This window comes from Nostoc sp. CALU 546 (assembly GCF_048836525.1).
In genome coordinates, this window is record NZ_JAWJTF010000002.1 from 57,672 (window position 1) to 115,342 (window position 57,671).

Genomic DNA, 57,671 nt, shown 5'->3' on the forward strand with positions numbered 1-57,671 from the left:
CGCGGCAGATGGGTAAATCGAGTTTGCGGGTAAGAACCATGCAAAGGTTGCAGGAAGAGGGGATTGATTGTGCTGAAATTGATATTACCGCCATCGGCACTCAGGATGTCACCCCCGATCAATGGTATGCAGGTGTAATTGACAGCCTGGTTAGGAGTCTAAAACTAAACGATAATTTTGATTTAGAAAACTGGTGGAAGGCGCAAAAATTACTACCTCCATTGCGGCGATTGGGGAAGTTCCTTGAAGAGGAGATGCTAACCTCTATTCATAAAAAAATTGTCATTTTTGTAGATGAAATTGATAGCGTTCTCAGCCTCAGTTTTTCAACTGAGGATTTTTTCACTTTGATTCGAGCCTGTTATAACCAACGTGCTGATAAACCAGAATATAAACGCCTCACATTTTGTCTATTAGGGGTAGCAACTCCCTCTGATTTGATTCAAGATAGACAGCGTACACCTTTTAATATTGGTCAAGCAATTGAACTCAAAGGTTTTGATCTAGATGAAGCCAAGCCTTTAGCTAAGGGATTAGTAGGTAAAGTCAGTAATCCCCAAGAAAAGCTAAAAGAGGTTTTGGAATGGACTGGTGGACAACCTTTTCTTACTCAAAAGCTTTGTCAATTTATTTTAGATGATGAGCAAAGATTGTCTGTAGAGGAATTAGTGCGATCACGTATTATACAAAATTGGCAATTTCAGGATGATCCGGAACATTTGAGGACAATAAGCAATCGGTTTGTCATCAATAAATATGCGGAGCCATTGCTAGGACTATATCAGCAAATTTTAAAAAATGGAGAAATTGGAGAAGATAATAATAGTATCGAACAAATGGAATTACGACTGTCAGGATTGGTCGTTAAGCAAAATGGAAAGTTAAGAGTTTATAACCGTATTTATGAGTTTGTTTTTGATCATAAATGGATTAATGAGACTTTAACGAATTTATGTCCCTATACGAAGGAACTAGCAGCATGGCTAAATTCTAATCGTCAGGATAAATCACAGTTGTTACGTGGACGTAAATTACAAGAGGCTCAAAAATGGCAAAAAGGTAAAGAATTGCTTGTTGGTGATTATCAATTTTTAAATACTAGTCAAGAAATGGCAATACGAAGTCAGCAGCATTCTTTTATTTTGCTGGCTCCACTACTGGTAATGATTCCAGTAGTAGTATTGCAATCTTTGAACACCATTAATACATATATTAAAAGTCAAGCAAATCAAATATTGTTTGAGCAGCCATTTGAGCAATCATTTAGTCAAGGTGAGCGTACTTTGTTTGGTGGAAGTGAAAATCCAAGTCGCGCTCAGGCTTTTAACGCTTTTCAAAACAAGAGTTATACCCAAGCTGTTGAGTATTTTCAAAGAGCTAGGCAAGCCTTTCCTTATGACCCGGAGTTGCGAATTTATTACAACAATGCCAAAGCATATCAAAAAGGCAATCCACTCACTCTGGCAGTGGTTTTACCAGATACTAATAAAGAAACGGATATTTCTAAAGAACTATTGCGAGGAGTTGCACAGGCACAAGATAATTTTAACAGTTCAGGTGGAGTTAATAAGCGATTGTTAAATATAGTAATTGCAAATGATGGCAGCGATCAAACTCAAGCTCAAAAAGTTGCTAGAGAGCTAATTAAAAATCAAAATATTTTAGGAGTTATTGGACACTATACTAGTCCAAATAGTCAAGCGGCACTACCTCAGTATGAAAGCGCTGGTATAGCAATGATATCTTCAGGAAGTACAAGTACCTCACTAAATAGCAGAGTATTTTTTAGAACAGTACTTTCTACTGAAGTAAATGCTGGTGAGTTAGCAGATTATGCTAGGAATCAGGGCTATAAAAGAGTAGTAATTTTCTACAATCCTGATGATATTTATAGTAATAACATAAAGGAAGAGTTTGGAAATTTATTTAAATATAAGAATGGGGAAATTATAGATACTCATAATTTGGCTGATCCTTCACTGGATACATCTACCGAAATTTCAAAAATTAATAAAAAAAATGCAGATGCAATTGTTCTGTTTCCGAATACAGAGTTAACTTCTGTGGCACTTGCAATTGCCCGCGCTCAGGGAAGCAAAAAATTGCCTCTGCTAGGAGGAAATGCTTTGTATAATCAAGACACTTTGAAATCAGGTGGAGAAGCTTTTGAAGGTTTAGTTATATCTGTAGATTGGTTTGCAGAAGAGCAAAACTCAAAATATTTTGCAGATAAAGCTAGGAAAGCATGGGGAGGACAGATTAGCTGGCGCACAGCTACAGCTTATGATGCAACTCAGGTTTTTATTGGAGCTATATCTATGTCTAACAATCCCTCTCGCCAGAGTGTTTTGCAAAATCTCAAATCTATTAATCTTTCATCGAGCGAAACTTCAGGATATCCATTGCATTTTGATGATAGAGGCGATCGTCAACAACAACCTGTTCTTGTAAAAGTAGTTAAAGGTAGCGACGGTCTGTTTAAATTTGAACAAGTTAAGTAGCAAAGAAATTTATCGTATCTGCGAAATAAATGCGATCGCTCATTCTCTAGACGTGAGACTATCTAAAACTTGCTGAAATTCTGCTGTGGAAGGAATTGCGATCGCACTTTTGAAAAGCATTTTTAGCACAGATGGTTCTTCTATCCCATTGATAACTTCGATAATAGAGCTTGGCACTTCTCCAAACCGCGTTTCTAGAACTGTAATAATGCTTTCTCTAGCAGTTTCAACAATTCCTTCTTCTTTTGCTAGCCTTTCAATACTAGTTACGTACCGCATTCTATCTGCCTCCTCGTAACTTCTTACTTCTGTTTTAAGAGGATGTTTTAAAAGTGGGGGGCAATTGTAAGAAAGCTCACAAGGCTTAAGCTGAAATTATAAGCATCAGCACCTTGTGAGCAAATGACTAAAGCATATCGTAGTAACCTGAGTTGGGAACAGTGGGAATTGATTGAAAAAGAGTTTCCCTTACCGAAAGCAGGGGGTCGGCCTCGTAGGATAGCTATATACACCGTTGTCAATGCTATTCTCTACGTACTTTGTGAAGGATGTACTTGGAGAGGATTACCAGGGGATTTTCCTGCATGGTCTACTGTTTATGGTTATTTTTGGAGATGGAGCCAAGATGGAACTTGGTTAAAAATTCACGACAAATTATACCAATGGACTCGCGTGGCAGCAGGACGTGAACCTAGCCCGTCAGAAGCAGCAGTCGATAGTCAATCGGTGGAAACAGCAACCATGATATCCCAAGAGGTAGGTTATGATGCAGGCAAAAAAATACACGGTCGGAAACGACATCTGAGTGTAGATTTACTAGGACTAGTTTTACGAGTGTTAGTTACCTCTGCAAGCCTTCCAGAGCGCCAAGGAGCTAAACAAGTCCTCAAACGAGTTCATGATACGGGAAATCAGGTAAAGCGGTTGCACACTATTTGGATGGATGGAGGATACCGAGGCGAAGAATTTATGCGTTGGGTGATGGATATGTTTCGCTGGATTGTGGAAATTGTGCTTCGACCCTTGGAAAAGAAAGGTTTTGTCCATTTACCAAAGCGCTGGGTTGTTGAGCGAACTTTTGGTTGGCTTAACTGGTGTCGGCGTTTAAGTAAAGATTATGAACGACTACCAGAAACCTCTGAGACTTTTATTTACATTGCGATGATCCGGATTATGGTCAGGCGACTGGCATAATTTTTGACTCGCTTCGACTTTTAAAACATCCTCTAAAACTAAGTGCCAACTCTTTTGGCAAAACCATTATCCAGTCAATAAACCGAAATAGTTCCCGAATATCTTCCCGGCTATATCCCCGTTCATACAGCCGTCTGACTAGGCTTAGTTTCCACTGTAGCCGATTTTGTGGGTTTCGTTGCGTTGCCTTGGTCTTGAGATGCGCCATCACAATTACACCAAAGGGGTTGGTTGTTTGCTCTAGGGTTTCCCACCTTTGCTCATAGTCCAACAGTTTCGCCACAGGAAACTCTAAGCTGACGCGACATCCGCCCAGTTGATAGCTGTAGCCGGAAGGTCGCCAATTTGTTTGTTCATCTGCTAACACTGCTAAACTAATGACTCGCTTTTTATGACGGTCAAATAAGCGGTAATTATATGTGTACATCCGTTCGGCAAATTGGCTGTCATATTGCCCTTGGACTTCCACATGAACCAATACCCAAGCTTCCTCTCCATCTAGTAGCCAAACTTTTGCGACTTTATCGACCAAACGCCGTCCAATTTCTGCATCCGGTTCTAGCTGTTGCAGTTCTGTGTCCAGAAATTCATAAGGTCGCGTCCAGTCAATTTCGGCATAAGCTTGGGTGAAAAAGAATTCCAGAAAGCGGGGAAAATATAGCTCAATGACTTCTTTCCAAGGACTATCGTAATCAGTAAGTTGCTCGGTCATGAATTAAAACAAAAAGTACCTCTGTGCCATTGGTAAAACTGTCGCAGGTTCACAAATCAGCAACTCACCATCTGCCCTAACTTGGTATGTTTCTGGATCGACTTCAATGTGGGGTAGTGCATCATTCAGCTTCATATCCCGCTTACTCAATTGGCGTGTTCCAGAAACGGCAACTGCTGACTTTTGTAAACCTAGCTGGCTGGGAATTTCTTTTTCTAAAGCTGCTTGGGAAACAAAAGTTAATGATGTGGCATGACGCGCCCCTGCAAAACTACCAAACATCGATCGCATATACACTGGTTGAGGTGTAGGAATACTGGCGTTAGCATCGCCCATTTGCGCCCATGCAATCATTCCGCCTTTAATAACTATTTCTGGCTTCACGCCAAAAAACGCAGGACGCCACAAACATAAATCTGCTAATTTTCCCTCTTCCACTGAACCCACATATTGAGCAATTCCGTGAGCGATCGCAGGGTTAATTGTATACTTAGCAACATATCTTTTCGCACGAAAATTATCTGCTTTTTGCTCAGTTCCTTCTGGGTTAAGGGTTCCTCGCTGCACCTTCATTTTGTGAGATGTCTGCCAGGTGCGAATTATCACTTCGCCTACCCTTCCCATTGCCTGGGAATCGGAAGAAATCATGCTAAATGCGCCTAAGTCGTGCAAAATATCCTCGGCGGCAATGGTTTCTCGGCGGATGCGAGATTCGGCAAAAGCAACATCTTCAGCGATCGCTGGATCAAGATGATGGCATACCATCAACATATCCAGGTGTTCATCTAAGGTGTTGAGGGTATAAGGACGTGTGGGATTGGTAGAAGATGGTAAAACATTGGCTTGACCGCAAACTTTGATGATATCTGGTGCGTGTCCGCCACCTGCGCCTTCGGTGTGGTAGGTGTGGATGGTACGATTCTTGAAAGCAGCGATCGTATCTTCGACAAATCCGGCTTCGTTCAGGGTATCAGTATGAATCGCTACTTGCACATCATATTCATCGGCAACACTGAGGCAAGTATCAATTGCTGCGGGTGTGGTTCCCCAATCTTCATGAAGTTTTAACCCCATTGCACCAGCATTTACTTGTTCTACAAGTCCTTGGGGTTTGCTGGCGTTACCTTTGCCCATAAACCCTAAGTTGACGGGAAAAGCATCAGCAGCTTGCAGCATCCGGTAAATATTCCAAGGGCCTGGGGTGCAGGTAGTGGCATTTGTACCTGTAGCTGGGCCAGTACCGCCGCCGAGCATGGTGGTAATCCCGGAAGCGATCGCAACTTCAATCTGTTGGGGGCAAATAAAATGAATATGGGCATCAATACCGCCAGTAGTGAGAATCATTCCTTCACCGGCTAAGGCTTCAGTTCCGGGGCCAATAATAATATCTACATTGTCTTGAATATAAGGATTCCCAGCTTTACCAATTTTGAAAATCTTGCCATCTTTAATGCCGATATCTGCTTTGACAATACCCCACCAATCGAGAATTAAGGCATTGGTAATTACTAAATCTACAGCACCATCGGCGTTAGAAATGGGGGATTGTCCCATTCCATCTCTGATGACTTTACCGCCGCCGAATTTCACTTCGTCGCCGTAGGTGGTGAAATCTTGTTCAACTTCAATAAATAATTCTGTATCTGCAAGTCGGATGCGATCGCCTACTGTTGGCCCGTAGGTTTCGGCATAAGCGCGGCGATCCATTCTGTAACTCATAACTGTTCCTCACAAACTGCGAATTTGGAATTTTTCAAACCTCATCTGGAAACCATTCCCTTCAGGTGAGGCACACATCACACCTACACTTACTGTTTCCGCTGGAGTCAAATAAGCGAGCCGCAGCATTGTATATTCAGTTCCATTCAAAGAGTATTCCACCTCTATTGCTGTGCCGCGTCGAGTTACACGCACCCAAATTGCAGACGGATTTTGCGGCATTGGAATAACAGACCAATCTGAGTAATTGCGTGTTACTACTGCGCTAACTTGTTGCACACCATTGACAAATTCGATGCCACATTTTAACCAATTCAACTCATCTAAACGTACCATCAGGCCCGCTTGATCGTATAAATCCTGATATTGTCCGCTGATTTTCACTTCAGCAATAAAGTCACCTTGAATCTTTTGATAAAAAAAGTGACCATTATCTCTAATAAAACCGTAGTGAGTTTCCCGCCAGAAATCTGTTTTTGCGCCGGAAGTGATAGCGATCGCTTCATCTTTAACTTCCCAAACAGGCGGTTCATTGTACCATTCCATTTTCATAGCTAAAGAGAACCGTTAATTTTGGCATTGAAACCGTAGACTTGGCGAGTACCAACTAAGGGGACTAGAGTTATTTCTTTTTCGTCGCCTGGTTCAAAGCGGACTGCGGTTCCTGCGGGGATATCGAGGCGCATTCCTCGCGCTTGTTCTCTGTCAAAGTTTAAGGCGGTGTTGACTTCATAAAAGTGATAATGTGAACCAACTTGTATCGGGCGATCGCCTGTATTTGACACTTGCAATTTTATTGTTGGACGACCAACATTTAGTTCAATTTCACCTGCTGGTGTGATAATTTCCCCAGGAATCATAATATATTTAAATTCCCAAACTTAACGAATTGGATTATGTACTGTTACTAACTTTGTGCCATCAGGAAAAGTTGCTTCTACCTGTACATCATGCACCATTTCAGGTATTCCTTCCATGACATCATCCCGCGTTAAGAGAGTTGTACCATAACTCATCAATTCAGCTACGCTTTGCCCATCTCTTGCACCTTCTAAAATAGCAGCAGAAATATAAGCGATCGCTTCGGGATAATTCAGTTTTAAACCCCTTCCTTTTCGTCTTTCTGCTAATAAAGCAGCAGTAAAAATTAATAGCTTATCTTTTTCCTGCGGCGTAAGTTGCATTCGTACTTCCTCCTCCCTGATTAGCTCAAACCTGCCATACTCTTGGTATACAATTACCACGATTCAAAAAAGAAATTCGCAGCAATTGCCAAACATCAATAAACCAGTTTCTCACCTCAGATGTGGAAGCACCGCGATATCGACACAATAATCCATGTTGTAATCGGCTAACACCCGCTTCTCCTACCCCATTCCATAAATTTCGCGTTTTTTCAACAATTTCTGCTGAAACGGCACTACCAACCCAAACTAAACTACCTACGATTGGTTTTCCAGCCAAAGCGTGGGGACTGTGGAAAATGTCTTCGCTACCCGGTAAGTATTGGCGATCAATCCATAAAGGAACACCTTGCTGCCAAATTTCCGTGTGCGATCGCCATTCTCCTTGTAAGAATTTCTCTCCTCTAGCACTGCGACCAAATCGGGTAATTTCCCAGCCTAAGAAGCTAGCCCCGGTTGCTAATTCTACCCGTAAATCTTGCCGATAAATTGCGTTGTTAAATAAAATTGTCTCTTGCGGCAACCATTCTAAACAAGCATCAGCGTCAACCTGCATCTGTATGGTTTGTCTAGCTTGTAAGCCATTACTGCGGTATATTTTGCTTGCAGCCGCCGTGGTGATTAAGGTTTGGGCTTGGGGTTGGAGGTGAATATTAGAGGATAAGCGATCGCCTCCCACCATTCCCCCAGCCGTGTGTAAAATTACGCTATGACAAACTTTTTCCCCTTCTGGATAAAATGGGCGTTGTACCTTCAGGGGTGCTTGGTGGTGATTGTAAATTAATTGGGTTTTACCCTGGCGATCGGCATAAACTAAATTAAGTTTGCCATGCCAACCTTCTGCTATTTGAGGATTGCAGGTCATTTATAAATTTTTATTTTTAAATTACTTCACCAAGGTGTACGCTAGTCCGATAGACCATATAGACAAAACCATTTTTATCACGAAAGCGCTGATATAATTCTTGAAAATTATCAATAAGCTGTTCGTATGCCAAGCCTTCACGCGGCAAATAAGAAACACTCATTGCTCGTCCAATAAGTCCAGTTAAATCTAACTGTTGTCTATAAGTAAAATTATATTCGTGGATGTTAATAAAATAGGGAGTTACTAACAGTGGCTCTACCGACTGCATTCGAGATTCTGCTGGGTGATTATTAGATGCTTCGCGGACTATTCGGCTATATTCTGTAGTTAACGTATCTTCTCGATCGCGATTATTCCACACCACAGCCAAGCGTGCTGATGGTTTTAAAATGCGGTGAAATTCCAACAAAGTTGGTTCGGGATTGAACCAGTGGAAAGCTTGAAAACAAGTAACTAAATCAACTGAATTATCAGGTAATTGGGTAAATTCGGCTGTTCCATCACGAAACTCTATCAAAGGATGTGGTTTAGCAGCTTCTCGCATCGCCGCGTTTGGTTCTATGGCTATGACATTAACTCCCCGTTCAGCTAACAATCTTGAAGAAATTCCTGTACCTGCACCAATATCTGCTGCTACGAGTTGTGAATTTTCACCTAATCCTTCCAAGATAATATCAATTGCATCTGCGGGATAGCTTGGTCGATATTTTACATAATCCTCTGCTCTGTCAGAAAATCGGTTGAGTGGGTTTAAGGTATGTAATGGGGTTGTTTCAGAATTAATTTGGCTCATAGGTTTTTATGTAAAAGTTGAAGTGCGTAGGCGTAGCCCGTCGTAGACATCGCTGTAGTTCAGAAAAGCGATATCATAACAATTAAACCGCTCCAAACAGTAACATTTACATACAATAATGGAAAGATTGCTAGACATCCACATTGAAAAATTACCAGAAGGCGTTTATTTAGCAACATCTGATGAACTTCAAGGTTTAGTAGCTCAAGGGCGGACTGTTGCTGAAACTTTAGAAATTGCCCGTGATGTAGCACGTAAGTTATTAGAAGCACAATCTCAGGATAAGGTAGCAGATTACGTATAATCAAAGAAGTCTTGTTGTGTTGTTTCAATTTATCAACATATTGGGCAACATTATTAATATAGTTTGCTGGGTTGGTTAAACTTTCCATCTTCCCCAAAAACTCTGTCGATATTCAAACCAAAATAATTGACAAATCTTTTTATAACTGATTCTTGCACTGACTCTAAAGTTTCACACCTATTAATATTCTTGTTGTATTTTAGTACTTGTGAAGTTACAGTAAATCCTAATTCATAACCATTCCATGTTTTTTTTCCTGAATAAAGATTGGTGTTAGTTGTATTAGTAATCAGTGTAGTTAATAACATATCATTTAATTCTAAGTGTTTTGTCCAGATATTTATTAAGCCATTGATTTGAGTAGTAAAACTTAGAGCTATATCTTCATACGTTAATACCCTGGTTGATAAAGTATTAGCGCTAGAAGCAACGCCTTCTAAGCAAATCATAAATTCACAATGACTATTTCTAAAAACTTGAATTTTATGACCAAACTTATATTGTTCGATATGTCGTAATTCTTCATTAATAACTCCATATTCATTTGGTCTTGTATTAAATTGATTTATATTATCTGATATGCTCGTATAACCATAGAATTGAGGTAACTTCAAAGTATGGATTGATTTTAGTAAATCGGGATTAAGCGGATTAAGACTATCATTAGAAATATGAAGAGGTGTTAAACTAACTATAGACCATACATGATTTCCAACAAATTTAATCCATTCTTCTTCTCTTACTTTAAGAAAAGTTGAATTGTCAATTTTATTTATATAAATTCTTCCATTTTCTAGTTGACTAGAAACCCAATTTTCATGTTCTGCCTTAATTTGCTTTAACTTTTCCACTTTCCATTCTTCTGGATTGGAATCAATTAGAGTATGGTGTGTTGGGCATAGCAATATTAAATTGGAGCATTCATCCCTTTGTTCAGATGTAAGATTGCTTTGACCACGAGGCCCCTTAGGTGATTTAGCAACGATATGAGCCATCTCACCTAAAGTACTTTTTGACCCAATAGGTGTTAGTTCAATTTTACAAAAAGCACACCGATTTCCAGAACGACCCCAAAGTGTTTTTACATCTATACTCATCTTTTCTTCCTCCTTTTTTTACATCTCCGTAGTTCAAACAAAAAAACAGCCGCCTCCACAAGGGAAGCAGCTGTTTTACAACTTATGTAACTACAAAGTATTAGTAATCGAAGTCGCCGCCGCCAGCACCAGCGCCAGCAGGAGCGCCATCTTTAGGCTCAGGTTTGTCAACTATGATACATTCGGTTGTCAACACCATGCCAGCGATGGAAGCAGCGTTTTGCAGAGCAGAACGAGTCACTTTTGCAGGGTCAACAATACCAGCAGCTAACAAATCGACGAATTCGTTTGTCGCAGCGTTGTAGCCAACGTTGAATTCTTTCTCTTTCACGCGTTCAGCGATCACAGCACCATTCTGACCGGCGTTTTCAGCAATCCGCTTCAGAGGTGCAGGTAAGGCGCGAACGACAATCAAAGCACCAATCAACTCTTCATCCTTAAGATTGCTCTTTGCCCAAACTTCCAATTCAGGAGCAAGGTGAGCCAGAGTTGTACCACCGCCGGGAACGATACCTTCTTCCACAGCAGCTTTGGTGGCGTTGATAGCGTCTTCTAGGCGCAGCTTCTTGTCTTTCATTTCGGTTTCCGTCGCTGCACCAACTTTCACTACAGCAACACCACCGGAGAGTTTAGCAAGACGCTCTTGTAATTTCTCTTTGTCGTAAGAAGATTCGGTTTCATCGATTTGACGACGAATCTGTTCGACACGAGCCTTAACGGCAGCTTCGTTACCTTCGGCAACAATTGTGGTGCTGTCCTTGGTGATGGTGATTCGGCGAGCTTTACCCAGGCTATCTAGCTTGGTGTTATCTAGCTTCAAACCAGCATCTTCGGTAATTAGTTGACCACCGGTCAAAACAGCGATGTCTTCTAGTAGTGCTTTGCGGCGATCGCCAAAACCAGGAGCTTTAACAGCAGCCACGTTGAGTACACCGCGTAAACGGTTTACTACCAAGGTTGCCAAAGCTTCTTTTTCAATATCTTCAGCGATAATCACCAAAGGACGACCAGCACGAGCTACTTGCTCTAACACTGGTACAAGGTCTTGTACCAAAGCGATTTTCTTATCGGTCAGCAGTATGAAAGGCTCATCAAAAACTGCTTCCATCCGCTCAGGGTCAGTAGCGAAATAAGGAGAGATGTAGCCTTTGTCAAAGCGCATCCCTTCAGTGATTTCCAACTCGGTGAACATAGATTTCCCTTCTTCTAGGGAAATTACGCCTTCTTTACCCACCTTGTCCATTGCTTGGGCAATCATCTGACCGACTTCTTCGTCATTACCAGCCGAGATCGCACCAACTTGGGCAATGGCTTTGGAATCTTCCACTGGACGGGCGTGTTCTTTGATTTTGTCTACCAAAAAGGCAGTAGCTTTGTCAATACCACGCTTCAGGGAAATTGCGTTAGCACCAGCTGCAACGTTCCGCAAGCCTTCTTTGACGATCGCATGAGCTAAAACGGTAGCAGTGGTAGTACCATCGCCCGCAGCATCATTGGTCTTAGAAGCAGCTTGACGAATCAGAGCTACACCAGTGTTTTCAATGTGGTCTTCTAATTCGATTTCTTTAGCGATCGTTACACCGTCATTGACGATTTGCGGTGCGCCAAACTTCTTTTCTAGAACTACGTTGCGACCTTTGGGACCAAGGGTAACAGCTACAGCCTCAGCCAGGATGTCAATGCCTCGTTCCAAGGCGCGACGGGCGTTTTCGTTGTAGATAATGCGCTTTGCCATAATTGCTTAGTTGTCCTTTGTCTCTCGTCTTTTGTATTTTGTCTTTCGTCTTTCGTCATTTGTCATTGGCTAATGACTAATGACCACTAGATAACAACTGCTAAAATATCTTTTTCAGAAAGCAGTACATATTCTTCAGTGCCAAGTTTGATGTCAGTGCCAGCGTACTTGGAGTACAGCACCTTGTCACCGACTTTAATTTCTAATTCTTGACGGCTACCGTCATCGTTACGCTTGCCAGGGCCAAGGGCAACTACTTCCCCTACTTGGGGCTTTTCCTTGGCGGTATCGGGTAAATACAGACCACCTGCGGTCTTTTCCTCAGAAGCGTTCACTTTTACGAAAACGCGATCGCTCAAAGGTTTAACTGTAGAAACGCTTAAAGATAAAGCTGCCATATTATTTCTTTCCCTTAAAGTTTAGCACTCTCGACTCCTGAGTGCTAATTTACCGAAAAGTAGCGTCCAATGGCAAGAATTCATTGAGTACGGGTTCCCGAACTAGAGGCTCATAGATGTACTTAAGTATAAATGCTTAATTATTTCTACTTTTCAGGGTTTGTTCTGTAAGTTACGAAGAGAGTAGGGAGTAGGGAGTTAGGAGTAGAGAGTTAAGAGTTATGAGAATTCTTCCCCATTCCCCGTTCCCCGTTCCCCACTCCCCATTCAACTTTATTTGCAAAGCTTGCAAATTGTTATAGAACTGTAATCAGGGAGCCGCTCGATGAGTAACAATACAGTGAAAGTGATCCAGTCCAGCCACCAAATCCCCAAAACTACTAAGTCTCTGGAACATAAGACCCTGAGTAATTGTGTAGAAAGTTTAGGACTTGCAAAAATTCAGCGACATATTTTTTATTTGCGCTGACCAGACAATTGCTGCTCAAAACGAGCTAGTCTGGAATTCTGGGATTACTTAAACAAGCGACTTAAAGAATTAAAACTCGATGAGCCGCAAGCAAGTTATTCTATTTGCGTCTATAAAACTAAAGCCAAGTGCTTGCGTGTTTCTTGTTCTAGACCCATAATAGTGGTTTACCCTAATGGTGTCTGGTATCGCCAAGCAAACCCGGAAGTTACCCTTCGGATCATCCGAGAACACTAAATAGGCAATAAGGTGGTAGAAAAATATGCGTTTTCAACCCATCCTTTGCCAGAAACTTCCCTAGTTTCTTGAGAACACCTCATAGAGGCTTAACATCCAAAAGATATGGTATAGCAGTAAGCTTTAAGAAAGTGCGGGTTGGTTTTGAGGTAGGGTCATCTTTAAGCCAATACTTACTTGTGAGTCCGAAAGATTATTATTTAATCAGTGTTTTTTACCCCGCCCCTTTCAAAGCGATATATAATAGCGCATTATAGATACTACTGCTATACGTATCCTTGCTGGACTTTTGCTATCGAGCTACTAGTCTATTGAAAGTGCTCGGCATTTTTGAGACTTCGAGGCAGCAAAGGCAAGTTAAGTAGGAAAAAGGACAACATCTCGAATAACCCACATAGAGGATAAATATTCAAGACTTTGATGGACCGAAGCGCGACAAGTGCCACTGCTATGAAAGAGCCCAGCATGAAAGATCACAAACGACTTCTATTGATTGATGATGACCCTAACCTCATCTTGCTGGTGAAGGATTACTTGGAATTCCGGGGATATGAAGTCATCACCGCTGAAAATGGACGTGAAGCTCTGGAAATTTTAGAGCAAGATGTTCCAGACATGATCATCTGCGATGTGATGATGCCGGAAATGGACGGATATACTTTTGTGGAACAAGTCCGGCAAAACGAACGCACCAGCTGGATTCCGGTTCTTTTCCTTTCAGCTAAGGGACAAAGTGCAGACCGAGTTAAGGGTCTGAATAAAGGTGCTGATGTTTATATGGTCAAGCCCTTTGAGCCAGAAGAACTCGTAGCACAAGTTGAATCCTCGCTGAAACAAACTATCCGTTGGAAAGAACACCAAGCAAAAGGAGGCGAAAACGGTTCCCGTATCCAGGTTCCCTTCGATGTGCAATTAACCCCAACCGAACTGAAAGTAGTTCAGTTTGTTGCTAGGGGTTTAGCTAACCGTGAAATTGCTGAAGAACTAAATGTTAGTCAGCGCACGGTTGAAAGCCATGTGTCCAATATGTTGGGCAAAACCAATCTCCACAACCGCACTGAACTAGCGCGGTGGGCGATTGAAAATCAAATGGCATAGCCAATTTTAGATTTTAGATTTTGGATTTTGGATTGATAATCTAAAATCCAAAATCCGAAATCGAAAATTGATTACCAACCATCTTCTTCAGGGCTAGATTGGTGCAAAACTTCTAAATCCAGTTCATCCAGGTAAGTTAAGGCACTTTCAATCTGGGAAACAGTGCCCCGTAGTTCCAGATCGAAGCAGCTATATTGTGGCACGTTTGCGCTTACCTGAGCATCAGCAATAATGACTGTGACGCCATAGTGAGAAACCAGTCGTGAAATCACTGGTTCCTCATGTAAGTCTTTAGGAATACGAATCTGGATGCGAGTTTGGGTACGTCTATTATCTAAAATATCAGTATTAGATTTTACCTGTCTATTTTGAATTGACATTGTAGCTTCCTATTCGACTTCTTGGACGAGGGTTCAGCTTTGCACGATTTCTTTTAACACTAGCGCCACTCATCCCATGTACGCAAGGGGTAATAAATGATTCACGATTGATATCATCAAGATTCGATGATATCAATGATGAATTCCTATAAAGAAGTGCGATCGCATCTAATGCAATACGCTTCGGTTAAGGTTTTTTGATGAAAATTATAGAGCACAAGATGCGATAAATTATTGTAGAGACGGCGATTTATCGCGTCTTTTGTCTTAATTAAATAGTATTAGCATCTAATGGATTATGTATTTATTAAAACAGAATTCAGCATTCTTATTTAGAAACTTATAAGTTAAATTTTGTTAGAAGATAAATCAATGCCCTAAAAAATAATTCTCCGGTGAAGTCTTAATTTAAGTGTTGTTTTTATGATTAACAGCTAATGCTATTGGAATTTCAATCGCAAATTCTGTTCCATAAGCAAACTCAGACTTTAGCTGGATATTTCCCTGATGTTTCTCAATAATTTGATGGCTAATTGCCAAACCTAATCCTGTTCCTTTGTTGATAGGTTTAGTTGTAAAAAAAGGATCAAATATCTTGCTTTGGATCTCCGAATCTATTCCATCACCGTTATCCCTGAATGTAATTATCACTGTATCTAATTCAGTTACTTCAGTTTTAATCAGGATTTGCTTTTGGATCTGATTATCTAAGTCTAGTAAAGCATCAATGCCATTACTAAGGATATTCATGAATACTTGGTTTAGTTGTGCTGGATAACATTGAACTGGTGGGAGATTTCCATAGTTTTTAATAATTTCAATTTTTGATTGTAGCCGATGATTTAAGAGTAATAACGTACTTTCAATCCCTTCATGAATATTCACAGCTTTTTTCTCTGACTGATCGAGTCGAGAAAAATTTCTTAGGGATAGCACAATGTCACGAATCCGATCAGTCCCTATCCTCATGGATGAAAGAATTTTTGGTAAATCATCGATGATAAAATCAAGATTAAAATCACCAAATTTTTCTTCAAATAAAGAATATAACTCTGGATGTTCTTGTTGATATAGTTCAATGAAATTTACAAGACAGTTTACATGGTTATTAAGATGATCAAAATTGCCGTGAATAAAATTAACAGGATTATTAATTTCGTGGGCTAAACCTGCGACCATCCGACCCAAGCTAGACATTTTCTCAGTCTGGATCAATTGTACTTGGGTTGTTTGCAATTCCTGTAAGGTATTTTTTAACTGTTGTGCTTGAAGTTGGGCAGTAGCAGTTGCAGTCGTGAGGGCTTTGAGGTTGTTGTATGCTTTGGAATGATAACGAATGCGGGCAATTAACTCAACGGCATCGGGTAACTTGATTAGGTAGTCATTTGCACCCTCGGTAAAGGCGTCGGCTTTCAACTTTGCTTCTTCTTTACTGGATAGCATGACGATTGGAATATCACGAGTTACTGGATGAGAGCGGAACCAACGCAGTAACATTAATCCATCGATATCTGGCATGATCATATCCAAAAAGATCACCGTTGGTTCTATGGCGATCGCATCTTGAATAGCTTTAGCTGGATTGCTTGTGTAGTGAAGGGAAATATCTGTTTCGGTTGCAACGATCCGACGGAAGGCTTCGCTGATGATTACCTGATCGTCAATTAGCAGAAGCCTTACTGTCGAGATTTTGCCATCCAGAATAAATGGCGCAGCTTGTGGAGTTTGTGGTTGAATCCAGTTTGGCGATAATTTTACTGTTTTTGGAGATATTTCTAAGAGTGCTGTTTCTTGCAGGTTCATTTAGCACCTCTAAATAGGTCTTTGTTTTCAATAATACAAACTAGTCAGTTAAATCTACTAATCTGTAATTGTCGCAATCATATCTCAGTATTTAAGTGTATTAGTGTTTTGCAATACTTCGTAAAGGTATTTTAAGTATCTGCCTTCAGGTAGATACTTTGAAGAAAAAATGTATAATAAACTACTATTTGATTAAGTGTTTTACCGTAAAGTTCATGCAAGCGGATGCGATCGCCTCAACTGGCAAAACTTCCACCGCAGCTTTTAATTCCACTGCTACTTTCGGCATACCATAAACAACGCAAGTTTTGGAGTCTTGGGCAATAGTGTGCCAATCTACTTCGCGCAATCGTTTTAAGCCTTGAGCGCCATCTCGACCCATCCCCGTCAGCAATACCCCAACCCCCTTTCCAGTCCAATTTTTAGCCACACTTCTGAAGAAAACATCGACTGATGGACGGTAGGAAAAATTTAGTGGTTCTTTGTCATAGCCAAGGGTGAGGTCGGGACGCATGACCAAATGATGATTTGTGCCAGCAATGAGAACTTGACCAGGTTGTGGTGTAGAACCTGCGATCGCTAGTTGCACAGATATAGGAATTTGTTCATTTAACCAGGCTGTAAAACCTTGGACAAATTGGGCATCTACATGCTGAACAACAATTACAGCCGCCGGAAAATCCTGGGGAAATTGAGAGAGAATAGTTGTCAATGCTTGAGGCCCACCAGTGGAAGCCCCCATCACAATTAGGGGTGGAAGTGATTTTGAGTTATGGACAGGTGGCGATCGCCGATGTGAAGATTTGCCAATTAATTGAGCGATCGCGGCAATTTTATTTAGTAGTCCATCATCACCTAAGATTGGCGTGTTGATGGCATCCAAGGCTCCATAGCCCATTGCTTCAAAAACCTTAGCTGCATAGCGATTAACGCTAGCTGTCACCATCACAATAGCGCAGGGAGATTGGCTCATGATATGCCGTGTAGCTTCTACTCCATCCATGCTAGGCATCAGCACATCCATCAATATTAAGTCGGGAGTATCAGCCGCACATTTGCTTACAGCTTCCGCACCATCATAGGCAACCCACGCCAGCTTGTAATCTGGTACTTTTACCAAAATACGCCGTAGTGCCTCTACAGCCATAAACATATCGTTAGCGATCGCAATTCTCACAGGCTATACCATTTTGGATTTTGGATTTTGGATTTTGGATTGTCAAAGGTTTATTGCTAATTTTGTTTGTGGTCGGTTTCTTGATTTCTCAATTTAAAGTTTACACAATAAATCGAGAGACGCGATAAATCGCCGTCTCTACAAAAGATTTATATTGTATGGACAGCGATAAATCGCGTGTTTTTGATCTATTATTTTCATCAAAAAAACCTTTAAAGCTTACCATTTAAATTTTTCCTAAAACCTGATTCGGAATTAAAAATGCTTAATTGAGAACAATTGAATAGTATTGTCTGAAAATAAAGATTTTTAATCCAAAATCCAAAATCTAAAATTGGTTTATGCTTCTCCAATTAAGTCAATCACCGCCTTTAATAGAGTGTCATCATGAAAGCTGCTCTTAGTGAGATAGTAGTCTGCACCTGCTTCTAACCCTTGCAATCGGTCTTCTTCTCGGTCTTTATAAGAAACGATAATCACAGGTATTTGCTTCAATTTGGCATGAGTTTTGATCTGGCTGGTGAGTTCAAAGCCGTTCATTCGGGGCATATCAATATCTGTCACCACCAAGTCATAATCGCCGCTACGGATTGCATTCCAACCATCAATGCCATTAACCGCCACTTCAGCTTTGTAACCATTGTTTTCTAAGAGTTTGCGCTCCATTTCGCGCACAGTGATCGAATCATCCACCACTAACACTCGCTTGTAAGTTTTGGTAACTACCTGATGAGTAGACTGATTTACCTGAGAAAGTTGTCCACTAGAAAACACCTTCGCAATGGAACGGACTAAATCTTCAACATCGACAATCAACACTGGGGAACCATCATCCATGAGGGCGGCGGCGCTAATATTCGGGACTTTACCAAGACGGGGATCTAGGGGGCGGACAACCAAATTGCACTCACCGAGAAACCGATCTACAACTAATCCATAACGATTGAGGCGATCGCTAATTACAATCACTGATAACGATTCTATATTCACCGCAGGCGAGGCTAACTCTAAAACTTGACTTGCCAAAATCAACTCCACAGGTTGATTATTCATCACGAAAAATGGGCGATTTTCCGAGACAGCAATCTTAGACTTCGATAATATCAACACCTGTTCAATGCGTGTCAGCCCAAAGGCATAAGGTTCGCCAGCAATTTCCACCAACAAGGTGCGAATCACAGATAGCGTCAGCGGTAACTGCAAGTAAAAGGTCATACCGCTTCCGAACACAGAAACCGCCCGCAGCGTCCCGCCAACTTCCCGCACTGCGCTATGGGCTATATCCAAACCCACACCCCGTCCCGAAATTTCGGTGACAGTCTGGGTTGTGGAGAAACCAGGCAAAAATAAGAATTCCATCAACTCAACTTCGGTAAGTTGGGCTGCCATTTCCGGGTTTGTCAGTTGTTTGCTGATGACTGCTTGGCGCAAAAACTCGATATCGATTCCCCGTCCATCATCTGCAACGGTGATAAACAGCATTCCGGCGCGATGGGTAACTTCAATACGAATAATTCCTTCTTCTGGCTTTCCGGCTGCTAGACGTTCCTGGGGCGTTTCAATGCCATGATCGATCGCATTCCGCAGAATATGAGTCAATGGAGCTTCTAGGCGTTCTAGAATATCTCGATCTACCAAAGTAGATTTACCGATGATTTCCAGTTTCACCCGTTTACTCAATTGTCTTGCTAAGTCGCGCACCATCCGGGGAAATCCCTGTCCCCCATCAGCAAAGGAACACATTCGAGTAGCAATAACTTCTTGATATAGGCGCTGGGAAAGGTTCGCAGAACGCTGAGAAAATTTTTCTAGTTGGTTTTGGCGATCGCTCATCATCTGGTAACATTCGTTAGCTTTCTGATGAGTTGCACTCAAGGTTTCCTTAATTTGCCGATCTAGATGATAGTTGCCTAATAACTCCTGTAACTTCTCCAACAGGTTGGATAATTCCCCCTGATTGCTTCTTAGTTTCAGCAAAGAGTTAGCAAATGGTTCTAATAAATTTGCCTCAACTAAAGACTCTCCAGCTAAACCCATCAAGCGATTGAGATTTTCAGTACTCATTCGCACCGCCCGATTTTGGGTGATGCCCAGTTCTTCTAGTGGGGATGGGGAAATAAGGGTTGTCTGTTGGTTGTCTTCTAACTGCGCTGTTGTTATTAGGGGATGAATTTCTGTAGAGGTTGCCTCTGGAGTTAGGATATTAGCGATCGCACTCACTAACGATTGAATGCCGATATTTTCTAAAATCTGCAAATTTGGGTTAGCTGTAAACGTTTCAGCTATACGCAGGAGCATATCTACCCCTTGCAACAATACATCAATGCGATCGGCGGTTAAAGTAACTTTTCCTTCTTGAGCCGCCACAAAGCAGTCTTCCATGACGTGGGCAAGATTGACAACTGGATCGATTTGGACAATTCGCGCAGCGCCTTTAATGCAATGGGCTGCCCGCATTAAGGCTGCCAGTTCTGGTTGAGGATCGGGTTTCGTCTCCAGTGCCAATAGACAATCATTCATTACCACAACTTGGGCTTTTACTTCCATGTTGAATAAATCCAGCAAGGAAAGATTGCTAACATCAAATTCTTCTAACATTACTACACCTTCCTAGAACACCGATTCATTAATCCTGGAAGAACCTCTCCCCCAACCCCTAATACGTTTTACCCCTCCCTAACCCTCCCCTTGTAAAGGGGAGGGAACTAGATTTCCTGTTTCCCCCCAATGCATCGGGGGGATTAAGGGGGGTAATTCGACTTGTGGGGTTGTGGGGGGTTAGGTTTTTGATTACAGCACCTTCCTAGCTAAGGTGGTGAATAACAATTCCTCATCCAAATAGCTGACACTGTGCGTTAGCGAAGCGCTGCCGCCAGAGGCAGATCGCTCCATTGGTGACACGCTAGGTTGCCAGTGAAATAACCCTTTAGTATAAGTTTGAGTCAGACTTTTGGGCGGATCTTGTAACTCATCCTGGTGAAATCGGTGTACTCCATAAAGTTCATCTACACCAAACACCCAAGTTTTATCTGCTTTTTCCAGCACCACCATACGCGAATACACCACTGGACTGAGCGTTTGTACTGCTGTATCGGCAGCTTCGAGATTCAACAAATCGCTTAAAGAAATACACAATAGTAATTCGCCTCGGATACTTACCAATCCCCGCAAGATTTGGTTGCTGCGATGCGGTAGGGTATGAACCACACTCGGAGGGGAAATTTCCTTGAAGATTTGGGCAGAAAGTGCCAGCCATTCTCGTTGCAGACGAAAAATCACAACCGTGATTTGAGTTGTGCGTAAAGCATGGGATATCTGGGAATTTTCATCGACTCTAGATTTAGCCAGTAACTCAGTCCACTGATGGCGATAATCTTCAGGTATGGAGCGCTCTAGCAAATAGCGTCCAGCAGCAGAATAAACAGGACAATTGCGGCAATGGGTATAGGTGGCTAATTGGGGACAGGAGCGATCGCCCTCAATGCCGATAAAATTCCAACAACGTTCAATATTTAATGGCGTAGCGATACTATCCATAAAATCTAAAATGGTATGAATATCCTCACACTCAAACAGAACTGGAATATTCTGCTTTTACTTGGAAGCGAGAAATTTCTTGACGCAATCCTTGGGAAACTTGATTGAGTTGAGCGATCGCATAATTAATTTCTCGCAGAGAATCGGCTGTTTGCAATGAAGCACTACTCAACTGCACCATCGCATCACTAATTTGTTGCGCTCCTTGAGACTGGATTTCCGTCCCTTGATTTACTGCTTCAAAACGCGGTGCTAAATATTGTACTTGATCGATAATTTGCCCCATCTGAGTACTAATATTGGCAACATCTTCTACACTTTGCCCCACTTCGGCGGTAAACTTGTCCATTTCCATCACGCCTGTAGACACAGAAGATTGCATCTGTTTTACCATTTGTTCAATATCTAACGTAGCAACAGCAGTTTGGTCTGCTAATCGGCGAATTTCTCTAGCCACTACAGCAAAACCCAAGCCGTATTCTCCGGCTTTTTCCGCTTCAATTGCAGCATTTAAAGACAACAAATTAGTTTGGTCTGCCACTTTCGTAATTGTGACGACAATATTGTTAATGTTGTTAGCCTTTTCACTAATTACTCCTAATCTGGCAGCTATAGAATTGGTAGCTTTTGCTAATTGGTTCATAGTAGCTTCCATCCGCAGTAAATCTTTTTGGGTATCACTAGCTGCTGTGGTTGTAGCCTGTGACATTACTGCCACTTCTTCCATCGTTTTCACCAATTCTTTGGAAGTAGCAGAAATTTCTTTGACGGCTGCTGTAACTTCGTTAGTAGAAGCTAATTGTTCAGTAATTGTGGCTTCCAATTGCTTGCCTGATGCTGCTATTTTAGTCGTTGAGGAAGTAACCTGTATCCCAGACTGCTGTACTTGACGGATAAGTTTATTCAGGCTTTGGCTCATATTTTTGAAGGCTTTTAGAAGTTGTCCAACTTCATCTTTAGTGTTAGTTGTATCCTCAACAACTGTTTGTGTCAAATCACCAGATGAAATCTTGTGTGCCACTTCCACAACTGTGGCAATTTTACGACTTAAAACTTGGGCAATTAAAAAAGTAGAGGCCAGTGCAATTACTAATGATAATATTGATGCAATTACAGTTAACGAACTCAAAAAGAATATAGTAGATTTAGTTGAAATTACATTTTTTTCTATAGCTTGATTTTCATGCTTTTCAAATTCATCAGATATTTGTTGAAAATTTTCAAGGAGTGCAATAGTTTCTTGGAAGAAAGCTTGTTGATTAAAATTGCCTGTTGTTGCTATACCTTTTTTATAATTAACAAAATCTTCTTTATATTTATTGTAAGAAGTATAAATAAGGTGCATATTTTTTAATCTTTCTTTTTGCTGGAGATTCTCCATAGTATTATTTACTAGTTCAAATGAATTTTGAAAGTCACTCTGATCTTTTTCATACAGTTCTAATGCATCCTTATGTATTTGAGAGTCAAGTGCATATCTACGAATTCTGCGATCCATATTGATGAGATCGATATACATCCGACCTTTAGCAACTAGGGCAGTCTGGGAAATACCTACTTGTCTAAACGTTTGTGATATTTGATTGGAAGTTGCATACACCATGATACTAAAACCAATCATTAGGACTGTTGGGATAGAAAAACCAAGTAAAGTCAAGTCTTTGATTTTCCAATTGGTAAGCATCATATCTTTCCTCAATTTTTGATTAGATTTATTGCTGATGAGTTAAACCGGAATATTCTGCTTCCACCTGAAAGCGGGCAATCTCTTGACGCAATCCTTGGGAAACTTGGTTAAGTTGGGCTATAGCATGATTAATTTCCCGCAGAGAGTCGGTAGTTTGCACAGAGGTACTGCTCAACTGCGCCATCGTCTCACTAATTTGTTGCGCTCCCACAGATTGGGTTTCCATACCCTGGTTGACAAACTCAAATCGCGGATTCAGTTCTTGCACTTGCTGGATAATTTGCCCAACCTGTATGCTGATGCTGGCAACATTTTCTATACTCCGCCCTACTTCTGCGGCAAACTTGTCCATCTCCATCACACCTGTAGAGACTGACGATTGCATCTGCTTCACCATCTGCTCAATATCGAGGGTAGCAACGGCAGTTTGATCTGCTAATCGGCGAATTTCTCTAGCAACTACAGCAAAGCCCAAACCATACTCTCCAGCTTTTTCGGCTTCGATCGCCGCATTTAACGACAGCAGATTTGTTTGATCTGCAACTTTGGTAATTGTGACGACGATAGTATTAATGCTATTTGCCTTTTCGCTAATTACTCCCAATCGAGCAGCGATCGCATTCGTGGCTTCTGCTAACTGCCGCATAGTGGTTTCCATCCGCACTATGTCTTTTTGGCTATCATTGGCTGCTGTCGTCGTGCTTTGGGAAATGATTGCAACTTGTTCCATTGCACTGACTAATTCTCTAGAGGTAGCAGAAATTTCTTTAGTAGCGGCAGCTACCTCATTAGTAGAAGCTACTTGCTCAATCAGCGTCCCTTCTAATTGTTTACCTGAAGCTGCTATTTGAGTCGCTGAGGAAGTAACCTGTATGCCTGAATGCTGTACCTGACGAATCAGAGTGTTGAGATTCTGAGTCATGGTTTGAAAAGCAGTTAATAGTCTATTCATTTCATCTTTGCTGTTGGATTCAGCCGCGATTTTGGTTGTTAAATTACCCAGAGAAATTTGCTCTGCAACCCTAATAACACCCAAAATCTGAGATGCAATTTGTCGAGCGATTACAAACCCCAAAATAATCGCAGTTATCGGGCCAATGGCAATTCCTACAGAAATCCAGAACATACTGCGAGCCACATTCTGTTCGACCTCTTTTTGTGTATCTGACACGTAAACTTCATGAAGTTTCAAAAGTTGGTCTGCTTGATCGCTAGTTTTTTGAAATAACGGCTCCCCCCTATTTGTTACCTCATCATCAATTTGATTACGTAATTCAAACGCCCTTTGAATGTTGGCAATATCCGCGGATTTTTCTTGTCCTTGACGAATTAAATCAAGTTGTTTTTTCCAAGGATTTTTAATACCAGTCTGATTTAGCTTTTCCTCAATATCTAACAATCTTTTATGGACTGATTTCCAGGCTTCCAGTTGCTCTTTAAGTAAGTCATACTCTTGTGTTTCTTGTTCGGTGAATGGCGTTGCTTCGTACTGTTTAAGACCGTCGTTAATCTGTTTCCAAGCGTTCTGAATTTGAGTGATGACACTCTCTCTTTCACTAACAGTGATTTCAGGATTAAATAATAACCGTTCTGCCGATTGTATTTGTGTCTGACCTTCCTTAATCTTCCATGCCCCGGATAAGCTGGGGATGTTATTCAAGGTTAATGAGTTAATTGACTGATTTAACTCATTGGTAACGAACCATCCCAGCAAGGCCATTGTGAATACAAGCAGTCCTATGAATAAAAATGAAGCGATCAACCGTGTTTGCAAGGTCATGTTCTTGAACATTGGGTATCTTACTATTCCTCTGCTGCTGTAAAACGCCGTTCATCTCTTAAAATTCCCAAATCGCAAACAAGATGAACAGTCTGTATTTTTATTTTTAAACAAATTATTAAGTAGCTAGCTTAGTTCAGAGACTAGCTTTTCTTTCTGATGTGAAAGTGTTGAGTCCTGAGTAAGAAGTTTGAGTATCTGAAGTGGATGAACGGAGTTCAAAGGTGAATGAACGGAGTTCAAAGGTGGATGAACGGAGTTCAAAGGTGGATGAATCCAGTTCAAAGGTGGATGAACGGAGTTCAGAGGTGGATGAATCCGAATACTGCATAGGTTTTGAATATAGCAGTTCTCAATTGAGTCTAATACAGACCTAACCCCCAGCCTTCCCTACAAGGGAAGGGGAGTAAGACTCAAAACCTCTCTCCTTTTAGACTACGGTGTACACACAAGTCCTAAAAACCTAGCTTGATAAGCATTTCCTCGTTCCCAGTCTCCGACTGGGAATGCATTCATTGAGTCTCTGACTCAATATCTGACTAGAGGCAGAGCCTAGGGTGTTGACTCTGTACCCTTTAGCCCGTAAGACTTCATGCAAAAAATGTGTCGCCTGTTTTTGACCTAAACTGCCTGAAACAGGCAGTTTAGGTCAAACAAAAAATAACACGAATAATTTTCCCAAAAATTCCCGAAAAATGCACAAAGTCAACAGCCTAGGCAGAGCCTCTAATCAGGCATTCCTATGCTCTGCATAGGAACGAGATAAACGAGAGAATAACGCGAAATTGATCTTTTTTTGACTTGTGTGTACACCGTAGCCTTTTAGGAGAGAGGTCAAAGTCTATTGCACACAAACAAGAACCGCTATATTCATAGGTTGGCTTTCATTCCTCAACCCAACCTACACATTTCTAGTCCTAAAAACGTAATTACGAATTACGTTAGCGCAGCGTTAGCGACGCAGGAGCGTCATTACGAATTACGAATTATTTAATCGGTGAATTCGTTGCCAGAGAAGATTAGCACTATCCGCATTTCCTTGATGTTCTTTGAGTAATGCCAGATGAGTCAGCGCTTCTTGGTGAGTAGGTTGTAAATAAATTGCTTTTTGAAAAGATTGTGCCGCCCGCTCATTTTGTGCCATCGCTTGCTGCACCTGACCTAGTAAAAGATATGCTTCAGTACTCACTTGATTTTGGTTGAGATAATCGTTGCATAGTTTAACCGCCTCATCTAATCGACCTTGATCGGCTAAAGCTCTGGCTGTTTCTAACAAATTTACTTTTAGTTCTATTGGCAATATCGGATTCTGAGAAGCAACACTTAACCTCTCTTGGGCGACAAACTTAGAATTATTTTTTTTCGGCAGATGTCGCTTGTTGAGAACATCTATATTTTTGCCTGTGATGCCTTGTTTATGAATATTTGGATGATGATTTTTGCGAACATTTTCGCCCGGTGTAGACTTTCGATGAGCAACTACTGAATCTTGACGAACTGAGATCAATTGAGTTTTAAACAATAACCAAGTTTCAGCGTGTCCCACAAATAGCAAGCCTTTTGGCCTTAGCAACCTTTCTAGGACTTGAATGGTGCGCTCTTTTGTTGTCACATCGAAGTAAATCAACAGGTTACGGCAAAAGACTAGATCGTAAAGCGGTGTATCAGCAAGAAAAGCCGGATCTGCCAAGTTGCCATTCATAAAATTCACCATACTTTTCACCTGTTCACACAGGCGATATCCTGCCTCAGTTGCCTGAAAATAGCGCTCTTGAAACGATTGGCTATTGCCGCGAAACGAGTATTGACTGTAGATTGCTCGTTGGGCTTTTGACAGGCACTTGTTGCTAATATCAACAGCATCGATGTGAATGTTTGTCGAATTTAATCCTGCTTCCAAAAGAGCGATCGCAATGGAATATGGTTCTTCACCGGTTGCACAGGGTACACTCAAAACCCGCAGCACACCCTGGGGATTTTTTGGCAACCACTCAGATAATACGTAATGCTTCAGAAATGCAAAAGACTCTGGTTCTCGGAAAAACCAAGTTTCTGGAACAATTACAGTGTCAATCAGTGCTTCCCATTCCTGGGTAGATACCTGTAACTTCCCCAGATAGTGGGCAATATCCGTGATCCCGCAATCTGCCATGCGTTGATAAATTGCACTTGCGATCGCATCAGCACCAATAGAATTTGCATCCAAACCAATCTTGCTTTTTAGTAAAGCCTCAATAACAGATTGTGCCATTTATAGAATCTTCAGACCAATCTAAAATCTAGTATTGTGATGACTTTCTAGCAAGAGATTGACTTGCTGCGCTTCTGACAATAAATACTCAATGCGAAGACACTGAATCATCCCTCGATCATCTACAATCATTTTGCCCAAATATGGCGCTGTATCTATCTGGATATTGGAATCAGCAAATTTAGACTCAGACTTATGTAATGTTTCTACAACTTGTTCTGTCATTAAACCCAAAATATAGGGAGCTTGAAGTTCTGTATTATTACTCCCCCAATAATTGACTAATACAATCCTAGTACTCAAGTACTCACTGGAAGGTTTACCATGCATCAACTGACATAAATCGATTACTGGTACAATGCGTCCCCGATAATTAAAAACACCAGCGATATGCTCAGGCTGCTGGGGCAAAGTTTTGAGTACAACAAGTGGTATTACTTCTATAACCTGTCGGCTTTCTATGGCATATCGCTCATTCCCAATGTTGAGAAGTAACATTAGCATTAACTTACATCTCCAGTGCTAGCTTTGGTATTCCTTGTAGGCTATGCAAGACGCCTATCCTATGGTGATGAGAAATTTATTGCAGGCATATTCTAAAAACTATATGCTACTTTGTCAGAGTTTTAGTGTTTGCAAGATGATTTCTGAAAAGCCCACAGATCGCAGTAACGTGATGAGAGAACACGACCTAGTTTCTTCTTCTAGTCCAGCAATACAGGGATTAGAGGGCATTAGATATCGTTTGCGCGGTGCTTCTACAAAAGAAAAAGTGGATGCTCTTTTAGAAGCATTTCAATATGGGCACAAAGGAATTGATTTAGTAATCCAGGCATTGGGCGATGGCGTCAGAGAAGTGCGGGAATCAGCTTTGCTGTTATTGTCCTACAGCAGCGAAGCTACTGCTGAACAAGCCCTATGGAATTATCTGCCCTTTGCAAAAATGCAATGCCTGCATACCTTGACGGAATTTAATCTAGATTGCTATAAACCTGAACAACATCATCCATATTATTTTGCGATCGCAGACTACAATAACACCCTTATTTGCTATTGGGATCTGTCTTATAAGCAATCTTTTGTTAATATTTGGGATTTGGAAACAGGTCAAAGCAAGAAAGATTTTGATCTGGCAATGGCTCACGAATTTGGTTTAGGCAAAAGCGGTAAAGTATGTATCATTAGCTTTCAGCACTTTCTCTGGCCAGTAGATACAGAAACACAAGAGCCAATTGGCACTTATCCCGATTACCTTATGAATACTGTTCAAACCGCTCCCCATTGCTTGGCTGTCTGCTCAACGAAGCAGCCATTGCTTGCCACTGGCTATACTGTGGGGAAAACAGGAGAGCTAGAGATTTGGGATTATGAAACCTATACTCGTCGCTTCCATCATCAATTTCAGGATTGGGCTTTAGTGCCTCTTGGGAATTTGCCTTTGGGTAACTATATATCACCCCTTCTCTTCACTCCTGATGGAAAATTGTTGGTAGCATACTTCAAGCAGAGATTGGAGAATAGACTACAACTCTGGAATAGAGAAACAGGAGAACTTATTCAAACATTGGATAATGTACCTGCTATGACAGTGAATGGACTTGCGAATCGCCTTGATGGGCAAATTTTGGCTTGCGGAATCCGGGAAAAGAAGGTGTGTGTATGGGAATTGATCAGCGATCGCATTCTCTATACATCTTCGGGTGTTGCTCCTTGCCTTATGAGTTCAGATGGTAGAGTTTTAATCTACTGTACAGACAACTACGAAATAGTTGTTTGGGATTTGGCAATGAACAGAAATTTATGTACATTGCAGGGGCATACAGCGCCAATTAGTTATGTTGCCATGAGTAGTGATCGTAACTTCATTGCTAGTTATAGCATTGATAGAACAATTAAAATTTGGGGAGTACCAGAATCCCTTAGATACCTGTAGCGACCTGTAAATAACGTCCGAAGTGAGAACACATTATTTACAAATAACTGGTAGTTTATCCAAGACAAATATTATGGAGGATTAACTAACATGTTTTCAGGATATCATGGTCACAAAAACAGATGTAAACAGCTTTTATCAAATAGTTTATTACACTTAATAGACCACAAAGAAGAGAAATAATTTTTATTTTAGGGGATGATGGTAAAGCTTATGAATTAAAGTAGGCAATATATAATGAATCTTTAGCCATAGTTAAAAAATACTATGAAGCACGCGCAAGAGTTTAACAACAAGAACAGAATCGGCGTAGACAAGAAGTACTTGTTAATTAGATGGTGCTTAAAATAGTGATATATTAACAGTACGTTGGGTTGAAGCAACGAAAACCAACAATAACAAATTTAATTTTTATCAACAATACATGATACCCATTCTTTCAAGCTGCCATGTATGACAATATCTGTAAATTCATTGCCGAAAACTTCAAAGATGACTTGGCAACTTGGTTACTAGGTTCACCGATTAAATTAACAGAACTTAGCCCTACTGAATTATCAAACGAACCAATTCGCGCCGATTCATTAATTTTATTGCAATCTGATGATTTAGTTCTACATACCGAATTTCAAACCGATCCTGACGAAGATATTCCCTTTCGGATGTTAGATTATCGAGTTAGGGTTTATCGCCGCTTTCCTCACAAAGAAATGCGTCAAATAGTAATCTATTTGAGAAAAACCAGTTCAGAATTAGTCAGTGAAAACAGTTTTAGATTAAATAACACTTACCATCAGTTTGAGGTAATACGCCTGTGGGAACAACCGACAGACAGGTTTATGAGTATTCCAGGTCTATTACCCTTTGCCGTGCTAAGTCAGACAAACGATCCTACAATGGTATTAACCCAAGTAGCCAAAGCAGTTGAAGCGATTAGCGATCGGCAGCTACAAAGAAATATAGCTGCTGCCAGTGGAATTTTAGCAGGTCTGGTATTAAAGAAGGATGTAATTAAGAAGATTTTCAGGAGTGAGATTATGCGCGAATCAGTCATTTATCAAGAAATCCTAGAAGAAGGCGAAGCCAAAGGCGAAGCCAAAGGTAAAGCAGAAACAACAAGAAAGTTGGCTTTAAATTTGTTGCGAATTGGCATGAGTTTAGAGCAAATTGCTCAAGTTACTGAATTATCTCTTGAGCAAGTTCAAGTTTTACAACAGGAGATTCAAAATCCTTAATTTTAATTAATCGCTTTAGAAAACACGTGCCTATACAAACAAAACCCGCATTCGCGGGTTTCAAAGTTTTTATTAATCCGCGCAGACGCACTTGGTTTGTGTAGGCGCGATTTTTAATCACCTGAGTTTCAAATTCTCAAACTAAAACTCAGCACTTTGGGGTGTACGCGGAAAGGGAATCACATCACGAATATTTCCCATACCAGTCATAAATTGCACGAGTCGTTCAAAACCCAACCCAAAACCCGCATGAGGAACAGTACCATAACGACGCAAATCAAGATACCACCATAAGTCTTCTGGGTTTAATCCTTGCGCTAATACACGGCGTTCTAGAACTTCTAGGCGTTCTTCGCGCTGGGAACCGCCGACAATTTCGCCAATTTTCGGTGCGAGAATATCCATTGCGCGGACGGTTTTTTCATCGTCGTTCAAACGCATATAAAATGCTTTGATTTGCGCTGGATAATCTGTAACAATTACTGGCTTTTTAAACTGCTGTTCAGCTAGGTAGCGTTCGTGTTCTGATTGTAAATCTAAACCCCAACTCACAGGATATTCAAATTTAACATCAGCTTTTTCTAAAAGTTTGATCGCTTCTGTATAAGTTAAGCGTTCAAACTGATTATTAATTATATTTTCGGCTGTTGCCAACACAGATTTATCAATGCGTTCATTGAAAAATTCCATGTCTTCTGGGCAAGTTTCCAACACATATTTAAAGATGTGTTTGAGAAACGCCTCAGCTAAATCCATATCGCCCTCTAAGTCACAAAAAGCCATTTCCGGCTCAACCATCCAAAATTCTGCTAAGTGACGGGAGGTGTTGGAATTTTCTGCACGGAAGGTAGGGCCAAAGGTGTAGACGTTAGAAAACGCCATCGCCATCACTTCCGCTTCCAACTGGCCGCTAACTGTTAAATATGTGGGTTTCGCAAAAAAGTCTTGGCTGTAATCTACTGCTTGGTTTTCTGTGCGGGGAATATTCTTTAAATCCAAACTGGTGACGCTAAACAGTTCACCCGCACCTTCGCAGTCGCTAGCGGTGATGATGGGTGTATGTACCCACAAAAAGCCTCTTTCTTGGAAAAATTGATGAATTGCTGCCGAACAAGCATTTCTGACGCGGAAAACTGCACCAAAGGAATTAGTGCGCGATCGCAAATGTCCAATTGTTCGCAGAAACTCAAAGGAATGGCGTTTCTTTTGCAGGGGATATGTATCGGGATCAGCTTCGCCGTAAACTTTCACAGACTCGGCTTTCAACTCAATCCGTTGTCCTTTACCCAGAGAAGCTACTAGTACCCCTGTCGCTTCCACAGCAGCACCCGTATTCAATTTTTTCAATATAGCTTCGTAATCTGGCAAATCCTGATTAATGACGACTTGCAAATTAGCTAGTGATGAGCCGTCATTGACTTCAATAAAAGCAAACCCTTTGGATTCGCGTTTCGTCCGCACCCAGCCTTGCACTTGGAGGGACTCATCAGGTTGGCCACTTCGCAATATTTCTGCAATCCGTCGATTTGCCATATTTTACAACTTATATTTCGTCAATGTTAGAAGTACAAATATTAAAGAATCTTAACTATTTAACCCAATCCAAAATCCAAAGTTGGATTTATCCAGCATAAGACTTTAATATCCAGCCTATGATAACGCCCATTCCACCAAAGCGGACGACTTGCCAGAAAGGTTTTTTGAGACTACGCCAAGAAAATAACTGGCTTTCTAAGTTTAGTTCTAGCATTTCCAACTGTCGTTGAATTTGCCGTAACTCTGCTTTGATTTCTGGTGTCTGAGATTTATTGTGCTTTAATTGATCCCGACGCTGTTGCCATTGTGCCTGTTGTTGGCGATCGCGTTGCACTTGATCGTAACGTTCTTTTAAGGATAGGAGCGATCGCTCTACTTCCTCTAGTTCTTGTTCAAAATCCGGTTCTTGATTTTCTGCTGACGACTGTGATTGTTTTGGCGGCTTCATGTACAGGTAGTAAACTAAGATTAAATCTTAACCAATTGTCATTAGTCATTAGTCATTTGTCATTGGTAATTTTTCAAAGGACGAAGGACAAAGGACGAAGAACAAAAGACAAAGGACTTATAATTATGTCTCAATCTACCCAGCTGCCGAAAACCAGTCAACTGAATGAACTTAGTACTCTGGAACTAGCTCAAGCCCTGATGGAAAGACTGAGTATTTCCCCTAACGATTGGCATCGCCTCAAGTCTAACCGCAATTCCCGCGCTAATGAACAAGTGGCAGCAGCGATTGTGTATCTTTTAAAAAATCAGCCACAAGAAGCTCAAGCCAGATTAGAGCAAGCAATTGGTTGGTTAGATCGCTCCATTTCTGCGCCTCCCTGCCCAACTCACGGGAAGTAGGGAATAGGGAATAGGGAATAGGGAATAGTTACTAAAAAACAACTAATCAATAACCTTCCCCACTCCCCACTCCCCACTCACTATTCCCCTCTTATCGTCGCAGAGATAATCCACGGCGATTTTCCATTTGTTTACAAAGCCTCAATTCTGTGCCTTTGCGGTTCCACTCTACCTGATCAAAAATTTGATGCAGAAGACATAAACCACGACCATTTTCTGACTCATCTGGTGGAAGATAGTCTGTTGGTTCTTCATTACTAGTGGATGAGGGAGTAAAGCCACTACCCTGGTCTGATATTATCCACCAATATTGATTATCTATTAAGGAAAAACGAACTACAACTGTTTTACTTGGATCAAGATTATTTCCATGTTTAGCTGCATTTACTAGGGCTTCTTGAAGTCCTAACCGCAGTTCTGCTTGCAATTTTGCTGGAATTTCTGCCAACAATAAATCTAATATGGGACAAAGGTAGAGGGTTGAGGCAAAACTAATAGTGCCCCAAGAACGTCCAACTGGACGGAGTGAAATAGTAATCACAAGAGAAACCCCATAGCTTTCAGTTAGCTAGACATCAGTTTGCTATTACAGGCACCCTGATAAAACTTGAGGTGGTCATGCTGCCTTCAAACTTGCGTCTTTAAAACTAAATTTTGAAAATGCTAGGGAGCATTGGCTCTATAGTATGAGTTGGGATTATTCAGATATATGGCGGCTGGAATAACTTTGGTAATGAAGTCAGCAAATTAAAAAGATGCTGTTAAGTTTAAAGAGCATTTATATACTCTAGTTAGTTGCCGATTTTTCATTTACACAATCCACTTCATATTTTTAAGAACCTATGCAACTTGAATTTATTTAAACAAAATGAATTTTTATTTTTGGATTAATTCAATTCTAGCATCTTTGGTATGCACTAAACTAAAAATTTCAAATTTCAGTTTTTTTAAAGGAATTACTACCCTGGTCTAAATGTGATAACACAAGAAAGGCAGCAGCTTCAACATGAGCCGTTTGAGGAAAAAAATCGGCAGGTTGCACCCGTGTGATAGTATATAGCCCGTCTTGACAAAGTAATTTCAGGTCGCGGGCGAGGGTGGCTACTTTACAGCTGACGTAAACGATCCGAGATGGTTTCAATTGCCGTAAAGTGTCTATGACAGCGCGATCGCACCCCTTACGTGGCGGATCGAGTATTACTACTTCTGGTATTGTGCCCATTTTTGGAAGCAATTTCTCTACAGCGCCTACTTGGAATGTCACATTATCAATTCCGTTGCGGTGGGCATTCAAAATAGCTTGTTCTACTGCTGCTGATTGCACTTCTAATCCTGTAGCAATACGTACTTTTTTGGCGAGGGGTAAAGTTAAAGTCCCAATACCACAGTAGGCATCAACTAGCAACTCATGCCCTTGAAGATTGAGTTCTGATTGAATCACCTCTAATAGTGCCTCTGCTGTTTCTGTGTACACTTGGAAAAATGTATCTGGGCGTACTTGAAATTCCAGTCCAGCAAAATTTTCACGCAGGTGGGGGATTCCAGCGATGCAACGGGTTTCTGATCCAAAGATAGCATTTGTGCGATCGCCATTGCGGTTGAGCGACACTCCCACTAACTGCGGATAGCGCTTTAACCATTCCTGGGCTTGGGTTTCAATTCCTGATAAATTCCAGTCCTTTACTACCAAAGTCAGCAACATTTCCCCAGTGTGTCGGCCAATGCGTAAACTGAGATGGCGAATTTTTCCTTGGTGACGTTGTTCATCATAAATTTGCCAGCCTTGCTGTTGAATATCCTGCTTAACTTCGGCAAGTAAGGGATTTAATCGCGCATCTTGGACTGGACATTGATTTAAGTTAATTAATTGGTGACTACCTTTTTGGTAGTAACCAGCCTGTACCTGTCCTGTTGCTGATGTGCCTAGAGGATATGTAGATTTGTTACGGTAGCCGAAAGCAGAAGGGGCAGCGAGTACCGGATCTACAGGTGGTTGGATAAAACCGCCAATGCGCTCTATTGCTTGGATAACTTGATTTTGCTTTGCTGCTAGCTGGTAATCATAACTAATATGCTGCCACTGGCAACCACCGCACTTATCCGCCACAATACAGCTAGGTCTAATCCGATGTGGGGATGGTTCTAATAGCTGTTGGAGCTTACCGTGGCCATATTTGGGTTTAACATGTACTAAGCGGACAATGGCGCGATCGCCTGGTACGGTATCTGGGACAAACACAACACGCTCATCAGCGCGTCCTACACCATCGCCTGTATCACTCAGATTAGCGATCGTCACTTCAATTAATTCACCCTGTTGCCAAATTATTTTAGTCATTGGTCATTAGTCATTGGTCATTGGTCATTAGTCATTGGGATCAGGTGACAGGTAACAGGTGATAGGGAATAATCTGTACCCTGTAACCTGTTACCTATTCCCTTCTTCAGTCCCCACACCCCTAAATAGATAAATTCAATACATAAGTATCTCCGATCCCTTCACTTGTGTACCTCCAACTCGCTAAACTAACAGATAATATTTCAGGTGATTTCAATCATCATGACTGTAATTAGCCAAGTTATTCTCAAAGCCGACGACGAACTGCGTTATCCCAGCAGTGGCGAACTTAAAAATATCAAAGACTTTTTGCAAACCGGCGTACAACGGACGCGGATTGCGGCTACCTTAGCCGAAAATGAAAAAAAGATAGTTCAGGAAGCAACCAAACAACTTTGGCAGAACCGTCCTGAGTTTATCTCCCCTGGTGGCAATGCTTACGGAGAACGCCAACGCTCTCTATGTATCCGTGATTTTGGCTGGTACTTACGCCTAATTACCTATGGTGTGCTTGCCGGTGATAAAGAGCCAATTGAAAAAATCGGTTTGATTGGTGTGCGGGAAATGTACAATTCATTGGGCGTTCCCGTGCCTGGAATGGTGACAGCGATCAATTGCCTCAAAACAGCCTCCCTTAGCTTACTGAGTGCGGAAGACGCTGCTCAAGCAGCACCCTACTTTGATTACATCATTCAAGCGATGTCTTAATACAAAGTGTGTGCTGGTTCTAGGAATATACTTCCGGTCTACTAGAGTGAGTGCAAGATATTAGCACTCGATAGGCATAAGATCCCCAATTTGATCATACCTTCCCCACATTTGGTAGTGGCTGTGGCAAAATCTCTGTCAAGTTACCAATCAATTGTGGGGAAATTTTATGGATATGGGTATTGGGCATGGGGCATGGGGCATGGGGCATTTTACTAATGACAAATGACCAATGACCAATGACAAATACAAAAAACCGACAGTCCTTGATTAAGGCTGTCGGCAATTTAAGTGTGTTCCCTATTAATGACTCGGCTAGAGTTCAGTTGTCATTAATTATGCTTAGTTAGCGATCGCAAAGAGACGATCCGAATCATCGATATGTGTGATTCTCGTCACTTGATTGTTACATCTAAGCTGCATATACCCGAATAATCTCTGATTGACAGCAGATTTATGCAAGTTCAAGAGCTAGAAATTTCACTGAGATGACAAAATCAAGTTATCTTTAAAGATTAAAGCATTTGGTGTAAGACGGATATCCGTGTATAAAAGCTTCAATTATTGTTGACCTGGAAGCCCTCACTCAGCGCGATAAGCTAGAGTTAGCAGCAGAACTGATTCACAATGTCTTGCAACATACCTAGCTTGGGGTAACGATGGCAACAGAACAAAAGCACAGCACTTATTTATTATCAGAAGCAGAAAGTCGTTTGCGTCAGCTTTCTCCTGAGAAGTTGCGAATAGTAGTTGCAATTATTGCTTATTTACAAAAAACAGAAGAAAGCGAAGCTACTGAAAAACTATTACATATTCCTGATTTTGCCGAATATTTCCGCGAAGTTGAACAGAATGACGATAAATTAGAAAATACTGCCTCAGATGAAGAAGTACTCCAGGCTTACTTAGAAGTTGAAAAAAAATGGGAGGAGGTTTTCCGCCACCTTGCAGACTCCTAAATTCCTGGCTATTTCTCAAGTCTTAGATATTCACCGACGCCAAATTCAAAGATTTGGTGGAATATCAGGTGTTAGAGACGAAGGTTTACTAGATTCAGCACTGGCACAACCTCAAGCTACTTTTGGCGGTGAACTTCTCCATCCAACAATTTACGAGCAAGCAACAGCGTACCTATACCATTTAGCAATGAACCATCCGTTTATTGATGGCAACAAGCGCACCGCTTTCGCTGTTATGCTCACTTTTTTGAACTTAAATGGCTATATTCTCAACTTATCTCAAGAGCAAGCTTACAACTTGGTGATTCAAGTAGTTCAGAAAGAAATATCCAAAGAAGAACTATCTGCATTCATGGAACTGCACTTACAGGGCAAGTAAATCGATAGAATAATGCTCTGTCCCCCAGAGTGCATTACTTCCATGACTGCAACCTCAAAACCAGCCTTTTCCCCCCAAGAAATTGCGGCTGTTGGTCTTAAACCAGAAGAATACGTAGAAATTGTCCGTCGGTTAGGCCGTCATCCCAACAAAGCTGAATTAGGAATGTTTGGCGTGATGTGGTCTGAGCATTGCTGTTATAAAAATTCTCGACCTCTACTCAAACAATTTCCCACCGAGGGCCCCCGCATCCTCGTGGGGCCTGGTGAAAATGCTGGTGTTGTAGACTTGGGTGACGGACTCCAACTAGCTTTTAAGATTGAATCTCACAACCATCCCTCAGCGGTCGAACCCTTTCAGGGAGCTGCAACGGGAGTCGGAGGTATTCTCAGAGATATTTTTACAATGGGTGCGCGTCCCATTGCCCTATTAAACTCGCTGCGCTTTGGTTCCTTAGAAGATGCCAAAACCCAACGGCTGTTTAGCGGTGTGGTGGCAGGAATCTCTCATTATGGTAACTGTGTGGGAGTACCCACGGTTGGCGGTGAAGTTTACTTTGACTCTGCTTACTCTGGTAATCCTCTGGTGAACGTTATGGCACTGGGGTTGATGGAAACCTCAGAAATCGTCAAATCTGGAGCATCTGGCTTAGGCAACCCTGTACTGTATGTTGGTTCCACCACTGGGCGCGACGGTATGGGAGGTGCGAGTTTTGCTAGTGCAGAATTGAGTGATCAATCCATAGACGATCGCCCTGCTGTGCAAGTGGGCGATCCTTTTTTGGAAAAGTCGTTAATTGAAGCTTGTCTGGAGGCGTTTAAGACGGGTGCAGTTGTCGCCGCCCAAGATATGGGAGCGGCGGGGATCACTTGTTCTACCTCAGAGATGGCGGCAAAAGGCGGTGTGGGAATTGAACTAGATTTAGATAAGATTCCCGTCAGAGAAACGGGGATGGTTCCTTATGAATATCTGCTTTCGGAATCTCAAGAACGAATGCTGTTTGTTGCACACAAGGGGCGTGAGCAGGAATTAATCGATATTTTCCACCGCTGGGGACTTCAATCCGTTGTCGCGGGGACAGTCATCGCTGAACCCATTGTGCGGATTCTCTTTCAGGGTGAAGTAGCAGCAGAAATTCCCGCTGAGGCTTTGGCGGAGAATACACCACTATATAACCGGGAGTTGTTGGCAGAAGCACCAGAATATGCACGTAAAGCTTGGGAATGGACTACTGATTCCTTACCTCCTTCCACAACTGCTGGAATAGAACTTCAAGGAGGACTGCAAAGTTGGAATGATATTCTGTTAACTTTGCTTGATACACCCACGATCGCTTCTAAAAATTGGGTATATCGTCAGTATGACCATCAAGTACAAAATAATACGGTGACACTGCCAGGTGGTGCAGATGCCGCTGTTATCCGTTTGCGCCCCCTGGAAGAGGATAGGGGGCAGAGGAGCGGGGGGGCAGAGGAGCAGAGAAGAATTCCCAATGCCCAAAGCGGTGTGGCGGCGACGGTAGATTGCAATCCTCGTTATGTTTATCTTGACCCTTATGAGGGAGCGAAGGCAGTGGTGGCAGAAGCAGCCCGCAATCTTAGCTGTGTGGGTGCAGAACCTCTGGCTGTGACAGATAACCTAAATTTTGGCTCTCCAGAAAAACCTATTGGTTACTGGCAATTAGCAGAAGCTTGTCGCGGTTTGGCGGAAGGTTGCCGAGAATTAGCAACACCAGTCACAGGCGGAAACGTCTCTTTGTACAACGAAACCCTAGATTCTGAAGGCATCCCACAACCCATTTATCCCACTCCTGTTGTGGGTATGGTGGGCTTAATTCCCGATATCACCAAAATTTGTGGTCAAGGTTGGCAAGCATCGGGCGATGTGATTTATCTTCTCGGATTGCCTCTGACATCCCAAATCAGTTTGGGAGCATCTGAATATTTAGCCACTATCCACGATACTGTTGCCGGAAAGCCGCCACGGGTAGATTTTGACTTGGAACGCCGCGTCCAGAAAGTTTGTCGTGAAGGAATTCGTAATGGTTGGGTACGTTCAGCCCACGATTCTGCTGAGGGAGGAGTGGCGATCGCATTAGCCGAATGTTGTATTGCTGCAAACCTTGGTGCCAAAATCAATTTAGAAATAGCACCAACGCAATTAAACCGCTTGGATGAAGTGCTGTTTGCCGAAGGCGGTGCCAGGATTTTAGTTTCTGTAGCATCAGCACAACAAGAAATTTGGGAATCATACTTACAGGAACATCTGGGTAAAGATTGGCAAAAACTGGGCACAGTTGGTAATTTTGAGGCGGGTTTGGGGGTTTTCACTACTGATAACCAAACCTTAATCAAAGTTAGTATCGAAGATATGAACGATCGCTATTCCCATGCGATCGCCAGACGTATCGCCATCCACACCACTACCCCTAGTTAAAAAAGTGAGGAGTTAGGAATAAAAAGCATAACTCCTTACTCTTTTATTAGCGTCTCTGAGCATAATTACGGTACTGTTTTAATGGATGGTTAAAGATTTGTTAAGAACTCCGCAACCATTTATATAATCCCAGTGACTTGACCCCCCCACCAGGAGCAAAGCTAGCATGATTTCTATTCATTCTGTCACTTCGGATGAATACCCCGACCAGACCAACGACCCAATCAATAGTCATGAAAATCAGTCTGACAAGCCAGAAGAAGCTTGTGGTGTTTTTGGGATCTACGCCCCAGGAGAAAACGTTGCTAAACTGACCTACTTTGGATTGTATGCCCTCCAGCATCGGGGTCAAGAATCAGCTGGTATTGCCACCTTTGAGGGTACAAAGGTACATCTCCACAAAGACATGGGCTTGGTGTCTCAAGTTTTCAATGAATCTGTCTTGGATCAATTGCCCGGTAGTCTTGCTGTTGGTCACACTCGTTATTCCACAACAGGTTCTAGCCGCAAAGTTAATGCCCAACCCGCAGTATTAGAAACCCGTTTAGGCTCATTGGCTCTCGCACACAATGGTAATTTAGTCAATACTGTGCAACTACGTCAAGAGTTGCTTGAAAATAAATGTAACTTAGTCACCACAACAGACTCAGAAATGATCGCTTTTGCGATCGCAGAAGCGATCAATGCTGGTGCAGATTGGCTAGAAGCTTCAATTCACGCATTTCACCGCTGTCAAGGAGCCTTTAGTTTAGTAATTGGCACTCCTATAGGCGTTATGGGTGTACGCGATCCTAATGGCATTCGCCCCTTAGTAATCGGGACTTTGGCTGGTAATCCAGTTCGTTATGTTTTGGCTTCCGAGACTTGTGGTTTAGACATCATTGGAGCCGAATACCTGCGAGACGTAGAACCAGGTGAATTAGTTTGGATTACTGAAGAAGGTTTGGCTTCCTATCATTGGAGTCAAAAATCTGAGCGGAAATTGTGCATTTTTGAAATGATTTACTTTGCCCGTCCTGATAGCGTTATGCACAACGAGAGTTTGTACAGCTATCGAATGCGGTTAGGACACCAATTAGCTAAAGAATCTGTTGTAGATGCCGATATTGTCTTTGGTGTTCCTGATTCTGGTATACCTGCTGCTATTGGATTTTCCCAAGCGTCTGGTGTTGCTTACGGCGAAGGACTGATTAAAAATCGCTATGTTGGGCGAACCTTCATTCAACCAACCCAAACCATGCGAGAATCGGGTCTGCGGATGAAACTCAATCCCCTCAAAGATGTGCTGGTAGGGAAACGAGTAATTATTGTAGATGACTCGATTGTTCGCGGTACTACCAGCCGTAAACTAGTGAAAACTTTGCGTGAAGCAGGTGCAGTAGAGGTACACATGCGAATTTCTTCTCCGCCTGTAACTCATCCCTGCTTCTATGGCATCGATACCGATTCTCAGGATCAGCTAATTGCTGCTACCAAGTCAGTAGCAGAAATTGCCAAGCAACTGGAAGTAGACAGCCTTGCCTATCTGAGTTGGGAAGGAATGCTAGAAGCGACACGAGAAGACACCAATAGTTTCTGTTCTGCCTGCTTCACCGGAGATTATCCCGTGGTGATTCCTGAGCAAGTGAAACGTTCTAAGCTGATCTTAGAAAAGGTAGTGGTGTAGGAATTGGGGGATTAGGGATATGAGAAGCAATACCCAGTCCCCAATCCCCAGTCCCCAGTCCCCAATCCCCAGACTTAATCTGGGGATGATTCTAATTTTTCTGGCTTGAGTAAGGGGAAGGCGATCGCATCCCGAATACTGGCACAATCAGTTAATAACATCACCAAGCGATCGATCCCAATCCCTAAACCACCAGTAGGCGGCATCCCATATTCCAAAGCTGTCAGAAAGTCTTCATCTACACCTTGGGCTTCTAAATCACCGGCGGCTTTCCGTGCCGCTTGTGCTTCAAAACGTTCTCTTTGATCGATAGGATCGGTAAGTTCTGAGAAGCTATTCCCAGTTTCTCGCCCGACTATAAATAACTCAAATCTTTCCACTAAACCAGGTTGAGAACGGTGGGGTTTTGCTAGAGGCGAAATTTCTACGGGATAATCAATTACAAAGGTAGGTTGAATTAAATTGGCTTCTACTTTCTCTTCAAAGGCTAAATTTAGTAACTTACCAATTGACTGGGCTTCATCGATACCAGGAATGCCAGCATTTTTACTTGCTGTTTTTGCTTCTTCCAAAGTTTGGAACGAATTAAAATCCAAGCCCGTAAATTCTTTAACTAAATCGTGCATTGTCACCCGCCGCCAAGGTGGTGTTAAATTTATCGGTTCTCCTTGGTAGGTGATTTCCAATGTGCCGAGTACCTCTTGGGCGACAGTAGTAATAATCCCTTCAGTCAGCGCCATCATATCGTTGTAGTCGGCGTAGGCTTGGTAAACTTCAATCGTCGTAAATTCGGGATTGTGTCGAGTTGAAATTCCCTCATTGCGGAAAACCCGCCCCAATTCAAACACCTTTTCAAAACCACCCACAATCAACCGCTTGAGATGGAGTTCTGTGGCAATTCGCAAATACAACTCCATTTCTAAAGTGTTGTGGTAGGTGACAAATGGACGTGCATCTGCACCCCCAGTCTCACTTTGCAAAACTGGTGTTTCAATTTCCAGAAAATCCCGCTGTTCTAAATAGCGGCGAATACCAGCAGTAATTTGAGCGCGACGGCGGAAAGTTTGTCGCACTTCTGGGTTAACAATCAAGTCAACGTAGCGCTGACGGTAACGCTTGGCAACATCCGTTAATCCATGCCACTTGTCGGGTAGGGGCAACAGGGATTTAGTGAGGATCGTATATTGTTTAACGTAGACAGATAACTCGCCCTTTTCAGTCCGTTTAATAGTACCTTTGGCTCCCAGGATGTCGCCTGCATCTGTAAGTTGCTTCAGGTGATTGAAGGCATCGGTATCAATATCTGCCATACCTTCTTGAATGCGATTTTTATCCAGATAAAGCTGAATTGTACCGGTTTCGTCTTGCAAGGTGAAGAAAGCTAATTTACCGAAAACGCGACGTGCCATAATGCGTCCAGCTATGGCAACTTCTAAATCAACTTCTTCACCATTGGATAAATCGGCAAATTGTTCTTGCAACTGCGCTGCATGATGGGTAGATTCCCAACGATAAGCATAGGGATTAGTGCCTAGTTGCTTGAGTTGTTCTACTTTCTCCAGCCTCGCGGCTCGGATATCTTCTTCCGACATGGTAACGAACTAAATAGGGCAAGATTAATTATAGATGCTGCCAAAGTTGAGAGTAAGCAATAATCGCCTAAAAGTGATGCGCGTAGGCGTAGCCCGCCGCAGGAAATATACAATCACACAAACTAGAGTGCGCCTGTGGACTGTCAACGAATATAATCGGATGTTTGAAACGGGTATTATTACAGAGGTTGAACGGGTAGAACTGATTGATGGGCGAGTTATCCCGATGAGCGCCAAAAATCCTGTCCATGCAGCGACAACGCCTTGTGCACCTGACTACCTCAAGCGGCTGCTAGTAGAAATTGCCTTACTTCGGGTGCAAAATCCCATTTATTTGAGCCAATACTCCGAACCTGAGCCAGATATCGCTGGTGTCCGCATCGATTCGCGAAAGTATATCCATCTTCATCCCGCACCCAATAAAATCTTTTTATTAACTGTCCTTGCGTATTTGTCAAGATTTTGAGATATTAAATTGAAAAATCAATTCGGATAAAAACTTATGGCTACTGAGCAAGAGCTTCAATCTCTTTTTAATACCTTAGATAGCGATCAAGACGGCAAAATCTCCATTAATGATCTTTTTTTAAGTCCTGGCTTAAGTGCAATCATCTCATCAGAAACAAATACCACTAGTCCCCAGGAGTTACTAGTACAGTATGATTCGGACAAAGACGGTAGTATTACCTTTGAAGAGTTAAAGGAAGCAGTTGAGAAAGCAAATAATTTAAACTAGCAATCCAAAAATCAACGCTACACTTACCCCAAAATCTCTCTAGCCCACACTAAATCCCTCTCTAGACAACTCTTGAGGGATTTGCTTTTATTGGCCCCTTAGTGAAACTTTGCTGATCAGCTTACAACAGAATATTGTATAAAATGAAACTTGTTTTATCATGCTAGATGATAAGTCTGTAATAATAAAAGCGATTACCTTAATATAAAAAAGGCGATCGCTTATTATCAAAATTTTCCAGTATTATTAAACCCTTTACTTCTGCCAAACTTGTAGCAGATGTCTAGATGAAATAGCTTTAATTTTCAAGTTAGTAAATTGGACGATCGCCTTTACTAAGTCTTGCTGTTCTGGTTGCAAATTTAGTTTTTCTAGGGCTTGCTTGATATTGTTACCAGCCCGGAGATTGTGATTAAGTTGGTCACGCTGAGATGAGTTTAATACTGCCGCAATTTCCTTATTTCTTCTCTGACGCACAGCCTGGAGTTCCTGGCGTTGTAAGGGAGTCAGGCTAATCTCCGATGAGGTGGAGTAGCTTGCAGTTTTGGCCGCCTGGGCGAAAATCACACCATAAGTCGTATTGATTTGAACGGGTGCGGCTAAGGCAATTCCCGGCACGAAGAGGACAAGAGCAAGAATATTAGCGAACACAGATAGCCGTTTTGTCAAGTAAATTGCCATATTGTCATATTTAGAAATGCCTAGTACAGTATGGCGGAAGTTTGCCTACCTTTAACAAGTTGCTCTGAGCAACTTGTCTGGTTAATTAACCTCCAAAACCAGAAACTAAACGCTTGAGGGCACGACCTGCAATGTCGCCATAGCGCAGTTCTCCACACATAATCTTACCCATGATTTGGGGAGCAGAGGGGTGCTTAACACCAACTTTGTAGCCAATATTGGAAAACCGATAAAACGCTCCAGCTAACTTTTGCGCCCAAGCCATCTCAGTACCCAACTCTTCATTAATGGCTTCGCTATATCTTTCTAAAGCGTTAGTGTCATTAGAAAGTGCTTCATTAATGGTTGCGGCTGCCAGCAAACCACTAACAATTGAGGGGCGAATGCCTTCTGCGGTCATGGGATCAACCACACAAGCAGCTTCCCCAGCCAAAACCGCATTTTGGGTGTGCAGCTTTTGATTACCATCCCAAATACATAGGGGATGACCATATTGTTTGCTGGTTTTGAGGTCTACATTCAACGATTTGGCGTACTCATCCAAAATCTTTTTGAAGTCCTGGGGTTGACGGCCAATAAACGTCCCGACACCGATGGAATAACCATCAGCTTTGGGAAAGTTCCAGAGATAGCCGTTTTTGACCAAGCCAAACTCAAAATGAATTACGGGTTGGTTTTCTATAATGCTAGGGATTTCTGCCTCTAAAGCCCCTGTGAGGAAACGTTTGCGTTCTTTAAAGCCTAGCCATTTTGCCATCGGCCCTTTAGCACCATCAGCCGCAATTAAGTAGCGACCTGTAACTGGGCCATTGGCTGTGTTAACTTGCCAATAGTCACTTTTAAATTCAATACCCGTCACTTCCGTATTATCTTGTAGTTCAGCCCCTTGCTTCTGTCCTTGCTGCACTAGGAAATGGTCAAAAATATCTCGTCGCACCATCCAGACTGGTTCTTTTGTGGCGATTTTGGCTTCCACGGGGTCGCCCAATTTCCAGGTAAAGCGAAGGGAGTCGGCTTTCAAAGAAATCGCTGGGTTAAAATCAAAGTCAAACCATTGAGCGATCGCTGGAGATACACCACCGCCACAAGGTTTATATCTTGGCAAGGATTCTTTTTCCAGCACTAATACTGAGCGACCTTGTTTGGCTAAATGATATGCCGCTGTTCCACCAGCTGGCCCAGCGCCGACGATGATGCAGTCGTACATAAGGCTGAATTTTTGCTCCTGAATTAGTTTCTTTTCTATTGAGATACTTAATTAATTTTTGGTAGATACCTAAGAAATGATAAAGGCTGAAGAATTTATCCATTATCCTTCAGCCTTTATACTTAAGACTTGAGACTTTAAACAGTCGTAATGTCTTTTTCTTTTTCTGCCAGCAATTCGTCTATTCTGGCAGTGTACTTGTTTGTTAGTTTTTGCAATTTATCTTGCTGATCTCGTGCTTCGTCTTCAGGAATTTCGGCGTTTTTTTCCTGTTTACGAATGGCGTCTATGGCATCGCGGCGGATATTGCGAATAGCAACACGACCCTCTTCAGCATATTTAGATGCTATTTTGACGAGTTCTTTACGGCGATCGCTTGTCAACGGCGGAATGTTCAACCGAATTACGGAACCGTCGTTGCTGGGGGTTAAACCGACATCTGACAAAGAAATCGCTTTTTCGACTATATTTAAACTGCTGCGATCGTAGGGTTGAATTAAGATCGTCGTAGCATCAGGCGTACTAATGTTTGCCAGTGATTTTAAGGAAGTGGGCGAACCGTAATAATCCACCAATACCTTATCTAATAGACTCGCATTGGCTCGACCAGTGCGAATTGAGTTAAAAGATCGTTGAGTCGCCTCAACGGTCTTTTGCATCGTACTCTCAGCTTCAGCTAATTTCACAAGAACCTCCCACAAGGGTACCGATGGATTCTCCCAAGACTGCCCGGTGGATATTTCCTCGCACCGTTAGGTCAAATACCAGAATTGGGATATTATTTTCTTTACACAAGGCGATCGCAGTACTATCCATCACCCGCAAATCTTTGGCTAAAACGTGCGCGTAGGTGAGGCTATTGTAACGCTTGGCGTCGGGATAAATATGAGGATCTGCATCATATACTCCGTCTACTTTGGTGGCTTTAAAAATCACCTCAGCATCAATTTCTGCGGCTCTTAATGCCGCAGTGGTATCTGTAGTAAAAAAGGGATTCCCAGAACCAGCACCAAAAATTACCACCCGCCCTTTTTCAAGATGACGGATGGCACGACGACGGATATATGGTTCTGCTAATTCTTGCATAGCGATCGCAGTTTGCACCCGCGTCTGTACTCCTATGCGTTCCAGAGAATCTTGTAGCGTCATGGCATTCATTACCGTGGCAATCATCCCGATATAGTCAGCGGTTGCCCTGTCCATCCCCGCCGACGCTGCTTTGACGCCACGAAAAATATTGCCGCCGCCAACAACTATGGCGATTTGAGTGCCAGTGGCTATCACCTCTGCTAATTCTTGTGCTATTCCTTTGACCACTTCTGGATCAATGCCATAGCCCATGTTGCCCATTAAGGCTTCACCGCTCAGTTTGAGTAAAACCCGTCGGTAATTCGTTCCCATGAAGTTCCGCTTTATCAAAAAAGTTGCAATTGCCTCCAATTTAAGATAACAGTTACAGGGACTATCTATGTCTAGTTACGCCAAATCAATGTAGTACCTATTGGTTCTGTTTGTGGTATATCTATTTCTTGACCTTTAAACAGAGATGCGATCGCAGTTCTCAAATAATCCTCTCCCATCGATGATGGGTCTTGGCGATGATTGTCAATTCTACCTTTGTAGCGGACTATACCATTAGTATCTATTAAAAAAGCCATTGGTGTTTTTGTCGCACCAAAACTGCGGGTCACATCTTGCGTAGAGTCCCACAGGTAGGGGAAGTTCAAGTGGTGACGCAGGGCAAAAGCTTTCATATTTTCAAAGCTTGACCGAGTTTCGCGATCGCCATCACTACCATTCATTCCAATTAGTGTGAAGCCTTTTGGGCCAAATTCGGCTTGAATGTTTTTTAGCTTGCCTAGATACCACTCTACATAAGGACAGTGGTTACACATGGAAATGACGCCTACTGCTCGAAACTTCTCAAGATAACGCCTGAGATGGTGTACTTGACCATCAATTCCTGGCAGTTCAAAATCTGGTGCATAACTCCCAACCGGAGTATCAATTGTTTCCAGTATATTCATGTTTTCTGGCCCGCAGAACTAGGAACAAGAAAAGTATTGTTAAATTCAGCGTCAGTTTCCAGTTGCAAACCACCCCTTAGCCGATGCCTCATATTCGACAATCTTATAGACTTACATTGGCGATCGTAAATTGTGAAACTACTGAATCTATCACTGATGCTAATTCGCTTACATCTCCAAATAGCGAAAATATTACTCACATTACAAAATTTCTGATTTCTAATACTGACATAATAAATATAAGTTGTGAGTAAATTACCCTCTATCAACAAGATGAAAACTCTCTTTCACTAGATAAAACTATCAGCTTGATGCTAGTGTTATCAGCCTAGAAGCTTTCGTGGTATAGGTATAGGCTATCACTAGAGCAAAAGATTTATTTTGAAAATCTGATAAATTTTCTTCAAATTCAAAACAATTTTACTTGCGTCTTACTGCTGAAAGGCTTTTACCCTTGTTTTCATCAAAAATTCCCATGACAACCTCAACTTCAAACACAGCACTTACCTCTACAAAAACCTGGATTTGGCACGATTTTCCTATCTGCTATCAAACCCAAGGAACCACTGGGCCAGCTGTTGTCCTCGTGCATGGATTTGGCGCTTCTTGGTGGCACTGGCGGAAAAATATTCCCGTATTAGCGGAAAGTTGCCGTGTTTATGCGATTGATTTGATTGGATTTGGCGCTTCCGCAAAACCTAAACCTGGTGAACAAATTGCCTACACATTAGAAACCTGGGGACAGCAAGTAGCAGATTTTTGTCGCGAAGTTGTCGGTGAGCCAGCTTTTTTAGTGGGAAATTCTATTGGCTGTATTGTAGCCATGCAAGCAGCAGTAAGCAACCCAGATATTGCCTTGGGAGTTGCTTTACTCAACTGTTCTTTACGGCTGTTGCACGATCGCAAACGGGTAACTTTACCTTTATCTCGTCGTTACGGAGCGCCTCTACTGCAACGCCTGTTATCTATCAAACCAATTGGCGAGTTCTTTTTCAATCAACTCGCCAAACCGAAAACAGTGCGGAAAATTCTGCTGCAAGCATACTCGAATGCTGAGATGGTGACAGATGAGTTGGTAGATATTCTCACTTCACCAGCAAGTGATGTGGGGGCTGGTGCTGTGTTCCTGGCTTTTACTTCTTATTCTACAGGCCCTTTACCAGAAGACCTTTTACCACTGTTATCCTGTCCGGCGATTATCTTGTGGGGAACAGCTGATCCGTGGGAACCAATTAAGTTAGGAAGAGAATTAGCTAACTTTCCCCAAGTACAAAAGTTTATTCCTTTAGAAGGAGTGGGGCATTGTCCGCAGGATGAAGCGCCGGAGTTAGTCAATCCGATTTTACTCGATTGGATTTGGGAGCGATCGCTGTTAAAAGACTCGGCAAAATTGGAAGCATAATTTGTATCCAGCCACTCTCAAAATGTTCAGAATTTTCCTATGACTTCTTCTCCCCACTATATTCCCCAATCTGATCCGCCGCTTCCTCCTTGGGAAACTCTACCAACAATGTATGATTTACCAAGTGACAACCCAGAGGAACCCGGTTTGCCAGACGATTTTCACTTTTTACAACCCTTACTTTTATATTTAACTTTTCAGCCAATTAACTGGAATCCAGAACTAGTTTATAGTGCGGCTGACCTTAATCTCTACTATGATCTCCAGCATCCTTTGTGGTATAAACGCCCAGATTGGTTTGGTGTGGTAGGTGTAGGAAAATTATACAAAGGGGAGGATTTACGGTTAAGTTATGTAACGTGGCAAGAACCAGCAAATCCCTTCGTGGTTGTTGAATTATTATCTCCAGGTACGGAAGATGAAGATTTAGGCACAAGAAGAGAAAGTGCAGCAGATAAACCTCCTAGTAAATGGGAAGTTTATGAACGAATTTTGCGGATTCCCTACTATGTTGTTTTTAGTCGCTATACTAATGAACTTCGGGCTTTCCAGTTAGTCGGTGGTCACTATGAACCGATGAACTTGACTGATGGATACCTGCTAATGCCAGAGATAGATTTAAGTTTAGGCTTATGGCAGGGTTCATTTCAAAATATTGAAAGGTTGTGGTTAAGATGGTTCACTTTGGCGGGTGAATTAATTCCCGTACCTACAGAAGAAGCCGCTGCTGCAACGGAACGAGCTATCATTGCAGAACAAGAAGCTACAGAAGCTAAACAAGAAACTGCTCAAGCTAAACGAAAAGCAAAACAATTAGCAGAACGTTTGCGTCAGTTAGGTGTGAATCCTGATGAACTAGATGAATTCTTGTAGCTTCAGGAGTCTTTTTTGATACACAGCATATTTTTCTGCTTTTGACAAATCACCTGTACTGAAAACCTTGATAGCAGATTCCGAAACAGCTATCTCATAATGAGATTGGCTCTCAGAAAGATTAATTTTTGAGAGCGATCGCATATTTAGCACTTGAAATACATATAATATTTTCTTCAGGAAGTCTATGGGAACCTCAGTTTTTCTGAAAAACCATGATGTTACGCTATATCCTTACTGTTCCTAAACTCAGTGTCAATTGGGTTACTAGGCGTATAGATCAGGTTCAGTTGCAAATCCAAAAGGCGATGCCCTGAACATTCGCAGATATTACCGCAGACACTGGCTATGTTGCGGCTGCTAGAATACCTAAGTGTGAGTAGTATGATTAAACTACCCAGGTAAAAATTGTCTATTTGGTCACACAAGACCATCGAAAGATTGTAGAAAAGTGTATTTCCTTGTCTTGATAGTGGTGCTAACCTCAATTTGAAGGATGTTATCAGCCTTTATCTGCTAGAGTTTCTGACTTTCAGCAAACTAAATAATCTATCAACAATAAAATCGCTAGGAGTGCGATGAGATGTCACAGTTACATATCACAAGGCCAGAAATAGCTGCTGGAACTCTAATCGATAACCGCTATATTATCCAAAAACTTCTAGGACAGGGAGGATTAGGACGAACTTACTTGGCTTTTGACACTCGTAGATTTGATGAACCTTGTGTCCTCAAAGAGTTTGCACCCATTGGCACAGGGGAGAGTGGACTGGAACAATATCGCAACTTATTTAAAAGAGAGGCAAAAATTCTTCATCAATTGCAACATCCTCAAATTCCCAAGTTTTTGGCTTGCTTTGAAGGAGATGGTCGGCTATTTCTAGTACAAGAGTATGTTGATGGTAAAACATATTCGAGATTGTTAGGAGAACTTCAACGTCAAGGAAGAAATTTCTCTGAAGACGAAGTTATCCAGTGGCTAAAAAATCTGCTGCCTGTTTTGGAATATGTCCACCAGCACAACATTATCCATCGAGATATTTCTCCTGATAATATTATGTTACCCACTGGCAAGGATCTGCCAGTACTGATTGATTTTGGTGTCGGTAAACAAATTGCTGACGTGAACGAAGGGAGAAGTTCTAACCACCAGGTAACCTTTGTTGGCAAAATGTCCCTCGTCGGTAAAGTGGGATACGCTCCCCGCGAACAGATTAGCTTGGGTTTATGTTCCCCCTCTAGTGACCTCTATGCTTTGGGTGTAACAGCTATTGTGCTACTCACAGGTAGAGATCCATCTTTACTAATGGATCAGTATTCACTTGAGTGGAACTGGCGTTCTTATACCTACGTAACTGATAGTTTTGCTCAAGTACTTGATCAAATGTTGGCAGATAGGCCTAACAAACGATACCAAACAGCTAGGGAAGTTATAACAGATTTACAGCGTCTTGGAGAAACAAAAGTGGCAATGTCTCCTGCAATCATGTTTGATGATTTACCTGCCACGGTATTTAATCCTGAATTTCAGGCTATGTCGGCAATATCGCAGTCATACAACCAAGCTGGAGAAACAATTTTTAGTTCACTGAGTTCACCTACTAGTCCGCAAACTGGGCGAATTGAACAACAACAACCTACCCTCCAACCAGCATTTATCAAAAGTTGTCACCAAGGGTTAGCCTACCACATCGGCCCAATGGCAAATGTGATTATAGAAGAAATATTAGATGAAAATCCTTACATCTCACCTGAACAGTTGATTGAACTTATAGCTAGACAAATTCCTGACTTTCAAGCAGCTATTGAATTCAGAAAAAGATTATTCTCATAGAGATTTAAAGAGGATAATATTTAATTTTGGATTGTTTAGTCTCCTGTACTTCCCTGAGTGCGTTTGATTCTTTTCATTGCCATTTCTAAACTTAACTGCATCCGTTTAAAGGCTTTAGCTAAATTACCGATTTCATCATTAGACATCTGCTCAAATTCCACTTCCATATGTCCGGTACTAACCTCTTCGGCAATGCGAGTCATGCGTTTGAGAGGCATAACAACTTGTCGATTCAAGAATAAGTTGACTAATAAGATAGTCGCTATAAATATAGTTGATACAATTAGGATAATTAGTAAAGAAGACTGATTTGCTTTGTTGATGACATTATTTGCAGGTACTGATATAATCTGAGCGCCAACAATCTCATTAAGCTTCCACCCAAATCCATTAGCTGCACCATAAAGATTAATCATACTTTGAGGTGCAGCTTCGGGTACACTATGACAGACCAGACAACTTTGTTCAGACACTGGTAAGGGACGAGCAATATAAAAGATGTCCCCACCAGGAATTGAGCGAAATCCACTCACTTCTTTAAGGTCTGATTTATTTCTGAACCTTTCTACAATTTCCGCCTCAAAACCGTCAGCCTTATCTCGAAGATTAGTGGGATTGAGAGTTGCTTCTTTGTAAAAGAACTCGCGGTAGTCTTTTGTTTTTCGTAAAATTTCAAAGACCTCTCGTGCTGAGTATGCAGGCACACTTTGCGGCAAAAACTCAGTAGCCAATTTATCAGCTAGCTCTGGATTCACTTGAGTACTAGTGTATTTACGAACAGAACTCATCGTTTCCATGAGCATGAGACCTGTGGAGCTAATATCTTGTTTAGCATTCTCCCTAAGTAGAGAAGACAGAGCAAATCCACTCAGGCTCAGACCGAATGTCAAAATTATCAATAGCAGAATTGTAAACTTTTGTTTCAGATTTAAATTTCTTAGCATAATTTTGTATTACTTACAAGTCAAATTATTATGAACAAATATGACTACAGTCATCATTTACTTTAATATGAGCAATTAACTTTCATATTTTGGTGTAAAGGCATAGTTTAGCGAAAACTATTAGGGTATATACAACTTTATACTATTAGTAATTATTGAGGTTAATGAAAATGTTCTCTAAATAACTAAGCTCCAAAAAACTACAACAGCAATTCAAATGGAATTCCTAAAAATTCGTGTTGGCTGTTCTGATACCGTGCCAAAATAAATACCAGCAATTGTCAAATATTACTAATGGTGTGGAATGCAGGAAAGTCTTTATTCGGGGGACGCTACATTATCGAAAGCCAACTAGGTGAAGGCGGAATTGGCATTACTTATCTTGCCAGAAATCAACGGAATCAACAGCGAGTGATTAAAACCCTCAAAGAAGAAATCCTGAATCACCCCGCCTGGATACTCCACCGAAACAAGTTGCGGCAAGACTTTCGTGATGAAGCAGTTCGGCTGGCCGTGTGTCACCATCCTCATATAGTACAGATAGAAACCATCTTTGATGAGGGAAATTTGCCCTGCATGGTGATGGATTACATTGAAGGCGAAGACTTAGGACAGCGCTTGAAGCGGATAGGGGTGCTATCAGAAGCGGAAGCACTGTTGTACATCCGGCAAATTGGCGACGCTTTGACCCTAATCCATTCTAAAGGACTGTTGCATCGGGATCTTAAACCACGCAACATCATGATCCGCATTGATAAATCAGAAGCAGTGCTGATAGATTTTGGCATCGCTAGAGAATTTATTCCTAATATGATCCAAAGGCATACAGTGTATCGTACCCCTGGTTTTGCCCCACCTGAACAGTATGAATCAGAAGCTCCACGAGGAGAATACATTGATATCTATGCCCTAGCCGCTACTTTGTATAATTTACTCACCGCAGTTGTACCAACAAGTGCAGATGATAGACGTCACAATATCAATTTAGAACCACCACAATATTTTAATCCCAGTATCAGTAATAGGGTAAATCAGGCTATTATGTGCGGCATGGATTTGGAGTCAACCTATCGACCCCAGTCTGTGCAGGAGTGGTTGGATTTATTAGGCCCGGATAGAGGGGAAGATGTCACAGCAACATCATCTACCTTAGTGATAACGCCTAGACTTAAATTACCTCCACCTGTTTTACCACTTGTATTAAATCAGCAGAACTGGCAATGTATACAGACCCTCAAAGGTCATTCTAGTATGGTTCATGCGATCGCCATTAGTCCAGATGGGCAATTTATTGCTAGTGGCAGCAACGACAAGACTATCAAACTTTGGCAAGTGGGTACTGGTAAGCTAGTCCGTCAACTGGGCCGTTGGTTTTCTGGTCATTCCAGCATGGTTCATTCCGTCGCCTTTAGCCCAATCTCTTCAAACCTTTCTTTTCAAGGGGATTCCGGTAAATCTGCGGGAGTTGTAGACCTGAACCGAAGAATTTTAGCTAGCGGTAGTTGGGATAACACCATCAAATTATGGGATGTCAACACAGGCAAAGAAATTCGTACTCTCATTGGTCATGCTAATTGGGTGAATTCCGTTGCCTTTAGTCCAGATGGTAAGTTTCTGGCTAGCGGTAGTGCTGATTGTACAATCAAACTGTGGCAGGTACACACAGGTATAGAAACCCAAACTTTCAGAGGTCATTCTGACTCAGTTTCGTCAGTTGCTTACTCTCCGAAAACGCCTGCAACCAATAGCAAGGATAGACAACTGGTGGCCAGTGGTAGTAATGATTACACAATTAAACTGTGGCAACTATACACAGGCAGAAATATTTGCACATTATTAGGTCATTCCTTTTTCGTCAACTGTATTGCTTTCAGCCAAGACGGAGAAATTATTGCTAGTGGCAGTGGTGACAATACGATTAAACTGTGGCACGTAAATACAGGCAGAGAAATTCGTACTCTCATTGGTCATTCTGATTCAGTTTGGTCAGTTGCCTTTAGCCAGGATGGGCAATTTCTCGCTAGTGGCAGTTGGGACAACACTATCAAATTGTGGCACGTACACAGTGGCAGAGAAATCAGCACACTTATAGGGCATTCCAACTATGTTAGATGTGTTACCTTTAGTCCCGATGGACAAACCCTAGTTAGTGGTGGTGATGACGACACTATCAAGATTTGGCGAAGAGGGTAGTAAGTAATTCGTAATTCGTAATTCGTAATGACGCTCTCTACGAGATGCTAAAAGCGTAGCTTGCAACTCTTACAGAGTAAGCGGACTCGCTTTGCGCGTCGCTAACGTAATTTTTAATGATGTTCTCTACGAGACGTTGTGCGTAGATTGCCTCCCTGTAGGGGTACGCGGACTCGCTAACGTAATTTTGAATTTACATATCTCTGTGCTGAGTGTAGTTCGATACTTTTAAATCTACAGATAGAACTGCGATCGCCCCAAATTTGCGACAATAATGACGGCAACCGTGATTATTGAACAATAAATTATTATGGGTTTTGGTATTGGTGATTTATTATGGATTTTCCTACTTCTGACTTCTTTGCAACCCCTTTGGCAAAAACGTCAAATAGAATATCGGCGCTTGCGTGCTTTACAAGAATTCCAGCAGGAACGCAACAGTCGGGTGATTTTGCTGATTCACCGCCAAGAGTCCATTAGCTTCCTGGGAATTCCCATATCTCGCTACATTACTATCGAAGACTCAGAACAAATATTGCGAGCAATTCGCCTCACACCCGCAGATGTGCCGATTGACTTAATTTTGCACACTCCTGGTGGTTTGGTTTTGGCTACAGAACAAATCGCCAGAGCATTAATTCGCCACCAAGCAAAAGTCACAGTCTTTGTACCCCACTACGCCATGAGTGGCGGTACTATGCTTGCCCTCGCCTCTGATGAAATTATTATGGATGCTAACGCTGTTTTAGGGCCAGTTGATCCCCAATTGGGTAATTACCCAGCAGCAAGCATCCTGAAAGTAATTGAAGATAAACCCATCAGTGAGATTGATGACCAAACTCTAATTATGGCCGACCTCTCACGCAAAGCAATACAACAAGTACAGCGGTTTGTACGAACTCTGCTGAAAGACAGTATACCCAAACAAAAAGTTCTGCCAGAAAATATCGAACCGATTATCGAAGCCTTAACAACTGGGCGCGTTACCCACGACTATCCCATCACTATTGAAGAAGCAACAGAAATGGGGCTGCCCGTAACCGTCGGACTGCCCCATTCTATTTATGAACTCATGGATTTGTACCCACAGTCACAAGGAGGACGACCCAGCGTGCAGTACATTCCTATGCCTTACAATGACCGCCGTTCAATTCTACCTACACCCAAAGGAAGACCCTTAGAAGAACCAAATCAGATGACTTGAGTCTTTGAGGTAGGAATTTTTTCTGATGACTAAGGTGTAGATGTCGGTGTAGCTGTTGGTGTAGCTGTCGGTGTAGCTGTTGGCGTAGCTGTCGGTGTAGCTGTTGGCGTAGCTGTCGGTGTAGCTGTCGGTGTAGATGTCGGTGTAGCTGTTGGCGTAGCTGTTGGCGTAGCTGTCGGTTTAGCTGTTGGCGTAGCTGTCGGTTTAGCTGTTGGTGTAGCTGTCGGTTTAGCTGTTGGCGTAGCTGTCGGTTTAGCTGTTGGTTTAGCTGTTGGCTGACCCAAAAGTGTCTTTGCTTCTTGATCGAGCTTTTGCCGGAGCGCTAAATTAGCAATTCCGGTTTCTTCCAACTGATTTTTCTTCTGGTATTCCTTCACCGCCGCTTCTATTTGGGGACCATAAAAATGATCGCGCGGTAAGGGAGGATTTGGCTTCAACACTGCATTCAAATTTGATTGCAGAATTTTAACGATGTTAGCAGCAAAATCTTGGGTTTTTGGCCCTGCTATCCCATCAACAGGCTTTAGCTTATAACCTGTCTGAAATTCACGAATTGCCTTTTTAGTTTCCTCATCCGTCAAAGCAGTATTTGTGACCTTGACGTTATAGCCTAATCCGCGCAATACAGAACGGAATTGCTGGGGCGTATAGCTACGTTGAGGGGCTGCGAAACCTGTGTCTACAACTAAACTAGCAGTTATCAGGCAAGTAACAGCAAAGGTTGCGCTTGATTTTCCAAACCCACACCACATATTTAAAACTCCTTTGGATTAAATCAGCAGGATTATAAATGTTAACAGCTGCATTTTAAGTTTGTTTAATAACTTTTTTTGCGATTATTTAATGATTTTTGAACAATTTTTGATTTATTTTTGTCAATTTTAACTAGAACTACAGAAAATAGTTTGTGTCATCCATCCAAAGAAGTATCTTTGATTAGCAGAGATACAGCAGTTATCATTTGAATTGAATACACCCTTTGAACAGTAAATTACAGTAGGGACGCAAAGATATTCCCCCCTAATGGGGTTTAATCAACTGCAAATTACTGTAATTGATTGGAAAGAACCGAAAATTCATAAATGAAAGAGCTTAGAGTATTCCAACAAACAAGAAGCGTATAATATATGACAAAAAATGAAAAATATAAAATCTTCTAAGCAGCGAAATATTTGGTTTGAAAGATTTATGGCAATTGCTGCCACCGTAAATTTAGGTTTAGTTTTGTTTGATTTAAGTTACGTACCTTGGCGGGATTTCTACTTGCGAAAAATTCCCCAAATTATTCAGATTTATGATCCAATAAAGGGTATTGAACCCTATCGAGACACGAAAAATTATTTAGAAACAGTCAAGGCATTAGAAGAACAAGTCAGCCAAACAGGTTTAGAGTCATCTGAGGTAAAGAGCAAGCTAGAAGAAATAAGGCGTCTGAGCAACGAGATGATTGACACTAACCCGTTTGCGGGAGTGAATAAGAGTGGTACTCTGGAAAAAATCAAAAATCGGATGCGCGATCGCATCGGTAACGAATCTGCAAAACAATCCTTCGCCACTTTTTGGAGTCAGCCGTACTTATCACAAAATGGCTGGATTCAAGAAATTAATTTTTTTAACGATAGAATCAGCCCTTTGATTGCTACTAACTATTACCGCCAAATCGGTGAAAATGGCGATTTGGTTGATAACTTCTGGATTCTTGACTTACCCTTTGTGATTTTATTTGGCGTAGAATTGCTGGGGCGTACCTTCTTAATCAGACGCCAACATCCTGGTTTGAACTGGTTTGAAGCACTATTGTGGCGTTGGTACGACCTATTTTTAGTACTGCCATTTTGGCGATGGTTGAGAGTCTTACCTGTATTAGTCCGCCTCGATCAAGCGCAATTATTGGATCTCCATCCAGTGCGAAAGCAAATTCATCAGGGAATTGTCGCTAACTTTGCCGAAGAACTCACAGAAGTTGTAGTGGTAAGGGTAATTAATCAGGTTCAGGGTTCAATTCAGCGGGGTGA

General features: G+C 41.9%; 54 protein-coding genes (2 of these 54 cut by a window edge). 20 read left to right on the forward strand and 34 right to left on the reverse strand.

Going from position 1 to position 57,671, the window contains the following annotated elements:
- Positions 1 to 2,501, forward strand: the 3' portion of a protein-coding gene (locus RRG12_RS01350; protein ID WP_420758071.1) for an ABC transporter substrate-binding protein. The gene continues 148 nt to the left of window position 1, outside the view; only the last 2,501 of its 2,649 coding nucleotides appear in the window; its start codon lies beyond the left edge, outside the window; the stop codon is at positions 2,499 to 2,501.
- A gap of 39 nt (positions 2,502 to 2,540) precedes the next feature.
- On the opposite strand, the gene RRG12_RS01355 is transcribed toward RRG12_RS01350, so the two are convergent.
- Positions 2,541 to 2,780, reverse strand: a complete 240-nt coding sequence (locus tag RRG12_RS01355; protein WP_420758072.1) for a hypothetical protein — start codon at positions 2,778 to 2,780, stop codon at positions 2,541 to 2,543.
- Between the two features lie 123 nt (positions 2,781 to 2,903).
- Here RRG12_RS01355 and RRG12_RS01360 point away from each other — a divergent pair, with 123 nt between their 5' ends.
- Entirely contained in the window at positions 2,904 to 3,695 is a 792-nt protein-coding gene (locus RRG12_RS01360) for an IS5 family transposase (RefSeq protein WP_069074889.1), read from the forward strand.
- Here the strand turns inward: RRG12_RS01360 and RRG12_RS01365 are convergent.
- Genes RRG12_RS01365 through RRG12_RS01395 form a run of 7 tightly spaced genes read right to left on the reverse strand, consistent with a single transcriptional unit; the run spans position 3,679 to position 8,971 of the window.
- Entirely contained in the window at positions 3,679 to 4,407 is a 729-nt protein-coding gene (locus tag RRG12_RS01365; RefSeq protein ID WP_420758073.1) for a transposase, read from the reverse strand. The two genes, RRG12_RS01360 and RRG12_RS01365, sit on opposite strands and share 17 nt — an antisense overlap.
- Positions 4,408 to 4,410: 3 nt before the next feature.
- Positions 4,411 to 6,126, reverse strand: a complete 1,716-nt coding sequence (gene ureC, locus RRG12_RS01370; RefSeq protein WP_420758074.1) for an urease subunit alpha — start codon at positions 6,124 to 6,126, stop codon at positions 4,411 to 4,413.
- Between the two features lie 9 nt (positions 6,127 to 6,135).
- The gene (locus RRG12_RS01375) at positions 6,136 to 6,672 is read right to left on the reverse strand and encodes a DUF1349 domain-containing protein (RefSeq protein ID WP_176727044.1); all 537 of its coding nucleotides are present in this window, start codon (positions 6,670 to 6,672) and stop codon (positions 6,136 to 6,138) included.
- 8 nt (positions 6,673 to 6,680) lie between these two features.
- Complete coding sequence (locus RRG12_RS01380) at positions 6,681 to 6,986, reverse strand: urease subunit beta (protein ID WP_176727043.1); 306 nt, start codon at positions 6,984 to 6,986, stop codon at positions 6,681 to 6,683.
- A 21-nt stretch (positions 6,987 to 7,007) separates the two neighbouring features.
- Positions 7,008 to 7,310, reverse strand: coding sequence for an urease subunit gamma (gene ureA, locus RRG12_RS01385; protein WP_289796910.1), 303 nt, complete (start codon positions 7,308 to 7,310; stop codon positions 7,008 to 7,010).
- 25 nt (positions 7,311 to 7,335) lie between these two features.
- Positions 7,336 to 8,175, reverse strand: a complete 840-nt coding sequence (locus tag RRG12_RS01390) for an urease accessory protein UreD (protein ID WP_420758075.1) — start codon at positions 8,173 to 8,175, stop codon at positions 7,336 to 7,338.
- Between the two features lie 16 nt (positions 8,176 to 8,191).
- The gene (locus RRG12_RS01395; RefSeq protein WP_420758076.1) at positions 8,192 to 8,971 is read right to left on the reverse strand and encodes a class I SAM-dependent methyltransferase; all 780 of its coding nucleotides are present in this window, start codon (positions 8,969 to 8,971) and stop codon (positions 8,192 to 8,194) included.
- Positions 8,972 to 9,089: 118 nt separating this feature from the next.
- On the opposite strand from RRG12_RS01395, the gene RRG12_RS01400 reads away from it, so the two are divergent.
- Complete coding sequence (locus RRG12_RS01400; protein ID WP_420758077.1) at positions 9,090 to 9,275, forward strand: type II toxin-antitoxin system HicB family antitoxin; 186 nt, start codon at positions 9,090 to 9,092, stop codon at positions 9,273 to 9,275.
- Positions 9,276 to 9,328: 53 nt separating this feature from the next.
- Here RRG12_RS01400 and RRG12_RS01405 read toward each other — a convergent pair whose 3' ends face one another.
- The 3 genes from RRG12_RS01405 to groES form a co-directional block, all read right to left on the reverse strand.
- Positions 9,329 to 10,372, reverse strand: a complete 1,044-nt coding sequence (locus RRG12_RS01405) for an HNH endonuclease (protein ID WP_420758078.1) — start codon at positions 10,370 to 10,372, stop codon at positions 9,329 to 9,331.
- 100 nt (positions 10,373 to 10,472) lie between these two features.
- Entirely contained in the window at positions 10,473 to 12,107 is a 1,635-nt protein-coding gene (gene groL / locus RRG12_RS01410) for a chaperonin GroEL (RefSeq protein WP_012407589.1), read from the reverse strand.
- Between the two features lie 86 nt (positions 12,108 to 12,193).
- Positions 12,194 to 12,505 (reverse strand): co-chaperone GroES, encoded by a 312-nt coding sequence (gene groES / locus RRG12_RS01415; RefSeq protein WP_069071443.1) that lies wholly within the window; start codon positions 12,503 to 12,505, stop codon positions 12,194 to 12,196.
- 1,126 nt (positions 12,506 to 13,631) lie between these two features.
- On the opposite strand from groES, the gene RRG12_RS01420 reads away from it, so the two are divergent.
- Positions 13,632 to 14,309, forward strand: coding sequence for a response regulator transcription factor (locus RRG12_RS01420; RefSeq protein WP_012407592.1), 678 nt, complete (start codon positions 13,632 to 13,634; stop codon positions 14,307 to 14,309).
- Positions 14,310 to 14,380: 71 nt separating this feature from the next.
- Here the strand turns inward: RRG12_RS01420 and RRG12_RS01425 are convergent, their stop codons facing one another.
- The 10 genes from RRG12_RS01425 to RRG12_RS01470 all read right to left on the reverse strand — a co-directional run bounded on the left by RRG12_RS01425 (position 14,381) and on the right by RRG12_RS01470 (position 27,428).
- A complete protein-coding gene (locus RRG12_RS01425) occupies positions 14,381 to 14,689 on the reverse strand; it encodes an NIL domain-containing protein (protein WP_069071444.1) in 309 nt (102 codons plus the stop codon).
- A 408-nt stretch (positions 14,690 to 15,097) separates the two neighbouring features.
- Positions 15,098 to 16,492, reverse strand: a complete 1,395-nt coding sequence (locus RRG12_RS01430) for an ATP-binding protein (protein WP_420758079.1) — start codon at positions 16,490 to 16,492, stop codon at positions 15,098 to 15,100.
- Between the two features lie 184 nt (positions 16,493 to 16,676).
- Positions 16,677 to 17,669 (reverse strand): chemotaxis response regulator protein-glutamate methylesterase, encoded by a 993-nt coding sequence (locus RRG12_RS01435; protein ID WP_420758080.1) that lies wholly within the window; start codon positions 17,667 to 17,669, stop codon positions 16,677 to 16,679.
- A 339-nt stretch (positions 17,670 to 18,008) separates the two neighbouring features.
- Positions 18,009 to 20,267, reverse strand: a complete 2,259-nt coding sequence (locus tag RRG12_RS01440; RefSeq protein ID WP_420758081.1) for a hybrid sensor histidine kinase/response regulator — start codon at positions 20,265 to 20,267, stop codon at positions 18,009 to 18,011.
- Positions 20,268 to 20,459: 192 nt separating this feature from the next.
- The gene (locus RRG12_RS01445) at positions 20,460 to 21,206 is read right to left on the reverse strand and encodes a chemotaxis protein CheW (RefSeq protein WP_420758082.1); all 747 of its coding nucleotides are present in this window, start codon (positions 21,204 to 21,206) and stop codon (positions 20,460 to 20,462) included.
- A gap of 31 nt (positions 21,207 to 21,237) precedes the next feature.
- Entirely contained in the window at positions 21,238 to 22,890 is a 1,653-nt protein-coding gene (locus RRG12_RS01450; RefSeq protein ID WP_420758159.1) for a methyl-accepting chemotaxis protein, read from the reverse strand.
- Positions 22,891 to 22,918: 28 nt separating this feature from the next.
- Positions 22,919 to 24,685 (reverse strand): HAMP domain-containing methyl-accepting chemotaxis protein, encoded by a 1,767-nt coding sequence (locus RRG12_RS01455; RefSeq protein ID WP_420758083.1) that lies wholly within the window; start codon positions 24,683 to 24,685, stop codon positions 22,919 to 22,921.
- Between the two features lie 124 nt (positions 24,686 to 24,809).
- Positions 24,810 to 25,004 carry a hypothetical protein gene (locus tag RRG12_RS01460; protein ID WP_420758084.1) on the reverse strand — a complete coding sequence of 65 codons (195 nt, stop codon included), beginning with the start codon at positions 25,002 to 25,004 and terminating at the stop codon, positions 24,810 to 24,812.
- Between the two features lie 648 nt (positions 25,005 to 25,652).
- Positions 25,653 to 26,924: a CheR family methyltransferase gene (locus RRG12_RS01465; protein ID WP_420758085.1), complete on the reverse strand. Its 1,272-nt coding sequence runs from the start codon at positions 26,922 to 26,924 to the stop codon at positions 25,653 to 25,655.
- 21 nt (positions 26,925 to 26,945) lie between these two features.
- Positions 26,946 to 27,428: a chemotaxis protein CheW gene (locus tag RRG12_RS01470; protein ID WP_420758086.1), complete on the reverse strand. Its 483-nt coding sequence runs from the start codon at positions 27,426 to 27,428 to the stop codon at positions 26,946 to 26,948.
- Between the two features lie 136 nt (positions 27,429 to 27,564).
- Here RRG12_RS01470 and RRG12_RS01475 point away from each other — a divergent pair, with 136 nt between their 5' ends.
- On the forward strand, positions 27,565 to 28,857 hold the full coding sequence (locus RRG12_RS01475; protein ID WP_420758087.1) for a WD40 repeat domain-containing protein: 1,293 nt from the start codon (positions 27,565 to 27,567) through the stop codon (positions 28,855 to 28,857).
- 449 nt (positions 28,858 to 29,306) lie between these two features.
- Entirely contained in the window at positions 29,307 to 30,092 is a 786-nt protein-coding gene (locus RRG12_RS01480) for an Rpn family recombination-promoting nuclease/putative transposase (RefSeq protein ID WP_420758088.1), read from the forward strand.
- A gap of 141 nt (positions 30,093 to 30,233) precedes the next feature.
- On the opposite strand, the gene asnS is transcribed toward RRG12_RS01480, so the two are convergent.
- Positions 30,234 to 31,625 (reverse strand): asparagine--tRNA ligase, encoded by a 1,392-nt coding sequence (gene asnS / locus RRG12_RS01485; protein WP_420758089.1) that lies wholly within the window; start codon positions 31,623 to 31,625, stop codon positions 30,234 to 30,236.
- Between the two features lie 88 nt (positions 31,626 to 31,713).
- Positions 31,714 to 32,076, reverse strand: a complete 363-nt coding sequence (locus RRG12_RS01490) for a hypothetical protein (RefSeq protein WP_069074290.1) — start codon at positions 32,074 to 32,076, stop codon at positions 31,714 to 31,716.
- Between the two features lie 125 nt (positions 32,077 to 32,201).
- On the opposite strand from RRG12_RS01490, the gene RRG12_RS01495 reads away from it, so the two are divergent.
- Positions 32,202 to 32,477 (forward strand): DUF6439 family protein, encoded by a 276-nt coding sequence (locus RRG12_RS01495; RefSeq protein WP_041565907.1) that lies wholly within the window; start codon positions 32,202 to 32,204, stop codon positions 32,475 to 32,477.
- A gap of 91 nt (positions 32,478 to 32,568) precedes the next feature.
- Here RRG12_RS01495 and RRG12_RS01500 read toward each other — a convergent pair whose 3' ends face one another.
- Positions 32,569 to 33,018 carry an ATP-binding protein gene (locus RRG12_RS01500; protein WP_069074289.1) on the reverse strand — a complete coding sequence of 150 codons (450 nt, stop codon included), beginning with the start codon at positions 33,016 to 33,018 and terminating at the stop codon, positions 32,569 to 32,571.
- A 390-nt stretch (positions 33,019 to 33,408) separates the two neighbouring features.
- On the reverse strand, positions 33,409 to 34,815 hold the full coding sequence (rlmD, locus tag RRG12_RS01505) for a 23S rRNA (uracil(1939)-C(5))-methyltransferase RlmD (RefSeq protein WP_420758090.1): 1,407 nt from the start codon (positions 34,813 to 34,815) through the stop codon (positions 33,409 to 33,411).
- Between the two features lie 222 nt (positions 34,816 to 35,037).
- On the opposite strand from rlmD, the gene RRG12_RS01510 reads away from it, so the two are divergent.
- Positions 35,038 to 35,523: an allophycocyanin subunit alpha-B gene (locus RRG12_RS01510; RefSeq protein ID WP_069074287.1), complete on the forward strand. Its 486-nt coding sequence runs from the start codon at positions 35,038 to 35,040 to the stop codon at positions 35,521 to 35,523.
- 94 nt (positions 35,524 to 35,617) lie between these two features.
- Here the strand turns inward: RRG12_RS01510 and RRG12_RS01515 are convergent, their stop codons facing one another.
- Positions 35,618 to 35,809, reverse strand: a complete 192-nt coding sequence (locus RRG12_RS01515; protein WP_420758091.1) for a hypothetical protein — start codon at positions 35,807 to 35,809, stop codon at positions 35,618 to 35,620.
- A gap of 373 nt (positions 35,810 to 36,182) precedes the next feature.
- On the opposite strand from RRG12_RS01515, the gene RRG12_RS01520 reads away from it, so the two are divergent.
- The 4 genes from RRG12_RS01520 to purF all read left to right on the forward strand — a co-directional run bounded on the left by RRG12_RS01520 (position 36,183) and on the right by purF (position 40,963).
- Positions 36,183 to 36,482, forward strand: a complete 300-nt coding sequence (locus RRG12_RS01520; RefSeq protein ID WP_420758092.1) for a hypothetical protein — start codon at positions 36,183 to 36,185, stop codon at positions 36,480 to 36,482.
- Positions 36,469 to 36,861: a type II toxin-antitoxin system death-on-curing family toxin gene (locus tag RRG12_RS01525; RefSeq protein ID WP_420758093.1), complete on the forward strand. Its 393-nt coding sequence runs from the start codon at positions 36,469 to 36,471 to the stop codon at positions 36,859 to 36,861. The genes RRG12_RS01520 and RRG12_RS01525 overlap by 14 nt, the downstream gene beginning before the upstream one ends.
- 42 nt (positions 36,862 to 36,903) lie before the next feature.
- The gene (gene purL / locus RRG12_RS01530) at positions 36,904 to 39,297 is read left to right on the forward strand and encodes a phosphoribosylformylglycinamidine synthase subunit PurL (protein WP_420758094.1); all 2,394 of its coding nucleotides are present in this window, start codon (positions 36,904 to 36,906) and stop codon (positions 39,295 to 39,297) included.
- Between the two features lie 166 nt (positions 39,298 to 39,463).
- Positions 39,464 to 40,963, forward strand: coding sequence for an amidophosphoribosyltransferase (gene purF, locus RRG12_RS01535; RefSeq protein WP_069074284.1), 1,500 nt, complete (start codon positions 39,464 to 39,466; stop codon positions 40,961 to 40,963).
- A gap of 74 nt (positions 40,964 to 41,037) precedes the next feature.
- Here the strand turns inward: purF and lysS are convergent, their stop codons facing one another.
- Complete coding sequence (gene lysS, locus RRG12_RS01540) at positions 41,038 to 42,555, reverse strand: lysine--tRNA ligase (protein ID WP_420758095.1); 1,518 nt, start codon at positions 42,553 to 42,555, stop codon at positions 41,038 to 41,040.
- A 34-nt stretch (positions 42,556 to 42,589) separates the two neighbouring features.
- On the opposite strand from lysS, the gene RRG12_RS01545 reads away from it, so the two are divergent.
- Both RRG12_RS01545 and RRG12_RS01550 read left to right on the forward strand, forming a co-directional pair.
- Positions 42,590 to 43,021: a Uma2 family endonuclease gene (locus tag RRG12_RS01545; RefSeq protein ID WP_420758096.1), complete on the forward strand. Its 432-nt coding sequence runs from the start codon at positions 42,590 to 42,592 to the stop codon at positions 43,019 to 43,021.
- A 36-nt stretch (positions 43,022 to 43,057) separates the two neighbouring features.
- Positions 43,058 to 43,291: an EF-hand domain-containing protein gene (locus RRG12_RS01550; RefSeq protein ID WP_069074281.1), complete on the forward strand. Its 234-nt coding sequence runs from the start codon at positions 43,058 to 43,060 to the stop codon at positions 43,289 to 43,291.
- Between the two features lie 255 nt (positions 43,292 to 43,546).
- On the opposite strand, the gene RRG12_RS01555 is transcribed toward RRG12_RS01550, so the two are convergent.
- From RRG12_RS01555 to RRG12_RS01575, 5 genes are all read right to left on the reverse strand, one after another.
- Positions 43,547 to 43,972, reverse strand: coding sequence for a hypothetical protein (locus tag RRG12_RS01555; RefSeq protein ID WP_420758097.1), 426 nt, complete (start codon positions 43,970 to 43,972; stop codon positions 43,547 to 43,549).
- Between the two features lie 85 nt (positions 43,973 to 44,057).
- Positions 44,058 to 45,179 (reverse strand): geranylgeranyl reductase family protein, encoded by a 1,122-nt coding sequence (locus RRG12_RS01560; protein ID WP_420758098.1) that lies wholly within the window; start codon positions 45,177 to 45,179, stop codon positions 44,058 to 44,060.
- A gap of 137 nt (positions 45,180 to 45,316) precedes the next feature.
- Positions 45,317 to 45,865 carry a ribosome recycling factor gene (frr, locus tag RRG12_RS01565; RefSeq protein ID WP_069074278.1) on the reverse strand — a complete coding sequence of 183 codons (549 nt, stop codon included), beginning with the start codon at positions 45,863 to 45,865 and terminating at the stop codon, positions 45,317 to 45,319.
- Positions 45,852 to 46,580 carry a UMP kinase gene (pyrH, locus tag RRG12_RS01570; protein WP_069074277.1) on the reverse strand — a complete coding sequence of 243 codons (729 nt, stop codon included), beginning with the start codon at positions 46,578 to 46,580 and terminating at the stop codon, positions 45,852 to 45,854. The genes frr and pyrH overlap by 14 nt, the downstream gene beginning before the upstream one ends.
- Positions 46,581 to 46,651: 71 nt before the next feature.
- Positions 46,652 to 47,206, reverse strand: a complete 555-nt coding sequence (locus RRG12_RS01575; protein ID WP_069074276.1) for a thioredoxin family protein — start codon at positions 47,204 to 47,206, stop codon at positions 46,652 to 46,654.
- Between the two features lie 475 nt (positions 47,207 to 47,681).
- Between RRG12_RS01575 and RRG12_RS01580 the strand changes: the two genes are divergently transcribed.
- From RRG12_RS01580 to RRG12_RS01590, 3 genes are all read left to right on the forward strand, one after another.
- On the forward strand, positions 47,682 to 48,608 hold the full coding sequence (locus tag RRG12_RS01580; RefSeq protein WP_420758099.1) for an alpha/beta fold hydrolase: 927 nt from the start codon (positions 47,682 to 47,684) through the stop codon (positions 48,606 to 48,608).
- A gap of 39 nt (positions 48,609 to 48,647) precedes the next feature.
- Positions 48,648 to 49,481, forward strand: coding sequence for a Uma2 family endonuclease (locus RRG12_RS01585; protein WP_420758100.1), 834 nt, complete (start codon positions 48,648 to 48,650; stop codon positions 49,479 to 49,481).
- A 583-nt stretch (positions 49,482 to 50,064) separates the two neighbouring features.
- Positions 50,065 to 51,315, forward strand: coding sequence for a serine/threonine-protein kinase (locus RRG12_RS01590; RefSeq protein ID WP_069074273.1), 1,251 nt, complete (start codon positions 50,065 to 50,067; stop codon positions 51,313 to 51,315).
- Between the two features lie 35 nt (positions 51,316 to 51,350).
- On the opposite strand, the gene RRG12_RS01595 is transcribed toward RRG12_RS01590, so the two are convergent.
- Positions 51,351 to 52,259 (reverse strand): Tll0287-like domain-containing protein, encoded by a 909-nt coding sequence (locus RRG12_RS01595; RefSeq protein ID WP_069074272.1) that lies wholly within the window; start codon positions 52,257 to 52,259, stop codon positions 51,351 to 51,353.
- A 294-nt stretch (positions 52,260 to 52,553) separates the two neighbouring features.
- Here RRG12_RS01595 and RRG12_RS01600 point away from each other — a divergent pair, with 294 nt between their 5' ends.
- Positions 52,554 to 54,452: a protein kinase domain-containing protein gene (locus tag RRG12_RS01600; protein ID WP_420758101.1), complete on the forward strand. Its 1,899-nt coding sequence runs from the start codon at positions 52,554 to 52,556 to the stop codon at positions 54,450 to 54,452.
- A 310-nt stretch (positions 54,453 to 54,762) separates the two neighbouring features.
- Positions 54,763 to 55,656 carry an SDH family Clp fold serine proteinase gene (locus RRG12_RS01605; RefSeq protein WP_420758102.1) on the forward strand — a complete coding sequence of 298 codons (894 nt, stop codon included), beginning with the start codon at positions 54,763 to 54,765 and terminating at the stop codon, positions 55,654 to 55,656.
- 29 nt (positions 55,657 to 55,685) lie between these two features.
- Here the strand turns inward: RRG12_RS01605 and RRG12_RS01610 are convergent, their stop codons facing one another.
- Complete coding sequence (locus RRG12_RS01610; RefSeq protein WP_420758103.1) at positions 55,686 to 56,408, reverse strand: peptidoglycan-binding protein; 723 nt, start codon at positions 56,406 to 56,408, stop codon at positions 55,686 to 55,688.
- A 385-nt stretch (positions 56,409 to 56,793) separates the two neighbouring features.
- Between RRG12_RS01610 and RRG12_RS01615 the strand changes: the two genes are divergently transcribed.
- A protein-coding gene (locus tag RRG12_RS01615) for a hypothetical protein (RefSeq protein WP_420758104.1) crosses the window boundary here: on the forward strand, positions 56,794 to 57,671 show its 5' portion. The gene runs 571 nt beyond the window's last position; 878 of the gene's 1,449 nt are visible here — the first part of the coding sequence; it begins with the start codon at positions 56,794 to 56,796; its stop codon lies off the right edge, out of view.

Excerpts from the sequence above, each read along its gene's own strand:
- RRG12_RS01355 (WP_420758072.1), bottom strand. The coding sequence starts at position 2,780 with ATGCGGTACGTAACTAGTATTGAAAGGCTAGCAAAAGAAGAAGGAATT.
- RRG12_RS01360 (WP_069074889.1), top strand. The coding sequence starts at position 2,904 with ATGACTAAAGCATATCGTAGTAACCTGAGTTGGGAACAGTGGGAATTG.
- RRG12_RS01365 (WP_420758073.1), bottom strand. The coding sequence starts at position 4,407 with ATGACCGAGCAACTTACTGATTACGATAGTCCTTGGAAAGAAGTCATT.
- ureC (WP_420758074.1), bottom strand. The coding sequence starts at position 6,126 with ATGAGTTACAGAATGGATCGCCGCGCTTATGCCGAAACCTACGGGCCA.
- RRG12_RS01375 (WP_176727044.1), bottom strand. The coding sequence starts at position 6,672 with ATGGAATGGTACAATGAACCGCCTGTTTGGGAAGTTAAAGATGAAGCG.
- RRG12_RS01380 (WP_176727043.1), bottom strand. The coding sequence starts at position 6,986 with ATGATTCCTGGGGAAATTATCACACCAGCAGGTGAAATTGAACTAAAT.
- ureA (WP_289796910.1), bottom strand. The coding sequence starts at position 7,310 with ATGCAACTTACGCCGCAGGAAAAAGATAAGCTATTAATTTTTACTGCT.
- RRG12_RS01390 (WP_420758075.1), bottom strand. The coding sequence starts at position 8,175 with ATGACCTGCAATCCTCAAATAGCAGAAGGTTGGCATGGCAAACTTAAT.
- RRG12_RS01395 (WP_420758076.1), bottom strand. The coding sequence starts at position 8,971 with ATGAGCCAAATTAATTCTGAAACAACCCCATTACATACCTTAAACCCA.
- RRG12_RS01400 (WP_420758077.1), top strand. The coding sequence starts at position 9,090 with ATGGAAAGATTGCTAGACATCCACATTGAAAAATTACCAGAAGGCGTT.
- RRG12_RS01405 (WP_420758078.1), bottom strand. The coding sequence starts at position 10,372 with ATGAGTATAGATGTAAAAACACTTTGGGGTCGTTCTGGAAATCGGTGT.
- groL (WP_012407589.1), bottom strand. The coding sequence starts at position 12,107 with ATGGCAAAGCGCATTATCTACAACGAAAACGCCCGTCGCGCCTTGGAA.
- groES (WP_069071443.1), bottom strand. The coding sequence starts at position 12,505 with ATGGCAGCTTTATCTTTAAGCGTTTCTACAGTTAAACCTTTGAGCGAT.
- RRG12_RS01420 (WP_012407592.1), top strand. The coding sequence starts at position 13,632 with ATGGACCGAAGCGCGACAAGTGCCACTGCTATGAAAGAGCCCAGCATG.
- RRG12_RS01425 (WP_069071444.1), bottom strand. The coding sequence starts at position 14,689 with ATGTCAATTCAAAATAGACAGGTAAAATCTAATACTGATATTTTAGAT.
- RRG12_RS01430 (WP_420758079.1), bottom strand. The coding sequence starts at position 16,492 with ATGAACCTGCAAGAAACAGCACTCTTAGAAATATCTCCAAAAACAGTA.
- RRG12_RS01440 (WP_420758081.1), bottom strand. The coding sequence starts at position 20,267 with ATGTTAGAAGAATTTGATGTTAGCAATCTTTCCTTGCTGGATTTATTC.
- RRG12_RS01445 (WP_420758082.1), bottom strand. The coding sequence starts at position 21,206 with ATGGATAGTATCGCTACGCCATTAAATATTGAACGTTGTTGGAATTTT.
- RRG12_RS01450 (WP_420758159.1), bottom strand. The coding sequence starts at position 22,890 with ATGCTTACCAATTGGAAAATCAAAGACTTGACTTTACTTGGTTTTTCT.
- RRG12_RS01455 (WP_420758083.1), bottom strand. The coding sequence starts at position 24,685 with ATGTTCAAGAACATGACCTTGCAAACACGGTTGATCGCTTCATTTTTA.
- RRG12_RS01460 (WP_420758084.1), bottom strand. The coding sequence starts at position 25,004 with ATGCAGTATTCGGATTCATCCACCTCTGAACTCCGTTCATCCACCTTT.
- RRG12_RS01465 (WP_420758085.1), bottom strand. The coding sequence starts at position 26,924 with ATGGCACAATCTGTTATTGAGGCTTTACTAAAAAGCAAGATTGGTTTG.
- RRG12_RS01470 (WP_420758086.1), bottom strand. The coding sequence starts at position 27,428 with ATGCTAATGTTACTTCTCAACATTGGGAATGAGCGATATGCCATAGAA.
- RRG12_RS01475 (WP_420758087.1), top strand. The coding sequence starts at position 27,565 with ATGATTTCTGAAAAGCCCACAGATCGCAGTAACGTGATGAGAGAACAC.
- RRG12_RS01480 (WP_420758088.1), top strand. The coding sequence starts at position 29,307 with ATGTATGACAATATCTGTAAATTCATTGCCGAAAACTTCAAAGATGAC.
- asnS (WP_420758089.1), bottom strand. The coding sequence starts at position 31,625 with ATGGCAAATCGACGGATTGCAGAAATATTGCGAAGTGGCCAACCTGAT.
- RRG12_RS01490 (WP_069074290.1), bottom strand. The coding sequence starts at position 32,076 with ATGAAGCCGCCAAAACAATCACAGTCGTCAGCAGAAAATCAAGAACCG.
- RRG12_RS01495 (WP_041565907.1), top strand. The coding sequence starts at position 32,202 with ATGTCTCAATCTACCCAGCTGCCGAAAACCAGTCAACTGAATGAACTT.
- rlmD (WP_420758090.1), bottom strand. The coding sequence starts at position 34,815 with ATGACTAAAATAATTTGGCAACAGGGTGAATTAATTGAAGTGACGATC.
- RRG12_RS01510 (WP_069074287.1), top strand. The coding sequence starts at position 35,038 with ATGACTGTAATTAGCCAAGTTATTCTCAAAGCCGACGACGAACTGCGT.
- RRG12_RS01520 (WP_420758092.1), top strand. The coding sequence starts at position 36,183 with ATGGCAACAGAACAAAAGCACAGCACTTATTTATTATCAGAAGCAGAA.
- purL (WP_420758094.1), top strand. The coding sequence starts at position 36,904 with ATGACTGCAACCTCAAAACCAGCCTTTTCCCCCCAAGAAATTGCGGCT.
- purF (WP_069074284.1), top strand. The coding sequence starts at position 39,464 with ATGATTTCTATTCATTCTGTCACTTCGGATGAATACCCCGACCAGACC.
- lysS (WP_420758095.1), bottom strand. The coding sequence starts at position 42,555 with ATGTCGGAAGAAGATATCCGAGCCGCGAGGCTGGAGAAAGTAGAACAA.
- RRG12_RS01545 (WP_420758096.1), top strand. The coding sequence starts at position 42,590 with ATGCTGCCAAAGTTGAGAGTAAGCAATAATCGCCTAAAAGTGATGCGC.
- RRG12_RS01550 (WP_069074281.1), top strand. The coding sequence starts at position 43,058 with ATGGCTACTGAGCAAGAGCTTCAATCTCTTTTTAATACCTTAGATAGC.
- RRG12_RS01555 (WP_420758097.1), bottom strand. The coding sequence starts at position 43,972 with ATGGCAATTTACTTGACAAAACGGCTATCTGTGTTCGCTAATATTCTT.
- RRG12_RS01560 (WP_420758098.1), bottom strand. The coding sequence starts at position 45,179 with ATGTACGACTGCATCATCGTCGGCGCTGGGCCAGCTGGTGGAACAGCG.
- pyrH (WP_069074277.1), bottom strand. The coding sequence starts at position 46,580 with ATGGGAACGAATTACCGACGGGTTTTACTCAAACTGAGCGGTGAAGCC.
- RRG12_RS01575 (WP_069074276.1), bottom strand. The coding sequence starts at position 47,206 with ATGAATATACTGGAAACAATTGATACTCCGGTTGGGAGTTATGCACCA.
- RRG12_RS01580 (WP_420758099.1), top strand. The coding sequence starts at position 47,682 with ATGACAACCTCAACTTCAAACACAGCACTTACCTCTACAAAAACCTGG.
- RRG12_RS01585 (WP_420758100.1), top strand. The coding sequence starts at position 48,648 with ATGACTTCTTCTCCCCACTATATTCCCCAATCTGATCCGCCGCTTCCT.
- RRG12_RS01590 (WP_069074273.1), top strand. The coding sequence starts at position 50,065 with ATGTCACAGTTACATATCACAAGGCCAGAAATAGCTGCTGGAACTCTA.
- RRG12_RS01595 (WP_069074272.1), bottom strand. The coding sequence starts at position 52,259 with ATGCTAAGAAATTTAAATCTGAAACAAAAGTTTACAATTCTGCTATTG.
- RRG12_RS01600 (WP_420758101.1), top strand. The coding sequence starts at position 52,554 with ATGGTGTGGAATGCAGGAAAGTCTTTATTCGGGGGACGCTACATTATC.
- RRG12_RS01605 (WP_420758102.1), top strand. The coding sequence starts at position 54,763 with ATGGGTTTTGGTATTGGTGATTTATTATGGATTTTCCTACTTCTGACT.
- RRG12_RS01610 (WP_420758103.1), bottom strand. The coding sequence starts at position 56,408 with ATGTGGTGTGGGTTTGGAAAATCAAGCGCAACCTTTGCTGTTACTTGC.